Source organism: Ochrobactrum sp. 19YEA23, assembly GCF_029909865.1.
Classification (GTDB): domain Bacteria; phylum Pseudomonadota; class Alphaproteobacteria; order Rhizobiales; family Rhizobiaceae; genus Brucella; species Brucella gambitense.
The window spans coordinates 57,116-114,786 of sequence record NZ_JASAMQ010000011.1 but is presented as its reverse complement, the minus strand read 5'-3'; the positions used below and the strand labels follow the sequence as shown (position 1 = coordinate 114,786).

Below are 57,671 nucleotides of genomic sequence, written 5' to 3'. Positions count from 1 at the left end.
CATCGGCACCGGCTTCAAAGAGCTTGCGGATGACGGCTTCCTCGCCAGACGCCGGACCCAGCGTTGCGAGAATCTTGACCTTGCGGTTGCGCTTCATTGACTATTCGTTCCTGTAACAGTGGGGGTTTCCGGCGGTGTTTCGTCTGCAAGCTGAACCATCCAGCTCGACTGTTCCCCGGTATCATATTCCTGGAAGCCGTTGCGCTGGAAGCCGCGCGCAAAGCAATCCTGTACGCCAGAAATGCGGAATTCCTTTTCCGCGACGCACATATTCACATTGCCCTGCCAGCGGCCGTCGCCCTGGGCGTCCTCAGCATAGAGGTAATAATAGCGCGAAGTCAGCGGGCCTTCGATCAGCGTTTTGCAGGTCGAGCCTTCGATATGCCACCAGCCTTCCGTTACCCAGCCCGTCTTGGCCCGGTAACCGATGGCGACGCCAACAAGATTCTGCGTCGAATTACATACGCGGAAATCGGCACGCGCCTCCACAGATGTCATGCCGAGTGCGCCAAGCAACACAGCGGAAAATACAGCTAGGAAGTGTGGAAGTCGCATCCGCCGAACCCCTTCAGCCCGCAATCGCTTTTGTTTCACGTCTGGAAATCCCATTTCGGTCGCTCTCTTTTCGGCAGTTTCGCCGGTGATGTCAACGCAGTCCCACCGAGAAGAAAGAACATGACGAAAGAATGATCGTTGCAATCCCGGCTTTCTCATGACAGACCTGAAACAGCTTCCCGCGCCCGATGAAAATCAATCCCGAATTGTTCCTGGGAATTCAATCCGTGTCGTTCGCCAAACCGTCAGTCACTTCGTTCTCGCCTGTTTACAGGGTTGAAGGCGATTTTCGCCTCGGCCTGCTTCTGACCGCCGACCATGCACGGCGCGACGTGCCTGCCGAATACGGTAGTTTGGGTCTGGAAGAAAGCGAATTCGACCGTCATATTGCTTATGACATCGGTGTCGAAGCCCTGACGCGGGAACTGGCCGCCCGACTTGGAGCGCCTGCGGTGCTGGGTGGTTTCTCCCGCCTGCTGATCGATCCCAATCGCGGCGAGGACGACCCGACGCTCATCATGCAGCTATCGGATGGCGCGGTTATCACCGGCAATTATCCGATGTCGGCAGGCGAGCGCGAAGATCGGCTGACGCGTTTTTATCGCCCCTATCATGATGCGGTGACAGAAATGAGCGCCCGCGTCGCAAGCGAGAGCGGCCATGCGCCTTTCATCGTTTCGATCCATTCATTCACCCCGCGCTGGAAGGATAAGGCTCGCCCCTGGCATATCGGCCTGCTCTGGGACAAGGATGACCGCGCCACCGTTCCGCTTCTCTCTCTATTGCGTGCCGAACCGGGTCTGGTGGTTGGTGACAACGAGCCTTATGACGGCGCGCTGCGCAACGACGCCATGTATCGTCATGCCACGGCCAAGGGCTTTGCCCATGTGCTGATCGAAGTGCGGCAGGACCTGATTGCCGATGAGGCCGGAGCGGCGGAATGGGCGGAGCGGCTTGCCCCGATGCTGCGACAGATCAACACGCTCGAAGGCATTCATGACGTCCGGCACTTCGGCTCGCGCACTGGCGCAGTGGCGTGAAACGCCGCTTTTCCACAGTGTTCCACAATGTTCCACAGGGTTTGACCCCATAAATCGTGCCGCGCATCGAAAAGGCTCTTAATTTTGCCCGCGACTCGCGGGAAAACCGGTCCAGAGTTTCAGACATGCGAAATCGTGCATCTGCGCCATTCGCATCCATCATAGACAAGAATTGGAGAAACCGCGTGAGCGACGACATTACCAGCGAAGCCCAAACCATTGCCGTCGGCCAGTTGCGTGCCTTCATCGAACGCATCGAGCGCCTCGAAGAAGAAAAAAAGACCATCGCGGACGATATCAAGGAAGTTTACGCGGAATTGAAGGGTTCGGGGTTTGACAGCAAGGTCGTGAGGACCATTATTCGTCTGCGTAAAAAAGAAGACCATGAACGTCAGGAAGAAGAAGCGATGCTCCAGCTCTATATGGACGCGCTTGGCATGGGCTGACCGAAAGCTCTTCCCGGAGCTTTTACCCCTTCTTCCTGAAATCGGAACCCGGCGGATCAAGCCTGATTCGTATTCAGAGGAAGGGGATTGGGTCCATGGAGTTTAAGAAGCTCGGACGTACCGAACTAAAAGTCTCGCCGCTCTGCTTCGGCGGGAACGTATTTGGATGGACGGTCGATGAAGCGACTTCGTTTTCGCTGCTCGACCGTTTTGTCGATGCAGGCCTGAATTTCATCGACACCGCAGATGTCTATTCCGCCTGGGCCAACGGCAATGTCGGCGGCGAATCCGAAACCATCATCGGCAACTGGCTGAAATCCCGCGGCCTGCGCGACAAGGTGGTTATCGCGACCAAGGTGGGCTCGGAAATGGGGCCTGACGAAAAAGGCCTTTCTCCCGCTTATATCCGCAAAGCCGTCGACGCCTCTCTCAAGCGGCTGCAAACCGACTATATCGATCTCTATCAGTCGCATTGGGATGATCCCGAAACACCGTTCGAAGACACGCTCGGCACCTATAAAGAGCTGATCGACGCCGGGAAAGTGCGCGCTATCGGCGCTTCCAACCTGACGCCGGAACGGCTGACGGAAGCGCTGGATGTTGCGAAGAAACACAACCTCCCGCGCTACGAAACCTTGCAGCCGCTTTATAATCTTTATGACCGGTCGGGTTTCGAGGACGGGCTGGAAGCAATCTGCCGCGACAATGAGATTGGCGTCATTCCCTATTACGCACTGGCGGCAGGTTTCCTGACCGGCAAGTATCGCTCTGCCGATGATCTTGGTCAGAGCGCCCGTGGCAAGTCGGTTGAGAAATATCTGACGGATCGCGGTTCGCGGATCATTGCCGCGCTGGACGAAGTGGCTCGCAATGTCGACGCCACGCAGGCACAGGTGGCCATTGCCTGGCTGATCGCGCACCCGTCAATCACCGCTCCGATTGCCAGCGCCACGCGCCTGACCCAATTGGGAGAACTGATCACTGCCGCCGAGCTGAAGCTTCGTGACAGCGATATTGCTTTGCTCAACAAGGCAAGCGCCTAAATCAACTGAAACCCGCCGAGATATCGGCGGGTTCGTTTATCCCTCAATCTCTTCCCGCAGCATTTCGAGTTCCAGCCATTCTTCTTCCATGGCGGCGTTCTCGCTGCGCTTCTTTTCCAGAAGATCGGCGGTCTTGGCAAAAAGCGTCGGGTCCTTGGCATAGAGCTGCGGATCGGCAAGCTTGCCTTCAAGGACGGTGATTTCCTTGCCCAGAGCGTCCATCTTGCCCGGCAGCGTTTCCAGCGCGAATTTCTGCTTGAAGGAGAGCTTGCGCTTTTCCTCACGCTTCGGCTGCGAAGCCTCCTCGCTGCTATCGCCGCCCTTATCACCAGCGCGGGCGTTCGCCGTCTTGACGTTGCGACGCTCCAGCGCCTGTTCCTTGCGCTGCGCCATCATGTCGGCATAGCCGCCCGCATATTCCAGCCAGCGTCCATCGCCTTCCGGCGCAATCACGGACGTCACCGTCCGGTCGAGAAAATCGCGATCATGGCTGACCAGAATGACGGTGCCCGGAAAACCTGCGACCAGTTCCTGCAACAGATCCAGCGTCTCCATATCGAGATCGTTGGTCGGTTCGTCGAGGATCAGCAGGTTGGCAGGGCGAGCTAGCACACGGGCCAGCATCAGACGCGCCCTTTCGCCACCGGAAAGCTCGCGGATCGGCGTGCGGGCCTGTTCCGGCTGGAATAGAAAGTCCTTCATATAGGAAACAACATGGCGCTGCTCGCCATTGATGACGAGGTTTTCCCCGCGCCCATCGGTCAGATAATGCGACAGCGTCTCATCCAGATTGAGGCTGTCACGCTTCTGGTCAAGCTCGGCCATTTCCAGATTGACGCCCAGCCGAAGCGTGCCGGAATCTGGCGCCAGCTTGTCGGTCAGGAGCGAGAGCAGTGTGGTTTTTCCCGCACCGTTCGGGCCGACCAGACCGATCCGGTCGCCACGCTGCACGCGTGTCGAGAAATCCTTGACCAGTACGCGGTCGCCATAGGCCTTGTTGAGCCCCTTGGCTTCGACCACCAGCTTGCCGGATTCCTTGGAATCGCTGGCCGTCAGAACCGCCGAACCTTGCGCCTTACGGTGATTGCGGAAATCCGCACGCATGGAATGCAATTCGCCGAGGCGGCGCATATTGCGCTTGCGGCGCGCCGTAACGCCATAGCGCAGCCAATGCTCCTCGCGGGCAATCTGGCGGCCAAGCTTGTGATGATCGCGCTCTTCTTCTTCCAGAACCTTGTCGCGCCATTCCTCGAAATGGCCGAAACCCTGCTCCAGACGGCGTGTGATGCCACGGTCGAGCCAGACGGTCGCGCGGCTGACATTTTCCAGAAAGCGACGGTCATGCGAGATCAGCACGATGGCCGAGCGGATCTGGCGCAATTCGCCTTCCAGCCATTCGATGGTCGTCAGATCGAGATGGTTGGTCGGCTCGTCCAGCAAAAGCACATCGGGCTGCGGCGCGATCACACGCGCCAGCGCTGCGCGGCGTGCTTCACCGCCCGAAAGATAATCCGGATTTTCTTCGCCGGTCAGGCCCAGATGCTCCAGAAGATAGGTCACGCGATGCGGATCGTCGGTCGGTCCGAGCCCGGCTTCAACATAGGCGCGCACGCTGGCAAAACCGTCCATGTCCGGCACCTGCGGCAGATAGCGAACGGTCGCGCCCGGATGCTTGAACACTTCGCCCGAAGTCGGCTCGACCATGCCGGCGGCAATCTTCAGAAGCGTGGACTTGCCGGAACCATTGCGCCCGACCAGCGCGATGCGGTCGCCCTCGCTCACCGAAAGGCTCGCATCCTCCAGAAGAGGCGTACCGCCGAAGGTGAGCTTGATCTGGTCTAGGCGAAGGAGCGGTGGTGCCATGGTGTCTTCTGAGGCTTTCTGGGCGGTTCTCGGGATGTGCTTTGAAATTCCGCCCTGCTTGTCCGCGACAAAAGCCGTTCTGTCAAATGGATCGATAGGAAAGAGGCACGAAAAACAAACAGGCCGGGTTTCCCCGGCCTGTCCGTCATACGATTTTAAGCTTCAAGCTTACTGGCAGCGTGCTTCGTAGACGCGGCCGTAATTATCGCGATAGCGGCAGTACTGCACGCCATTACGCGTCTGGGCAGCGCCAACCAGCGTACCGGCAACAGCACCGATAGCAGCACCCGTGAGAGCGCCACGGCCGTTACCGCCGATTGCACCACCGGCGAGAGCACCAATTGCTGCGCCGCCAACACCGTAACCAGCCGTGCGCTGTTCGTTGGTCGTGCATGCTGCTGTCGACAATGCGAGCACCCCGGCAACCGCAATCATGGAAAGACGTGACTTCATCAAACAATCTCCTGTCAAAGTTGACACTTCAGGTGCCGATTTTGCGTCCCCAATTTCGGCGCTAACTAATAAACCCGCTTACGCATTTGAAATACGTTTCGCTGTCAAGCGTCAAGCCTTTTCAATCGGTAAGGTTAGCGATGCCCCGTCTGCATGCTCCGAATTTAAGTTTGCAACAAGTATCGCTAAGCCAGAACGCACAGTAATGCGAAGTGTTCCACGCACTATATTGGAAACTGTCCACGAAGAACCAAAAGGAAGGGTCACGTTGTCTAACGGCCACTCCGCATTTGTGATTGAAAGCCCCTCCACAGAGGTGAAACTGATGACGCTGAACAGCGTGCCTTCCGGGAAATCATAGGTAAACTCGCCAGCCGTCACCGGCCAGGCTTCTTCCACACCACTGGACAGAAGAACATTCCGCCCTTTGTTTGCCTGCGCTGTCGCCATTGTGAGATGCAGCAGCGTATGATCGGTACGCTGGCCGCCGAAAGCACCGCACAAAATGGCGCGTGTCGCGCCACGGGCAAAGGCTTCCTCGAAAGCCAGTTCGCCGTCCGTCATATCCTTGGCGCGGGGAAATGTCTTTTGCGGCACATGGGCATATTGCTCGAGCAAGGCTTGCGGCGTGGAATCGAAATCGCCGAGCCACAGTTCCGGCTCGACGCCCAGAGCGGCTGCATGACGAATACCGCCATCGGCTGCAAGAATACGCGCTCCGACAATCTGCTGCCGCAGCCGTTCGGTTACGACGAGGTCGCCGCCGAGAAGGATGACGAATGTGCTCATAAGCCGCTCATATCATGGGCAAATCGCAGCTGGAAGTCCGCTTTGTCCCAGTTTGCATCGGTTTTGCCTCTCTTGCCCTTTATGGCCTGACATATTAATGTCGCAACGCTCTAACGGGGTGCCATTTGTTCCCATGAATGGCTGAGAGGTTTTTCCAAAAACCAACCCGCTGAACCTGATCCGGTTTGCACCGGCGGAGGGATTAGATGCTGCTCTGCGGCACGATCCCGAAAAGTTGCAGCTTTTCGGTTACGGTTGTGCTCCAGACCCCAAGCGGCGCTATATCCTTTTAACTTGATGAAAGGACGTGCCGTTATGCGGCTGTTATCTTTGCTGGCCTTCTCTTTTGCGGCAGCGGTGAGTCTCGCGCCCGCAGCGCAAGCTAAAGACAAGCTTACCATCTACACCTATGACAGTTTCATTTCCGAATGGGGCCCCGGCCCCAAGGTGAAGGAAAACTTCGAGAAGGAATGCGACTGCGAGATCAACTGGGTCGCTTCCGCAGACGGCGTCGCGCTGCTCAACCGGCTGAAGCTTGAAGGTGGCAACACCAAGGCCGATATTGTGCTTGGCCTCGACACCAATCTCACCACCGAAGCGCGCGCCAGCGGGTTCTTCGCGCCAAGCGGCATCGATCTTGGCAATGTCAGCGTGCCGGGGGATTTCAAGGACGATATTTTCGTGCCCTATGACTATGGCTATTTCGCCATCGTCTATGATTCGGAAAAGCTGCCCAATCCGCCCAAGAGCCTGAAAGAACTGGTCGAAGGGGACCCGTCGCAGAAGATCGTGCTTCAGGATCCGCGCACCTCGACGCCGGGTCTTGGCATACTGCTTTGGATGAAAGCCGTCTATGGCGATCAGGCGGGCGATGCCTGGCAGAAATTGCAGAAGCGCATTCTCACCGTCACGCCTGGCTGGTCGGAAGCCTATGGCCTCTTCACCAAGGGTGAAGCACCGATGGTGCTCTCCTATACCAGTTCGCCAGCCTATCATGTCATCGCGGAGAAGACAGATCGCTATAAGGCGCTGGCCTATCCGGAAGGCAATTACCTCCAGATCGAACTGGCCGCCCAGACGACGACTGGCGCCAAGAACCCGCTGGCGCAGAAGTTCCTGTCCTTCATGACCGGCCCCGGCTTTCAGGATGTGATCCCGGAAACCAACTGGATGTTCCCGGCAGGCAAGACATCGACGCCGCTTCCCGCCGCTTTCGACGCATTGCCGAAGCCGGAAAAGACCTTGCTCATTCCATCCGACGAGGTTGCGAAGAACCGCAAGGCCTGGGTCGATGAATGGCTGGCAGCCACCAGCAAATGATCGGCACTCCGGCAGGCAAAAACACCAGCTCCGCCCCCGCGATGAAACCCGTCGCGGGGGCTTTGGCGCTGGCTTTTCTTGTCGTGCTTGCCGGTGGCGCGCTCATCGCGCTTGCCTTTGAAGCCAGCGGCGGCTTCGATGCCGCCGCAAATTTCGATGCCTATCTCTGGCGAACCGCCCGTTTCACTATCGCACAGGCCATCGCGTCGAGCCTGCTTTCGGTTGCCTTTGCTATTCCCGTTGCGCGCGCCTTGCATTCGGAAGCGCATTTTCCCGGGCGGGGTTTTATTCTGCGGCTGTTCGCTCTGCCGCTCGCGTTGCCTGCCCTTGTGGCCGTGCTGGGCGTTACCAGCATTTACGGTCGAAACGGCCTGATCGCCCATATGTCGGACGCTGCGGGCCACTCGTTCCAGCCGGATATCTATGGCATTACGGGCATTTTGATCGCGCATGTGTTCTTCAACATGCCGCTGGCGGTGCGGCTCATTCTCGCTGCCTATGAATCGATACCCGCCGATTATTGGAAACTGGCGGCCCAGCTTGGCATGGGCAATCGCGCCCGTTTTCGGCTGATCGAATGGCCGGTTATCCGCCGCAGCCTGCCCGGCATGGCGGGGCTGATCTTCATGCTATGCGTGACAAGCTTCACTACTGTGCTGACGCTCGGCGGCGGTCCGCGCGCGACAACGCTGGAAGTGGCGATCTATCAAAGCCTGCATTTTGATTTCGACCCGGCGCGCGCGGTGGCGCTCACCGTCACCCAGCTCGGCCTGACCTTGCTGATCCTGCTGGCCCTGCGCCTGACCGGGCGTCCTTCAGAAGAAGGCTTTACCCACACGGCAGCACCGCGCCGCTACGGCAGGCCTGCGCGGGGTGAACGCCTGTTCAACATCACCGCCATTCTCATCGGTTTTCTTTATGTCGCCTTGCCAATTGCAGGCGTGGTCGTGTCCGGCCTTGCTGCCGACCTCACCCGCCTGCTCAGCGAAACGACAGTCTGGCGCGCCATCGGCACCAGCCTTGCGCTCGGTTTTTCTGCGGCAACGCTCTCAGTGCTTCTCTCGCTGGCGCTCGTTTCGGCCCGGGAAGCAGTCAGAAACAACAAAATAGCCAGCCTGTTCGATACGGGCGCGAGCCTGATACTCGTCATGCCGCCTATCGTGATCGGCGCGGGATGGTTCATCCTGCTGCGCCATTTCACCAATCCTTTCGCCATCGCGCCGGTGATGGTGGTAACCGTCAACGCTGCTATGGCTATGCCTTTCGCGGTCCGGCTATTGCGCCCGGCCTGGGATACGGCAGCTGCGCGTCACAATCGGCTCTGTGCCCAGCTTGGCATTCATGGCCTCAATCGGCTTCGGCTCATTGACTGGCCGTCGATCCGCAGACCTTTTGGCATGGCTTTCGCCTTTGCCATGGCGCTTTCCATTGGCGACCTCGGCACAATCGCGCTGTTCGGCAGCGATGCGCTTCTGACCCTGCCCTATCTTCTCTTGCAGCGCATGGGCAGTTACCGCACATTCGATGCTGCCGGTCTGGCGCTCATTCTGGGGCTTCTTTGCCTCGGCCTGATGATGCTTGCCGACCGCGCCGCCACATCCCGGAAAGAGAATTCCGTTTCATGACTGCTTCCGCCGACATCCGCCTCACCGACGTGCGTTTCAGCTATGGCGAAACCGCAATGCGCTTCGACCTGGCTATTGCGGGCGGTTCTATTGCGGCCATTGTCGGGCCGAGCGGCTCGGGCAAATCCACGCTCCTGAACCTCATTGCCGGTTTCGAGACGCCTTCATCGGGCATGATTGCCATTGGCGGTGTCGATGTGACGCGTCTTCCGCCGCCGGAACGACCGGTTTCGATGGTGTTTCAGGAAAACAATCTGTTTGCCCATTTGACTGTGGCGCAAAATGTCGGCCTCGGTCGCTCGCCGAACCTGAAACTGACGGATAGCGACCGCGCCGCCATTGCCGACGCGCTCACCCGTGTCGGTCTCAGGGATAAAGAACAGCGCAAGCCCGAAGCCCTGTCCGGCGGCGAACGCCAGCGAGTGGCGATTGCCCGTGCGCTTGTTCGTGAACGTCCCGTGCTGTTGCTGGACGAAGCCTTTGCTTCGCTTGGACCCGCATTGCGACATCAGATGCTCGATCTCGTCGACGGACTGCGCCGTGAAACCGGCATGACCGTGTTGATGGTCACCCATACGCCGGAAGATGCGCTCTATCTCGATGCGCAATTGCTGTTCATCGAAAATGGTGAGGTTGCGGCGCAAGGCCACGCTTCCGACCTTCTGTCGGAGACTGGACCTGAAGCGCTCCGGCGCTATATCGGTGATAAAAGACGATAGAGCGGCTTCTGTTGTGATGTAATCGTTGAAACCGCTCTATCTTTTTTTACGCCGCATTGTCCGACGCAAAACCGCTTCGCACTTTTGCTGGAAATGCTCTAATCTCAAATAGAGTTACGGTAACGGACATATTTTGTTCGCAATCCCCCGGAAGAACCGTATTCAACTTTACCGGGCCGCTTGTACGTCTGCCAGACTGTGACTAGATTTGCGGACGACCTGATGATGTATGAATCGCGAGGATAAAATACTGTTCCGTCACAAGCCCCGTATCCGGGCCTCCCTGTGTCTTCCAGTCTCCCTGCCAGAACGGACACAGAGCAATTGGCGGAAAACAGCCGTGGGTTTTGGCTTGTTTGCTGTCGCCCTGATTTCCGGGTGCCAGTCGATCAATTCCAGCAAGGATCTCGGCTTGCAGCCATCGGATAATCCGGTGACGGTCGACAATGTGACGCGCAACGACAAGCTGGCGCAAATCGGCGCACAACAGCATCCGCGCATCCTCGCCACCTATGGCGGCGAATACAAGGATCAGCGGCTGGAGCGCATGGTCGCGAAGATCGTGGGCAAGCTCACGACCGTTTCCGACAAGCCGGATCAGACCTACCGCATCACCATTCTCGATTCGCCCAACATCAACGCCTTCGCCCTGCCCGGCGGCTATCTCTATGTGACGCGCGGCCTGCTTGCGCTCGCCAATGATTCCTCGGAAGTCGCAGCCGTCATCGCTCACGAAATGGGCCATGTCGTTGCCAATCACGGCATTCTGCGGCAGGAAAAGGAAGCGGAGACCGAAATCGCCGGTCGTGTGGCCAGCGAAGTGCTGCATAATGAATCCGCCAGCCGTGAAGCGCTTATTCGCGGCAAGCTGCGCCTTGCCCAGTTCTCGCGCAATCAGGAACTGCAGGCCGACGCTATCGGTATCAAGATGATCGGCGAAGCGGGTTATGACCCGTTCGCCTCAGCGCGTTTCCTGCAATCGATGGAGGCCTATACCGGTTTCCGTTCGGTGTCGGGTGCGACCGATGCCAGCCTCGACTTCCTCGCAAGCCACCCCGCCACCCCGCAACGCATCGAACTGGCGCTTGGCCATGCCCGCCGCATCGGCGCACCGGGTGTCGGCACAACCGACCGCGATTCGTTCCTCGATGGCATAGACGGGCTGCTCTACGGCGACTCGCCCAATGAGGGCTATATTCGCGAACAGACCTTCATTCACCCGAAGCTCGGTGTGACGTTCCGTGCGCCCGAAGGCTTCACCATCGACAATTCCGCCACGGCGGTGATGGCGAGTGGTCCGGGGGAAGTGGCAATCCGTTTCGACGGCGCTTCCCTGCCATCCGGTTCCAGCCTCACCGATTATATCAAGTCGGGCTGGGTGACAGGTCTGGACGAAAGCTCCATTCAGGCAACAACCATCAACGGACTGCCAGCCGCAACCGCGCGCGCGGCTGCCGACCGCTGGCAGTTCGACATCGTGGTGATTGGCGCAAACAACAAGGTCTATCGCTTCCTGACCGCAGCGCCGAAAGGCAGCAACGCACTGCTTCCGGCCTCGCAGACGGTGACGCAGTCTTTCCGCCTTCTCACGCCTGCCGAGCAGAACGCCATCAAGCCGCTGCGCATCCGTGTTGTGACGGCGAAGCCGGGTGACACTATGGCAAGCCTGTCGTCACGCGTTCAGGGCACGACACGCAAGCTTGAACTGTTCCGCCTGCTCAACGCCATGCCAGCGGGCGCGACTGTCTCCGTCGGCGACCGCGTGAAAATCATCAGTGAGTAATATGGAAACCCGTATCGACGCATTGCTTGCAGGCCAGATTGCCCCACTCGGCCCACGTCACGCGCCGAGCGCTATCGACAAGCGCCCTGTTACCGGCAAGGTCCGCGTGACATTGGTCGGCCTCGATTGCGATGAGCAAGGCGACCGCAAGGTGCATGGCGGGCCTGAGAAGGCCCTGCATCATTATCCTCACGACCATTACGCCGTCTGGCGCACGGATATCGGCGACAATCACCGCCTCGGCGCAGCTGGCGCTTTCGGTGAAAACATTTCCACCACCGGTCTTGATGAGCACAATGTCGCTGTCGGCGACCGTTTCCGCTTCGGCACGGCGCTGATCGAGGTCTCGCAAGGGCGTCAGCCGTGCTGGAAACTCAATGCGCGTTTCGAGACGCCCGACATGGCGATCCGCGTCCAGAAGACCGGGAGAACTGGCTGGTATTATCGCGTGCTGGAAGAAGGTGAAGCGCAGACCGGCGACAGCATGGTGCTGGTTGAACGCCTTTCACCTGAATGGTCGCTCCATCGCGTCTGGCATCTGCTTTATGTCGATATGCTCAACTACGACGAGCTGGCGCTCATGGCCGAAATCCCGCATCTGGCCGATGGCTGGAAGCGTTATGCCGTCCGTCGGCTGGAAAACCGCAAGGTCGAAGATTGGACTAACCGTCTCGACGGCGACAAGTCCTGACTGACAAAAAGAAAGGGCGGTCCAACCGCCCCTTTTCTTGCGCTGCCTGATTGTCGTAAATACCCGGCCCTCAAGCCTGATAGGCCGCCAGTTCGTGCTGGCTGAGCAGCGCGATCTTGAGCTTTTCCAGTGCACGGCTTTCGATCTGGCGCACACGTTCCTTGGAAATACCAAGCTTTTCGCCCAGCGCTTCCAGTGTCACGCCATCATCGTCCAAACGACGCTCGCGGATGATGTGCAGCTCACGCTCATTGAGCGAGTGCAGCGCGACATGCAGCCACTGGTTCCGGCGTTCCATATCTATGGAGCTTTCGGCAACCTCATCCTGAAGCGGATGATCATCGACGAGAAAGTCCATACGGCGCGATGCTCCGGATTCATCATTATTGACCGGCGCAGACAAGGAACTGTCTGGACCAGACAGGCGACTGTCCATGAACTCCACATCGGTGGCCGAAACGCCCAGCTGATCTGAAATCTCGCGATAGATTTCGGCCTTGCTCATGGTGTCGTCGGCCTGAGCAAGCTTGGAACGCAGACGGCGGAGATTGAAGAACAGAGCTTTCTGGGCAGAGCTTGTACCACCGCGAACGATGGACCAGTTGCGCAGAATATAGTCCTGCATCGATGCGCGGATCCACCAGGATGCATAGGTCGAGAAACGGACCTCGCGGTCCGGATCGAAACGGGCGGCTGCCTCCAGAAGGCCGACATAGCCCTCCTGAATAAGATCGTTCATCGGCAGCTTGAACTTGCGAAAACGCCCGGCCATGGAAATCACCAGACGCATATGCGCCGAGGTGATGCGATGCAGGGCATCCTGATCTTCCAATTCTTTCCAGCGAATGGCGAGAGCCCGCTCCTCTTCGCGCTCCAGATAAGGAGCCGACATTGCGCTGCGGATCATGGATTGGGAGGACGAGGCTGGCGTTGGGAGATTACGCGCAGCCGGAGGCATGCGATGTGCGGGAACTGCGGAAGAACTGCTTATTGATGACGGCTTCATCTGGTTCTCCTGTTCTGAACCGACACCCTTCCGGATGTCAGGCTGAAGGATATGCCAGTTACGCGAAGAACAATTGAACACTAACAAAAGTCGTTCAGAACGCCCTCTTTGGACAGTCTTGAGGCACACGTTCGAACGCCGCAAAACAAACCCATTACGAACTGGTGTCTTGCACAACGCGCGAAAAGCGATCCGGTTCCCTTCGAAAAGTATAAATCTCTGACAACGCTGACAAAAGTCGGGTGAGGTAAATGATTGATTTAGAAAATCATTCAAGTTTGAAGCAATTTAATTTAGCCGGCAACAACATCCGATCGGAGTGGACAGTGCTTCAACACAGCCGAAATAAAAAACCCGGCTTTCGCCGGGCTTTTTAAAACATCGAGAAAAGTGAAACTTATGCAGCTTCAACTTCATCATCTTCAAGGTCGGCTTCAGCATCGGCTTTGCCGCGCTTGGGTCCCTTGGCGAGATTGGCTTCGATGAGACGGACAGCCTCGGTATCCGACAGCTTGTTGACGGCTGCGATTTCGCGAGCCATGCGGTCGAGAGCAGCTTCATAAAGCTGGCGTTCGGAATAGGACTGTTCCGGCTGGTTTTCAGCACGATAGAGATCGCGCACAACTTCCGAAATAGAGATCAGGTCGCCGGAATTGATCTTCGCATCATATTCCTGTGCGCGGCGCGACCACATGGTACGCTTTACGCGGGCACGACCTTGCACCACCTTCAGAGCACGCTCCACATAATCCGTTTCAGACAGCTTGCGCATACCGATGGTTGCGGCCTTGGCGACCGGTACCTTCAGACGCATCTTGTCTTTTTCGAAATCGATCACGAAAAGTTCAAGCTTGTGACCAGCCACTTCCTGCTCTTCGATCGCTACGATCTGACCAACGCCATGAGCCGGATACACAATCGACTCACCGGTCTTGAAACCACCACGGATTGCGGGTTTTTTCTGCTGGGATGACATACGCTTCAATACTCCCTGTTGTGCCCGGCGCGACCCGCCGGTTGACACATGATCTTCGACCGCGCTTCTACAAAGCACGGAAGCTGTTGTCGGCACCGGAGCAGATGTCGATCTGACGAAAGCAGACCGGCGCTCCAAGCCGCTGTTAAGGCGCATTTATGCGGCGTCAGATGTTTTCCAACTGACTGCAAAATGCGATGACCGGAAACGCCTCTAACGGCAGATTTTCTCTATCGGGCAAGCAAAGGAGCAGAAACGGAATGGTTTTGCGGCGCATAAAACCGTCCTGAGAAGCCAACAACTTTTCAGGACCTTGCGTTTGATCGCAATCATCCACCCCGGTGCCAATTTTAGCCCGGTAAAAAACATCAGCCTTTCTGAGAAAAACGCATTTGCGCCACGAATTGACGTCCAGTCACCGAAATTATTGGTGCAGGCTAACACAATTTCGCGAAAGAATCAACAAATTGCCAGATATGTCCCGTCTGGCAACCTAATACACCTGTTTTGCCGGTGCTTTCCCGTGATTTTATTCGTCTTTTGCCGCCTTCATGTAGAAAAAGCAAGTGCAAGGCAATGCTAATCTACATGCGATGACAAGACGATAGGCAGGTCAGGGCTTAGTCGCCGCTGCCTGGCTCCGGGGAGAAATGGTTCTCGAGCTTGCCCGTGACGCCGTCCATTTCCTTGGCTTCCGGCAAGGCATCCTTCTTGACGGTGATATTCGGCCACTTCGCCGCATATTCCGTATTGAGTTCCAGCCACTTGTCGAGGCCAGGCTCGGTATCCGGGCTGATGGCTTCAGCAGGGCATTCCGGCTCGCACACGCCGCAGTCGATGCACTCGTCAGGATTGATGACGAGCATGTTCTCGCCTTCGTAGAAGCAATCGACCGGACAGACCTCGACGCAGTCCGTATATTTGCAGCGAATGCAATTATCGGTCACGACATAGGTCATCGTCGAACTCCTGTTACCGCCCCTCTTCCCGAGGGGTGGTTTATCTATCCTGGTGTTTTGCGCCGATATTCGACAGGCCATGGGAATGGCTATGTCATGAAATATCTCGCCACGACGTCACGGTCCATGGAAACGATAGCGGATCGGATGACCCCTTTTATCGTCATGTCCTTCGTGACACAGCGTGAGGTAACGATTTTATTGCGCTCTGACAAGGGTGCAATCGCCGCATTGTAAGCATCGCGCAAATGGCGGAAACCGCATTTCGTCTCAACCTGAAAGCGTAGAAAACACTTTCGTCAAAGCGCCTTGGAGCGCAATTTCCATCGCTGCCACTTTTGGGGCTGCGGCAACACGTCCGGATCAAATCCCGCGCAGGCGGTCCGTATCGCGACGTTCTTTCTTGGTGGGACGTCCAGCACCACTCTCACGCTGCGGCAGGGCTGTGACTGCCGGATCGGTCGAAGATACCGGAGGGGGTGACATATCCTGATAGAGAAGCTGGGCTTCCGGTGCAGGGCCGCGGCGCTCGCCGGGCAGAAGCACCTTGTAAACAAGGATGCGGCGATCAAGCGTAACGGTCAGCACATCGCCGACTTTCACCTGATGTGCAGCCTGATCAATCTTGTCGCGGTTGACCCGGACTTTGCCGCCGACGGCGAGTTTCGCCGCCAGCGATCTTGATTTGACCACGCGCGCGAAAAACAGCCACTTATCGATACGCTGTCTTCCGCTCGGTTCACCGGTCATCTTACTTCTTCATCTGCTCCTTGAGAGCCAGAAGCTTGGCGAACGGCGAATCGGGATCGATCCGTGCGGGGCGTTCCTGCTCGAAGCGCTTGTTGCCCTGCGATGCGCCATGAGGGGCACCATGCTCGCGCTTTGGCTGACGATCACGACCGCCGCCGTCGCGGGGTTTACCCTTGAAGCCTTCGCGTTTGCCCTGACCTTCACCGTCATGATTGTGACGCTTGTTCTTGTCGAAACGCTTGCCGCCACGTGCATTCTGCTCGTCGCCGCCTTCGGACTTGCGCGCCTCGCCCTGCTGACCACGATTGTTCTGGCCACCATGACGCTGACGGTTGTTCTGTTCCTGATTGCGGTTACGACCTTCGAAACGGCCCTGACGCCACAGGAGAACCGGCTTCGGCTCTTCCGCAACCGCGTCACCGGCAGGTGCAGCAGCTTCAGCAACGGGAGCTTCTGCAGATGGTGCTGGCTCTTCCGCCTTCACTTCAATAGCGACAACCGGTGCAGGCACAGGTTCTGCTGCGGGCACGGCAGGCTTTTCAGCTTCCGCTGCAACAGCGGAAACGGCAGCGCCTGCATCCTTGGCAGCAGCTTCGGCTGCAAAGGCATCCAGTTCCGCAAGCTTGGCTGCAACATCGGCTGCTTCCATCGCCTCATGGCGATAACCCAGGCTCTTGAGGATTTCTTCCATGTCTTCGGTGGTCGCACCGAGGATCGACATCATGGCAGGCGTGACGATGAAACGTCCGCCGTCATAAGCGCCATCGGGACGAGCACCCGAACCCGGACGCCAGGCCAGAGCCGGACGGATGAGATCGGCAAGACGTTCCAGAATGTCGATACGAACCGCACGACGGCCAAGCACGCGATAGCCTGCCAGACGATAGAACATCGGATCGAAAGCCGGATCGACGACGACAGACGTACGACCAGCGGCCAGAACATTGACCACATCGCCGTAACCGGCACGCTCGCGGCCATCGTTCTTCAAGGCCCAGAGCAGCGTGATGAGACCGGCGGGAGCCGGCTTCAGCAGCATGGGCATGAAGACGTGATAAGCACCGAAACGCACGCCGAGACGACGGAGCGCCGCACGCGAATCCTGATCGAGACCACGCACTTCCTCCACCACCTCACGGCGCTGGAGAATGCCGAGATTCTCGACAATCTGGAAAGCCAGACCGCGCGTCATGCCGGTCAGCGCGTCGGCGCCGGCAAGATCAGTCAGGGGCTTCAGAACGGTTTCGATGTGATGCGCCACGAAACGGTCGATGCGCGCAGCGACCTTGTCCCGTGCGGGACCAGTAAGCTGTTCGTCGGCAAGGATCACCGTGCGCGGCTTCAGAATGTCGTCGCCTGCAACCAAAGTTGCAACGGTCGCACCGACCCAGCGCAAGACACCGTCCGAACCAAGCGCGAAGTCTCCGTTAGGAGCAGCCGCAAAGCGCTCCGCACGGCGATCGAACTCGGCGGCCAGCGCCTTTTGCGCAGCCGTCTTCACTGCCTTCGCGTCTGGCCCCTCGGCCTGGACGTCGGCGGTGAAACGGAATCCTTCCAGTTGCCCAACATTGTGGCCTTCGACACTCACGTCTCCGGCCGGGCTGATTTCTGCTTCAAGCATGGCATTCTCTCTCAGGCGCCTCATAAGCACGCTTGTCCTGCGGTCTACAAAGCGTTTCGTCAACCTTTCATGCAGCGCGTCGGACAATCTGTCCTCTATTTCGCGCGTCTTTTCCTGCCAGTGTGTCGGATCGGCAAGCCAACCGGGCCTATGCGACACAAAAGTCCAGGTTCGAATTTGCGCCACGCGGTGCGACAGAGTGTCGATTTCCCCCTCTGTACTATCGGCGCGGCGCACCTGTTCGCTCATATAATCTTCATCGACGCTCCCTCGGCGCACTAGATCCTGATAGATAGACGCAATGATATCGGCATGTTGTGCCGGTGCGATCTTACGATAATCCGGGAGTGCACAGGCATCCCACAAAAGTTCAATACGCGCCGGCGTTGTCGCGAGGCGCACAATCTCTCCGTCTTTCGACAGATTTTCAAGCGCCTGCTGGTCGACAGCCGGCAAAGCCTTGGCAAGCCCCTCAATCGGCGCTGGCGTTTCCAGTGAGCGGCGCAAGGCTTCAATCGACGAGAAGTCGAAACGCTCCGTGCGCCATTGCAGCACTTTCACTGGATCGAAATTATGCGATTCTACTCGCTCGACCAGCTCGTCGTCGAAGGGCTGCACCTGTCCCGTCACGCCAAATGTGCCGTCGCGCAGATGGCGACCGGCGCGACCGGCTATCTGCCCCACTTCGGCAGGCGTCAAATCGCGGAACTGATAGCCGTCGAACTTGCGGTTCTGCGCAAAGGCCACATGATCGACGTCGAGATTGAGGCCCATGCCGATGGCATCGGTCGCCACCAGAAAATCCACATCGCCCGACTGGTAAAGCTCGACCTGCGCGTTACGCGTGCGCGGAGACAAAGCGCCCATGACCACAGCAGCCCCGCCGCGTTGGCGACGGATCAGCTCGGCAATCGCGTAAACCTCATCGGCGGAAAAAGCGACAATGGCCGAACGGTTCGGCAGGCGCGTGATCTTCTTGGAACCGGCATAGGCCAGATGCGACAGGCGCGGGCGTGTCACCACATTAATGCCGCGCAGGAGCTTTTCCAGAATGGTGCGCATGGTCGCGGCACCGAGCAGGAGCGTTTCCTGCCGTCCGCGCAGATGCAAAATGCGGTCTGTGAAAATATGCCCGCGTTCGAGATCGCCCGCGAGCTGCACCTCGTCGATGGCGACGAATGCCACATCGGTGCGGCGTGGCATGGCTTCTACAGTGCAAACGGAATAGCGCGCGGTGGGCGGAACGATCTTTTCCTCGCCGGTGACCAGCGCGACATTGGTCACGCCGACCCGCTCCACGACACGATTATAGACCTCGCGCGCCAGAAGGCGCAGCGGCAGGCCGATCATGCCGCTCCCGTGCGACAGCATACGCTCGATTGCGAGATGGGTTTTGCCGGTATTGGTTGGCCCCAGCACCGCAGTCACGTCGCGGCCGCTCAGGGTCAGCGGCAAATCATGGGCAGGGCGTTGATTCATGCCAATAATAGAATTCCCGGTGCAGGCACCCCAACGTGCAATTGGGAGGCCGATTGTCGTGTCTTGCGATAGCACTATACGACCTTGGCCGAAAGCGCTCCTGTTAAGTTTGAACCACCCGCGTTTTTAAGATAGGCAGCCCGATATTTTTTACAAATGGCCGATCTTAGCGAACGACCCGATTTAACGAATAGAACGACTCTGGAACGAATCGGCTACGAATCGCTGACTCTGATTCCTTCGCCTTTTGTTCACGGCAACATATGGTAACCGGATTGTCGATAGCCACCATATGCTGAATCTCATAGATGCGACGTCCCGACATAAACAGAACAGAACGCCATCGCCGTTAACTTTTGCCAGAAGCGCGTCAACAGCCAATGACAGCACTCTGAGCAGCTTAAAGAAAACTTAACAATTCCTAATAGTTGGTTATCAGAAATCAAGCCGAGAGAGCCATTTTCGTTAACCTTCAGGCCAAAGCCGGAACGAATCGGCGACGAATCGGTGATTGATCAATTTTCTCTCTTTGTTCTCACCACATCTGGTAGGCTTTTGCCCAATCGCACCATATTGGAACATCGATTGACGCAACGATACACCCGAAAACCGGACAGAGAAGCCGTTTGGCGTTAACCTTTGAATGTTCAAGCGGAACCCTCCCCGTCTGCATTCGCCATCAAGCCTCTCATTGCGGACATAAAAAGGCAGGCTGCGGAAACCCACAGCCTGCCCGAAAGATAAAACCAGTTGGGACGCGGATCAGTCCCGCTCGACGCACATGGCAACGCCCATGCCGCCGCCGATGCAGAGCGTCGCCAGACCGCGCTTGGCATCCCGGCGCTTCATTTCATAAAGCAGCGTTGTCAGCACGCGCGCGCCTGACGCGCCAATCGGATGACCGATGGCAATCGCGCCGCCATTGACGTTGACGATCTCCGGATTGAGACCAAGATCGCGAACAACGGCGCAGGATTGTGCGGCGAAAGCTTCATTGGCTTCCACCAGTTCCAGATCGTCAATCGTCCAGCCAGCCTTTTCCAGCGCCTTGCGGGTTGCCGGGATCGGGCCCGTGCCCATGATCGACGGATCAACACCCACCGTTGCCCAGGAGACGATACGCGCCAGCGGTTTCACGCCGCGCTTGCTTGCTTCCTCGGCCTCCATAAGCACAACAGCCGCAGCGCCGTCATTCAGGCCGGATGCATTGCCCGCTGTCACGGTGCCTTCCTTGTCGAAGGCAGGCTTCAGCTTGGTCAGCGCTTCGATCGTCGCGCCAGGACGAATATATTCATCCGAAGAAACGACAACGTCGCCCTTGCGCGTCTTGACCGTGAACGGGACGATTTCATCCTCGAACTTTCCGGCCTTCTGCGCGGCTTCTGCCTTTTGTTGCGAACCGAGCGCGAACTCATCCTGATCGGCGCGGGTCAATTGCCACTGGCGTGCAATGTTTTCTGCGGTGATCCCCATGTGGTAGCCGTGGAACGCATCGGTCAGGCCATCCTTGAGCATGGTGTCGATCATCTTGAAGTCGCCCATTTTCACGCCGCCGCGCAAATGCGCACAATGCGGCGCCATGGACATGGATTCCTGACCGCCAGCGACGATAACCTTCGCATCACCGGACTGGATCTGCTGCATGCCGAGCGCAACAGCGCGCAAGCCGGAGCCGCAAAGCTGGTTGATCGCAAAGCCCGTTGCTTCTTTCGGGCAACCCGCCGCCATTGCGGCCTGACGCGCCGGGTTCTGCCCCTCGCCTGCCGTCAGCACCTGTCCAAGAATAACTTCATCGACGTCGTCAGCAGCAACGCCCGCCCGTTCCAGCGCCGCCTTGATCACGGTTGCGCCCAGTTCATGGGCAGGCACAGTGGCAAAAGCACCGTTGAAGGACCCCACTGCCGTGCGAGCGGCGCTGGCGATAACGATGGCTTTCGGATCGGTTGCGGCAGTCATGCTATTCCTCCGTGACAAACTGTTGCGACAGAGAAAAACCAAAAAGGCCGCCTTGGCAAGGATTACATCACAAACCCGCGGCAAAGCGAAAAGCTGTTTCTCCTGAACGGAGCTACTTTAGCGGATGCGGATCATCCCCCAGACGCTAAAATGGCTGCATTGAAACAGGAGATTTCCGATGGTCCAACTCACGCTCGATCAGGCCAATTCCATCATTGCAACAGCCTTTGCCAAGGCCGCCGATCTGAAGCTCAAGCCGCTCGCCGTCTCGGTGTTCGATGCTGGCGGCAATCTCAAGGCGTTTCAGCGTCAGGACGGCACGTCGATCCTTCGCTTCGAAATCGCGTCCGGTAAAGCCTTTGGCGCTCTGGCGGTCGGAACCGGCTCGCGCTGGCTGCACAATCAGGCCAAGGACCGCCCGCATTTTCTGGAAGGCCTTTCCAGCGTTTCCGGCGGCAAAATCGTTCCTGTGCCCGGCGGAGTCATCATCAAGAATAGCGATGGAGAAATTGTCGGTGCTGTCGGGGTTTCGGGAGATACGTCCGACAATGATGAAACTGTCGCCATTGCTGGCATAGAAACGGCAGGCTTCACCGCAGACGCAGGCTGAGCCTAAAATGAGAAAGGCCGCGAAATACTCGCGGCCTTTATTTTTGATCTATTATCGTAAGTTTTTGTCGGCGAAATGTATAATTGCGTTTGCACTGGTTTCATCCAATCGTCCATCCAATATAGGCGTATCGGACATATACTTTGAAAAAGTACCGGAATAATCAGTATTATGTATAACATTAAATAGCGAAGACGCAGATCTAAATGAAACATCGGAACTCGATATAATTGCCTTGATTAGATCATCCATTTGATAAATACCGTTAAAAATTTATTAATATACAACATTGAGCAATACGATAATTGGGGCGTAAATTTGGCAAACCGCTTGAGGAATATTAAACGGAAAGAATTTATTCTCTATTTCTCTAAAATTCCGAAAGATAATAAAAGAAAACGCCGCTTCCGGTTTCCCGGAAACGGCGTTTTTGAAACCTGTCTGCTAAGCTGCAGTAAACCGCAGCGTCAGACCTATTCCTTAGCTTCGAGGACCTGACGGCCGCGATACATACCGCTCTTCAGATCGATATGATGCGGACGACGAAGTTCGCCCGAGTTCTTGTCCTCGACATAAGTCGGGGCCTTCAGAGCGTCAGCCGAACGGCGCATGCCGCGCTTCGACGGAGACGTTTTTCTTTTAGGTACTGCCATGGATCCAGCTCCACTGATCGGTCAATAAACGTCCGGCACGGCCCCGGTGGAGCCTGTCACAGCGGACAAAATTCCGGAAAGTCAGGTGCCTATACACGCTCTTGCTGGCTTTGACCAGTCGGAGTCTGATCTTTTTTTCATGACTCGCATTTATTGTACGCAGGTCACATAGGGACCGGAGCGTACCGCGCGACCGGCAACGATGCGCGCAATGCGCTGCATGTTACGCGTCGGCTTCGCCGGATTGCGCAGTGCCGGATTGGGCAAGGTCACAGCCAGAAGCGCTGCCTGCTGCGCGTTGAGCTTTGCCGCCGGTCGCTTGAAGTAATGCTGTGCAGCGGCTTCAATACCGTAAATTCCCGGGCCCCACTCAGCGATGTTCAGATAGATCTCCATGATCCGGCGCTTGGACAGGATCGCATCGGCCGCCAGCGCCAACGGAAATTCCAGCCCCTTGCGGATGAAAGAACGCCCATTCCACAGGAAGAGATTCTTCACCGTCTGCATGGTAATGGTGGATGCACCCCGGCTTGGACCGCCTTCACCGGCATCATCCAGCACAATGCTCAGCTGATGCCAGTCCACGCCGCCATGGCTGCAAAACTGGCCGTCCTCCGCCATCATCACCGCATTGATCACATTCGGCGAAATATCGTCGATGCTCACCCAGCGCCGATCAACATTCTGCAACAGGACATAGTCCTTCACCATCAGCATTGAGACCGGGCGCACGAAGGGGATTGAATAGACGAGGAGGAGAAAGAGCGGCAACACCGCCAGCACCAGCAAAACCCGGAACGCCAGAACAATCCGACGCCCCCACACGGGATCGGCCAGATAATTGCGACCGTTTTTGCTCTTTAAGATGATTTTGGCCACGCCCACCGCCTGATGTACTCCCCCAGCGACATAAACCATTCTTTAATAATATAGAACCCGATTCCATAATCCTGCGTTGGAAACAAGCCGGAAACATATCGTTTGATGACCGTCTGATGAAAAAGCCTGTGCTGATCGATATGCCCAGTTGACCAAATTAGCGCTTTCGTCCATGCCGATCTCATGGAACATGTGACTGTCGAATTCACCGATGCCCTGAACCGTCGCGCCCACGAAGTGGAAACGATGCTGATCGGGCTTCTTGATGAGCGCCTTCGCACCGGCGAGATCGCCCGACCGGAACGGCTGATCGCCGCCATGCGTCACGGCGTGCTGAATGGTGGCAAAAGACTGCGTCCGTTCCTCGTTGTGGAAAGCGCTGCATTGTTTGGCAAGAGCGGCGATGCCGTCCTGCGGGTCGCGGCAGCGCTGGAATGCATCCATTGTTATTCGCTCGTTCACGACGATCTTCCGGCGATGGACGATGACGATCTGCGCCGCGGCCAACCGACAGTTCATAAGGCGTTTGATGAAGCGGCTGCGATTCTCGCGGGCGACAGCCTCCTCACCTACGCTTTTGACATTGTCTCCTCTGACGAGACCGATCTCGATCCGTCCGTGCGCGTACAACTGGTTTCCGCCCTTGCCCGCGCCTCCGGCCTTGGCGGCATGGCGGGCGGACAGGCCCTCGACCTGATGGCCGAGACAAAGAAGCCGGACGAAGCTGGCATCATCACGCTTCAGGCGATGAAGACCGGCGCATTGATCCGCTTTGCCTGTGAGGCAGGGGCGATCATCGCCGACGCCTCCCGCGAAGATCGCGAACGCATGGCGGAATTTGGCTCAGCCATTGGTCTGGCTTTCCAGCTTGCCGACGACCTTCTGGACGTAACGGCAGACGCTGCTGCAATGGGCAAAGCGACGGGCAAGGATGCCGCTGCCGGCAAGGCGACGCTTGTGGCGCTGCATGGCATCGACTGGACGCGCAAACAACTGTCGGGCCTTGTCGCTCAGGCGGAAAGCCTGCTCGCCCCTTTCGGCAAGGATGCCGATATTCTCAAGCAGGCCGCACGCTTCATCGCCGAACGCCAGAGCTGATACTCACAGATCGTCTTCTCGGACCTTGATCAGAACGACATCATCGACAGAAAGTATGCGCCCGTCCTGTGCGCGCACGTCGAGCTTGGCAATATTCTGACCCGACACACTGTCGACCAGCCGTGAATGCGGCTCCTCCGGCGCGAAGAGATGCTTCTCGCCCCATTGCCGCAAGGCGACCACGACCGGCAGAAGATCGCGCCCTTTCGCAGTCAGCACATATTCCTGATGAGCACCGCCATTGGGATCGGGCACGCTTTCCAGAATGCCCTCGCCAGTCAGCTTGCGCAGACGCTCGGCCAGAATATTGCGCGCAATGCCCAGATTCTTCTGAAAAGCGCTGAAGCGCGTCACGCCGTCAAAGGCCTCGCGCACGATCAGCAGCGACCACCAGTCGCCGATCACATCCAGCGCCCGCGCACTGGGGCAATAGTCGCCTTTCAGGCTTTTCTTGCGAACCATCTTCACTCCATCCAGTCAATTTGGTTGCAATATAAAACTTATTTCGCTACAAGCAAAATGGTTTCATATTAAAACCAAACTTGCTGGAGTTCATCATGCAGACCTCTCCCGACGCAGCAGTGCAAACTGCCGCGAACAGTGATGCGCGTCCGTCGCTCTCCACCACCACCCTTCTTCTGTTTGCCATTGCGAGCGGTCTTGCCGTTGCCAATGTCTATTTTGCGCATCCGTTGCTGGATGTGATGGCCGACGATATCGGACTGGACCGCTCCACTGCGGGACTGATCGTCGGTGCGAGCCAGATTGGCTATGGACTGGGTCTTATCTTTCTGGTGCCGCTTGGCGACCTTTTCGACCGGCGCAAACTGATCGTCGCGCATTTCCTCCTCTCCTCGCTGACACTGGCCGCCGTCGGTATTGCCGGACAACCCGCCCTGCTCTTTCTCGCGATGGCAGCGACCGGCCTTCTTGCCGTGGTTACACAAGCGCTCGTGGCCTATGCGGCAAGCCTTGCGGAGCCCATGCGGCGCGGCCGTGTCGTGGGGATCGTGACGAGCGGTATCGTGCTTGGCATATTGCTCGCCCGCGCGGTGGCAGGTGCGCTGACCGACATTGGCGGCTGGCGCAGCGTCTATCTCAGTTCGGCAGTTGTTACCTTGCTGATCGGCCTCATGCTCTGGCGCAGCCTGCCGCGACAAAAGCGACAAGCCGCGAGCGTTTCCTATCCGGCGCTTATCCTGTCGCTGGCAACCCTTTTCAAAGAGGAGCCGGTGCTGCGTATACGCGCCATCATCGCCATGCTGATCTTTGCCGATATCACCACCCTGCTCGCACCGCTGGTGATGCCGCTGAGTGCACCACCTTTTGAATTGAGCCATGCGGAGATCGGCCTGTTTGGCCTTGCGGGCGCTGCCGGAGCGCTCGCCGCCTCACGGGCCGGAAGCGCTGCGGATCGCGGCCATGCCCAGCGCATGACCGGCATAGCACTTGCGCTGATGCTGGTGGCATGGGCGCCCATAGCTCTACTCGGGCAATCCCTGCTGTGGCTGATCGTCGGTGTGCTGATTATCGATTTCGGACTTCAGGCGGTCCATGTGACCAATCAGGCGATGATCTATCGCGTGCGTCCGGACGCGCAGAACCGGCTCACCGCCGCCTATATGGTTTTCTATTCCATCGGCAGCGCGAGTGGTTCAGCGATTTCAACCTGGGTCTATGTCCATGCGGGCTGGAACGGCGTGTGCCTGCTTGGTGCAGGCATCAGCCTCGTAACACTGGTCTTTTGGGCCGCGACACTGAAAACCACGCCGGAGGCCGCAACCCAAGCAGTGAGTTGCTCCGCTTAGCACTACAGTTGCAAATTCGTAAGGCCGTGGCGAAACGAGTGATTTTTGAGCACCGGAGCGGAGCGTACTTAAGGGTACGTGAGCACCGGAGCGCAGGAAATTGCTCGTTGCAGACCGGCATCACGAAGATTGCAACCGTAGTGTTAGTTCTGTCCGGCAGCCATCTTCTGACCAAGCCCGAAACGGTTCTCGATATAATCGGCAACCATCTTCTGGAAATCTGCGGCAATGGCAGGACCACGCAGCGTCGTCACCTTTTTGCCATCGACAAAGACCGGTGCGGACGGCGTTTCGCCCGTGCCGGGAAGAGAAATACCGATATCGGCGTGCTTCGATTCGCCCGGACCGTTAACAATGCAGCCCATGACCGCGACCGATAGCGCTTCCACGCCCGGATATTTTTCACGCCAGACCGGCATATTGCGGCGGATATCGTCCTGAATGGTCTGCGCCAGTTCCTGAAACACTGTCGACGTCGTGCGTCCGCAACCGGGGCACGCCGCAACAATCGGGATGAACTGACGGAAGCCCATGGTTTGCAAAAGTTCCTGCGACACCTGCACCTCGCGGGTGCGGTCGCCGCCCGGTTCCGGGGTCAGCGAAATGCGGATCGTGTCGCCAATACCCTGCTGCAACAAAATGCCCATGGCCGCCGAAGAGGCAACAATGCCCTTGGTGCCCATACCAGCTTCGGTCAAGCCCAGATGCAGCGCATGATTGGAACGCTGCGCCAGCATCGTATAGACGGCAATCAGATCCTGCACCTGACTGACCTTGGCCGACAGAATGATCTTGTCGCGAGCAAGGCCAATCTCTTCGGCCAGATTGGCGGAAATCAGGGCCGACTGCACGATGGCCTCGCGCATGACTTCCTGTGCACTCAGTGGTGCGCCTGCATCCTGATTACGGTCCATCAGCGTGGTCAGAAGTTCCTGATCGAGCGACCCCCAGTTCACGCCGATACGGACAGGCTTGTCGTAGCGGATCGCCATTTCGACGATATCGGCGAACTGCTTGTCCTTCTTGTCCTTGAAACCGACATTGCCCGGATTGATGCGATATTTCGCAAGCGCGTCCGCGCAGGCCGGATGATCGGCGAGCAGTTTGTGGCCGATATAATGAAAGTCGCCGACCAACGGCACGTCATGTCCCAGACGCTCCAGCCGCTCGCGAATTTTCGGCACGGCGGCAGCAGACTCATCGCGATCCACCGTAATGCGCACGATCTCGGACCCTGCGCGATGCAAGGCTGCGACCTGCGCGACGGTGGCATCCACATCCGCCGTATCCGTATTGGTCATCGACTGCACGACAACCGGCGCACTGCCACCGACGATGACGCCACCAACACTGACACCGACCGATTGGCGGCGGGGGAAAGGATGCGAGAAATAGCTGACGGTCTCGGAAGACATTTTGCTCTGTTCTTAACTGGGTCTGCGCTTATAAGGATTTCGATCTATATAATCACTTGCCGACGCATTGTCGCCCTCTCATTATGCGCGTCATCATAAACGAGGATGCCCGCCCATGACCGACGCAACTGCCCGTAAAACCGCTATTGTCACCGGCTCCAATTCCGGGATCGGCCTTGGCATCGCCCATGCATTGGCGTCCGCGGGACACAACGTTGTGATCAATTCCTTCACCGACCGAGACGAAGATCATGCACTTGCCCGTATGCTGGGCGAAGAACATGGCGTCAGCGTGGTCTATATCGCAGCCGATATGTCGAAGGGCGATGATTGTCGCAAGCTGGTTGCCGACAGCGTCAAGGCGTTCGGCAGCGCCGATATTCTGGTCAACAATGCAGGCATCCAGCATGTCGCACCGGTGGAAGAATTTCCGCCGGAGCAATGGGACCGCATTATCGCGATCAACCTGACCTCGGCCTTCCATACATCCGCCGCCGCCATCCCGCATATGCGTGCGGGCGGCTGGGGGCGCATCATCAACATAGCATCGGCCCACGGATTGGTCGCTTCGCCGTTCAAGTCAGCCTATGTTGCAGCCAAGCACGGCATTGTGGGCTTGACCAAGACGCTGGCGCTGGAACTCGCAACAGCCAAGATCACCGCCAATTCCATCTGCCCCGGCTATGTGCTGACGCCGCTTGTGGAGGCGCAGATTCCAGACCAGATGAAGGCCCACAACATGGATCGTGAAACGGTGATCCACGACGTGATGCTCGATAAACAGCCGACGAAAGAATTCGTGACCACCGCGCAGATCGGCGCGCTTGCAGCCTTCCTCGCCACGGACGCGGCCGCGCAGATCAATGGCGCGGCCCTGCCTGTCGAAGGTGGCTGGACCGCGGAATAAACAGATTTAGTGTTTCTGGTCAGCGTAGCGAGCGAGACTGGAAAAGGCGAGCACCACCAGAAGCAACGCTGGCAGCGCGATGAACACCACCCCGAAACCGCTATGGCTGGCGACAAAGCCGATCAGTGACGGAGCCACCAGCATGCCGGAATAGCCAAGCGTCGTTGCAATCGACAGGCCGACGCTTGGGTTTACGCCCGGCATATTGCCAGCCATCGAAAAGGCAATCGGCACCATGTTGGAAATGCCGATGCCGCAAATGGCGAAACCGACCAGCGACACATAAGGATCGGAGGAAAAGCCAACAATCAACATGCCGATAATGGCAATGACCGTGCAGACACGCAGCGTCCGCACTGCGCCGAAACGGTCGCGCACCAGATCGCCCGCAAAGCGCATTACCGCCATGGAGAAGGAGAAGGCCGCAAAGCCGAAGCCCGCCAGCGTCACCGAAGCGCCCAAATCCTGACGCATATGATAGGCACTCCAGTCGATGATTGCGCCTTCCGGCACCATCGAAAACAAAGCCATCACACCGACAAGCCAGGGCAGCGGATTGCGCGGCAAGGTCAGCTTCTGCTTCTCGCCGCTGGGATGATGGAACTTGTCTGCAATGACCGATGGCCACGCGACAGCGATCAGCCCCGCCGCAACAACGGTCGACACCAGCGCATGAACGGTCGAGCCGAATTGCGCGATGAGAAAGCCGCCACTTGCCGCGCCGATCAGCCCGCCAAGGCTCCAGAATGCATGACAGGACGACATGATGGCACGGCGCATGGATTTCTCCACGGCGACCGCATTGGCATTCATCGCCACATCCATCGCAGCCATGGTGCCACCGAAATAGAACATCACGATCACGGCGGTGACCACATTCGGCACCAGAGCGATGATCAGCAGCGCCGGAATGAAGGCCAACGCGAAAATGCGCACCACAGCACCGGAACCGCGTTGAGCCGACAAAGCCCCGGCCACAGGCATCATGGACAACGAGCCGATGCCGAAGACAAGGATCATCAGCCCCATACCTGCGCTGTCCAGCCCAAGGCGTGCGGCGAATTCCGGAATTTTCGGAGCCCAGCCACCGAAAATATAGCCGTTTGCCAGAAAGAGCAGCGCGACAGCGATGCGCTCTTTGGTGATCATTGGCGCGCGTGACAGCGCAGCATCTTCCCGTCCGGAAACCTGTTCCATATGTCCCTCAGCCACGGCCTGCTGCCGCGCGTAGTATATTCATGCTCGCCGCCACAAAGGGCGCAAGCAGTTCTTCATCGGCATCCTGTTCGACAGCCATGACACCGATATCGTCCAGTGAGACGACATCATGCGCTGCGACAGTGCCAAGCTTGTCATTGGTGATTGCCAGTACGACAGACCGGCTGCGACTGGCAATGGTGCGCTTGAACTCGGCATCGTCCAGAAAAAGCGCCGTGACGCCGATTTCCGCCGCAACACCGCAGGCGCCGAGCACACAAAGATCAGGACGCAGCAGCTCTGCATCACGCAAGGCGCGTGCGCCAACCGCAGCACTGACACGGCGATCAATGGGCCCGCCGATCATGATCAATTCAACATCGGGCGCAGCAAGCAGAATGGTGGCAATCGACGGCGTATTCGTGACAACCGTCAGTGCCTCGCCGCGCTCCACCAGAAGCCGCGCCAAAGCTGTATTGACCGAGGACGCATCGAGAAACACTGTCATTCCCGGTTTAATCAGGCCAAGCAGTACATCCGCCAGCGCCGCCTTGGCCTCCGTGCGCTCCACATCGCGCTCTGCCAGCGACAGCGATGACGGTGCAGCTTTCAGAGCGCCGCCGTAAACACGCTTGCAGAGACCGGCAGCCGCCATATCACGCAAGTCGCGACGGATCGTATCTTCCGACACGCCGAAGCTTTCAGCCAGCTCGGTCGCCAGCACACGGCCCGACTGTTGCAGCAGGTCCTGAATGCGCGCCTGTCTTTCGTGAAGCAAAAGCTCCGTCGCCACGTTTTTCTCCTAACATGCATAAACATGCATAAATCGGCACAAACATGCATATCAGAATTTGCGCACACTGCAAGCGCAAACAAAATGCCGCGCCTTTTAAGGGGCGCGGCATTTTCAATATCGGTGGTCAGAGGAATAGGCTTCTCTTTCCCTCATCCTGAGGAGCCGTTGAAAACGGCGTCTCGAAGGGCGAGGGAAACGCACAGCGCCTGCCCTCGTCCTTCGACAAGCTCAGGATGAGGGGGAAACGTGGTGCACATGGAGCTGGAAATCATCCCTTTTGGCTAAAGCCAAAATTACTCCGAATACACAACCAGCAAATCCTTCGCGTCGATTTGCTCGCCGGGCCGCACCAGCACTTCGGCAATCACACCGTCGCGCTCGGCATGAATGGCTGTTTCCATCTTCATCGCTTCGATGGAGAGCAGCACATCGCCCTGCGAAACCTTCTGGCCACTGGAGACAGCAACCGTCGAGATGACACCCGGCATCGGAGCGCCGACCTGATTGTCATTGCCGGTTTCCACTTTGCGGCGGACACCGCCCGAAGCACCCTTGGCGCGGTTCGGCACCTTGATGCGGCGCGGCTGACCGTTCAGTTCGAAGAACACGGTGACCATGCCCTTTTCGTCGGTCTCGCTCATCGCCTGATTGACGATCACCAGCGTCTTGCCGCGCTCCAGATCGACAAAGACTTCTTCCTCCGGCTTGAGGCCGTAGAAATAAACCGGCGTCGGCAGAACGCTTGTCGGACCGTAGGTTTCCTGCGCGGCAGCGAAATCCGTGAAGACTTTCGGATACATCAGCGCCGAAGCGAACTCCTGATCATCGATCTTGCGACCCACGGTTTCTTCAAAACCGTTGCGTTCCGCATCGAGATCAGCGGCAGGGAGCAGCGAGCCGGGACGCACAGTGAATGGCTTTTCGCCCTTCAGCACTTTCTTCTGAAGCGCTGTCGGCCAGCCCGAAGGCGGCTGTCCGAGATCGCCGCGCATCATCGACACCACGGAATCCGGGAAGGCTATATCCTTGTCCGGGTTCTCGACATCGTTGACGTCCAGATCCTGACTGACCATCATCAGCGCCATATCGCCCACCACCTTGGAGGACGGCGTGACCTTGACGATATCGCCAAACATGCGGTTCACATCGGCATAGGCCTGCGCCACTTCATGCCAGCGGGTTTCAAGCCCAAGCGAACGCGCCTGCTCTTTCAGATTGGTGAACTGACCGCCCGGCATTTCATGCAGATAGACTTCCGAAGCCGGTCCCTTGAGATCGCTTTCAAAGCCCGCATACTGATTGCGCACGGCTTCCCAATAGAAGGAAATGCGGCGGATCGATTCCGGATCGAGACCCGGATCACGCTCCGCACCGTGCAGTGCTTCCACGACGGAGCCGAGGCAAGGCTGCGATGTGTTGCCGGACAAAGCATCCATGGCCGCATCGATCACATCGACGCCCGCATCCACCGCCGCCAGTACCGTCGCAGCGGAAATGCCGGAAGTGTCATGGGTGTGGAAATGGATCGGCAGATCGGTTTCCTCACGCAGCGCCTTGAAAAGCACCCGCGCCGCGGCAGGCTTCAACAGGCCCGCCATATCCTTGACGGCGATGATATGCGCGCCCGTCTTTTCAACCTCTTTCGCCAGATTGACGTAATATTTGAGATCATATTTGGCGCGTTCCGGGTTCAGAATATCGCCGGTGTAGCAGATGGCCGCTTCACAGAGCTTGTTTTCCTCCAGCACCGCATCCATCGAGACGCGCATGTTCTCAACCCAGTTGAGGCTGTCGAACACGCGGAACAGATCGATGCCGCCACGCGCGGCTTCCCGCACGAAATACTTCACCACATTGTCCGGATAGGACTTGTAGCCAACGCCATTGGCGCCGCGCAGCAGCATTTGCAGAAGCAGGTTCGGCGCGCCTTCGCGCACCTGCGCCAGACGTTCCCACGGATCTTCCGTCAGGAAGCGCATCGAAACGTCGAAAGTCGCCCCGCCCCAGCATTCCAGCGAGAACAGGTTTGGCAGCGCCTGAGCATAGGTGTTGGCGATGCGCGCAATGTCATAGGTGCGCACACGCGTGGCCAGCAGCGACTGATGGCCGTCGCGCATGGTTGTATCGGTAACGAGAACGCGCTTTTCGTTGCGCACCCATTCGGCAAACTTCTTTGGTCCGAGACTGTCCAGAAGCTGCTTGGTGCCATCCGCAACCGGCGTGTCGCCAAACCACGGCACGCGCGGCTTTGCAGCATCCTTAGCCGGCTTCGCACGTCCCTTGGTTTCCGGATGACCGTTGACGGTCACATCGGCAATATAGGTCAGAAGCTTGGTGGCGCGGTCCTGTCGCTTCACCTGCTCGAACAGTTCCGGCGTCGTATCAATGAAGCGCGTCGTATATTCGTTCGACAAGAACTTCGGATGATTGATGATCGCTTCAAGGAAGGTGAGGTTCGTCGCCACACCGCGAATACGGAATTCACGCAGCGCACGATCCATGCGGCGGATGGCTTCAAGCGGCGTCGCGCCAGAAGCCGTGACCTTCACCAATAGCGGGTCGTAATAGCGCGTGATGAAAGCGCCCGAATAGGCCGTGCCGCCATCAAGGCGAATGCCAAAGCCTGAGGCCGAACGATAGGCCTGAATGCGCCCGTAATCGGGAATGAAGTTCTGCTCCGGGTCTTCCGTCGTGATGCGGCACTGGAGAGCATGGCCGTTGAGGCGGATATCTTCCTGACGCGGCACGCCTGATTCCGGCGTGCCAATGGCAAAACCTTCCAGAATATGGATCTGCGCCTTGACGATATCGATGCCCGTCACCTGTTCGGTGACCGTATGCTCGACCTGAATGCGCGGATTGACCTCGATGAAATAGAACTTGCCGCTATCGGCATCCATCAGGAATTCCACCGTGCCTGCGCCGATATAATCGGTCGCATGCGCGATCTTCAGGCCGTAATCTGCCAGTTCCTGACGCTGCGCGTCGTTGAGATAAGGGGCTGGGGCGCGCTCAACGACTTTCTGGTTGCGCCGCTGGATAGAGCAATCGCGCTCAAACAGATGCACGGCATTGCCCTGCGTATCGCCCAGAATCTGCACTTCGACATGGCGCGCGCGTTCAATGAGCTTTTCGAGATAGACCTCGTCCTTGCCGAAAGCCGCCTTGGCTTCGCGCTTGGCTTCCGTGACCTCACGGGCAAGATCGGCCTCGGCGCGGATCGCGCGCATGCCGCGACCGCCACCACCCCAGCTCGCCTTGAGCATGACCGGATAACCGACCTGCGCCGCAAGCTTCTTGACCTCTTCCATATCGTCCGGCAGCGGATCGGTGGCTGGCACCACCGGCACGCCGATCTCAATGGCCAGATTGCGCGCTGCGACCTTGTTGCCGAGACGGCGCATGGTTTCCGGCTTCGGACCGATGAAGATGATGCCCGCTTCGGCACAGGCTTCGGCAAATTCCGGGCTTTCCGACAGAAGGCCATAGCCCGGATGAATGGCGTCTGCGCCCGAAAGCTTGGCGACGCGGATGATCTCGTCGATCGACAGATAGCTTTCGATCGGCCCCAGATCGCGGGTCAGATGCGGTCCGCGCCCGACCTGATAGCTCTCGTCCGCTTTAAAGCGATGCAGGGAAAGTTTGTCCTCCTCAGCCCATATGGCCACCGTTTTGAGTCCAAGCTCATTGGCGGCGCGGAATACGCGAATTGCGATTTCGGATCGATTGGCGACCAGAATTTTCCTGATAGGCAAGGCAGATCTCCCTTACTGCAATGACGAAGGCGCCATTGCTTACCCTGCAATATGATCAAGCGCAAACAAACTGTGCAACCACCAATTAAAAACAAAATGCCCGACCAAAAGCCGGGCATTCTGATTAATTTTATAGCAATTTATGCCAATATATCAGGCAATATTACTTCTGGAAGTAGTTATACTTACCATCTTCACCCTTGCGCCATTCGAACATGACATAAGGCGACAAGCTCGGATCACCCTTCTTGTCGAAGGAGATTTCACCCAGAACAGTCTTGAACGGGCCCTTGTCCTTCATCGCGGTGGCAACTTCCTGCGGATCGTTGCTGCCTGCCGCATTAGCGGCGCTGACAAGCGACTGCACACCGGCATAAGCGTAGAAGGTGTAAGCTTCCGGCTCAAAGCCCTTGTCGCGGAATGCCTTGATGAGTTCAGCATTCGACTGATCGTCGCGCGGGTCCGGACCGAAGGTGTTCATAACGCCAGCCACCGCATCACCGGCAATCGAAGCCAGTTCGTTGGAGACGATGCCGTCGCCCGAAATGAACTGCGCCTTGAGGCCCTGATCGGCCATCTGACGGATCAGAAGACCGGCTTCCGGATGCATACCGCCCCAATAGACAGCAGTAATGCCTGCAGCCTTCATCTTGGAAATCAGCGCCGAGAAATCCTTGTCGCCCTGGTTCACGCCTTCATAAAGCGTTTCCTTCATGCCGTTCTCGTTGAGCGACTTCTTGGTCTCATCGGCGAGGCCCTGACCATAAGGCGTCTTGTCGTGCAGAACAGCGACCTTACCGTCCTTGTAATGGTCGGCCATGTACTTTCCGGCAACGATGCCCTGCTGGTCATCACGACGGCAGGTGCGGAAGGTGTTCCACAGTTCACGCTCGGTGAAGGTCGGGTTGGTGGTGCCCGGTGCGATCATCAGCACGCCGTTTTCGGCATAGATGTCCGAGGTCGGAATGCTGACGCCGGAGTTGAAATGACCGATGACAAACTGAACGCCATCGCCAACGAACTTGTTCGCAACCGAAATGCCCTGCTTCGGATCGGCGGCATCATCGCCATAAACGATGCTGATCTTTTCGCCGTTCATGCCACCCTTGGCATTGGCTTCCGCGACAGCAGCTTCGACGCCGCGCTTGATCTGTTCGCCAAATGCAGCCTGACTACCGGTCAGAGGCGCGCCAACACCAACCATCACATCAGCAAAGGCTGCGCCGCCAAAAGCGACCAGAGCCGAAAGGCAAACGCCGCAGAACAAAGACTTTTTCATTTCGATTACTCCCACTTGAGCACCCGCCGCCAGCCAACAATACCGGCAGCCAAATGCGAATTAGAAAGCGCACCCCCCGAAACGGCTTTCAGAACCGAGATGCGCGTCACAACACATATCCGAGCGCAATCCCGACGAGCCAAGCAGGCCTTCGGTCCAGATCACGCACTCCCGGCATGGATCGCAGCAGAAGCTGCAACCCGTGTTGAAAAAACCGGCTGTTCCGCATTCCCGTTTGCCGGGCGCAGTTTGGGGGAAATAAAGCACCTCCGCCCGAATGACCGGCCTCCTCCCCAGAAGGCGAGATTAAACGTAGAGAATCACACTACGCGAAATCACATAGACAGGTAAATTCGCAGAACCATAAAAGTAAAGCATAGAAATCACCTACTTTCGGCGTTTTCCGCATGAGTTTATGCGGCTGCGGCTACTCCCGTGAAATCACCCCCGCCGTCATCGACGCAACTCATTGTTTTTAATAAATATTCTATTCGACCGACAGCACACGTCTATCGGCGCAATGCGGTATCACTCATCAATAAGAGTCAGCTACTTTTTACAGACCTATATTAGATGCCAGAAAGCAAAAACGCCCGGCACGATGGCCGGGCATTTTCCACTTACGCAATAATGCTGCGTTATTACTTCTGCTGAATGTAGGTATATTTCCCGTCAGCGCCCTTTTCCCACTTGTACATAACGTAACCAGGGAGCTTCGGATCGCCCTTTTCGTCGTAGGAAATATCGCCGAGCACGGTCTTGAACGGACCCTTTTCCTTCAGCGCCTTGGCAACTTCCTGCGGATCGTTGCTGCCTGCAGCCTTGGCGGCCTGAGCGAGCGACTGAACGGCCGCGTAGGAATAGAGCGTATAGGCTTCCGGCTCAAAACCGGCGTCGCGGAACTTCTTGACGAGTTCAGCATTGTCCGGGTTGTTGCGCGGATCTGGACCGAAGGTGTTCAGCGTACCGGCAACAGCATCGCCAGCAATCGAAGCCAGTTCGTTCGACACAATACCGTCGCCCGAGATGAACTGAGCCTTGAGACCCTGGTCAGCCATCTGACGGATGATTAGACCAGCTTCTGGATGGAGACCGCCCCAATATACGACGGTAACGCCTGCCTGCTTGAGCTTGGCGATCAGAGCCGAGAAATCCTTTTCGCCGACATTCACGCCTTCGTAGAGGGTTTCCTTGGTGCCAAGCGCGTTGAGCTTCTTCTTGGTTTCGTCGGCGAGGCCCTGACCATACGGGGTCTTGTCGTGGATGACGGCAATCTTCGCATCCTTGAAGTTGTCGAAGATGTACTGGCCGGCAACGATACCCTGCTGGTCGTCACGGCCGCAGGTACGGAACGTGTTCCAGAGCTGGCGCTCGGTATAGACCGGGTTGGTTGCAGCAGGCGAAATTTCGAGAATGCCGTTTTCAGCATAAACTTCCGAAGCCGGAATCGAAACGCCCGAGTTGAAGTGGCCGACAACATACTTCACGCCATCGGCAGCGAACTTGTTGGCAACCGAGATGCCCTGCTTCGGATCGGAAACGTCGTCGCCGAGCGTGATCGCGATCTTCTCGCCGTTGATGCCACCGGCGTCGTTGACTTCCTTGATCGCGGCTTCAGCGCCTTTCTGGATCTGCGCACCGTAAACGGCATTCGGGCCGGTCAGCGGCGCACCAATACCGAGAAGTACATCAGCCCATGCAGAGCCGCCAAAGGCCATCACAGCAGCAAGAGCCACGCCCGAAAAAAGATACTTCTTCATTTTTGGAACTCCCATCCTTGTATTTACCCCGAAGCGATGTTTTAGCACCGCCTTATTATCTTGCTGAATACTCAGCAATATCTACGCTGAATCATAGTACTGTCAACGTGATCTTTTAAAAAAAGCTCCGCCGCGAACGGCGAAGCTTCGAATTATTTTGCTTTCCAGCTCAGTGGCGAAGCTTTTTCATAAAGCCAGCCATATTGCCGCACCATTTGTTTGGTGCGCGTGAATTGGAAGCCGATCGAACCGACGATCATCAGAACGATCGTGTCCACCAGATAATAGTGGAACGAAAGCAGTGTGCCTTCAAACAGCGCGAAGTGGATGAAACGCACAGCAGCGCCCAGCGGGATCAGATAGACCAGAAGCTGCGGCAGGCTGCGCCAGGTCTGCGCGCAGGCACGACCTGTCATCCAAGCAGCCCAGCCGCCCAGCACGCATGTGATGAGGAAAAACAGCCAGAAAGACGGTTCTTCGTAGAGAATACCTTGCATGACTTTCTCCTTAATGCCTTCCGCCTTCGAGATAGGCGGCGCGCACTTCCGGATCGGCCAGAAGATCACGGCCAGAGCCGCTCATCGTGATCGATCCGTTGACCATCACATAGCCGCGGTCGGCGAGCTTGAGCGCACCGAATGCGTTCTGCTCGACGAGAAATACCGTCAGGCCCTGTGTGCGGTTCAGTTCCTTGATCGCCTCGAAAATCTGCTTGACGATCAGCGGTGCGAGACCAAGCGACGGCTCATCGAGAAGCAGAAGCTTCGGACGTGCCATCAGCGCGCGGGCGATGGCCAGCATCTGCTGTTCGCCGCCCGACAGTGTACCGCCACGCTGGCTGATGCGTTCCTTGAGACGCGGGAACAGATCGAACATCAGCTTCACGTCTTCTTCGAAGTACTTCTGATGATCGAGGCTCGCGCCCATCTGGAGGTTTTCGAGAACCGTCATGCGCGGGAAGATACGGCGACCTTCCGGCGACTGCGCGATACGCAGCTTGGCAATCTCGTGCGGCGGCATGGACGTGATGTCCTGACCGTTGAAGAGAACGCGACCGGTGCGCGCTTTCGGTGAACCGAAAATCGTCATCATCAGCGTGGACTTGCCTGCGCCATTGGCGCCGATCAAGGCAACGATTTCGCCTTCATCCACCGTCAGGTCTATGCCCTTCAGCGCACAGATATTACCGTAATAGGTCTCGACCTTTTCAACGGCCAGAAGCGGTTGCTTTTTCTGCATGGGATCAGCCTGCATCATTCGCCTCCCTTCTTCGGCTTGGCCGGAGCTTTTCGGCTTCGCGGCGCCTTTGCGGGAGCGGTCTTGTGGCTCGTCGGAACATCACCGGCTTCGACGCGGCTCGAGAATTCGGTCGCCTGGCCAGCAGCCAGTTGCTTGGCCTGCCCCACCCAGTCTTCACGGGCGATGCGGCCATCGAATTCCAGATAGGTTTCGGCTTGTTTGATGTCGGCTTCGGACCATGCGGCGATCTGATCGAAATGATAGATGCCGTGCTCGTTCAGCTTCTTTTCGTTAACTCCACCGATGCCCTTCACGAGCGTCAGATTGTCGGCCTTGCCATCGCGAGCCGCTTCCAGTCCACCAGCAAGACGGGACACTTCCGCAGCCTTTTCCTGTTCTATCGCTTCTTCCGCAAGCTGCGTCGTAACAAGATCGATGGCATCGGTCACACCAGGCTTGTCCGCCTCGTCAATCAGATCGGCGATTTCCTCATCGTCGACGCCCAGATAAGCGGCGATGACGCGTGGATCATTGCGAACCTCTTCTGGCGTGCCGTCGGAAATCTTGGTGCCATATTCCAGCACGATCACGTGGTCGGAAATTTCCATAACCACCGACATGTCGTGCTCGATCAGCAAGAGCGACGTTCCCGTATCCTTGCGGATATCGAGCAGAAGCTTGTTCAGCTCAGCCGACTCGCGTGGATTGAGACCTGCTGCCGGTTCATCGAGGCAGAGAATTTCCGGCTCGGTGCACATCGCGCGGGCGATTTCCAGACGGCGCTGATCGCCATAAGGCAGATCGCCAGCCGGATCGTCCGCACGCGCAGTCAGATTGATCTTGTCCAGCCAGTAACGTGCCTTTTCGATGGCTTCCTTGGCGGCCTTCTTATAGCCCGGCAGGCCCAGAAGGCCGAGGATCGTGAAACCGGACGACCGCATCAGCGTGTTGTGCTGGGCGACGAGCAGGTTTTCCAGAACCGTCAGGCCTGAGAACAGGCGAATATTCTGGAAGGTACGTGCCACCTTGGCCTGTTTGGTGATCTGGAAATCCGGAAGACGTTCCAGAAGGAAAGTGTCGCCCGTGTTCCGATGCATGGTCAACATGCCGCCCGTTGGCTTATAGAAGCCGGTGATGCAGTTGAAGACCGTCGTCTTACCGGCGCCGTTCGGGCCGATGAGCGCGGTAATGTCACCACGCTTCACATCGAAGCTCAGATCGTTGATGGCGACGAGGCCACCAAAGCGCATCGACAGATGCTCAACCTGAAGAACGGTGTCTTTCTGAACCAGGTTTTTCTGAACATTGTCAGACATTGTCGCTGTCTCCGCCATCAGCCGTGCCCTTCCTTGGTAAAGGCACCCGACACCATCTTCTTTGCATGCAGGAACGCGCTTGGTTCTCGGCTTCCGACAAAGCCACGCGGTTTCCAGACCATGACGACCACCATAGCGAGGCCGAAGATCAGCATGCGATAGAGTTCCGGCGTAAAGTCGGGACCGAAGATCACCTTCAGGAAGCCCATTTCACGCAGGATTTCCGTGCCGCCGATCATGACGACTGCGGCGATGGCGATACCGACGAGCGACCCCATACCGCCGAGAACGACGATGGCGAGGATAACTGCGGATTCAAGGAACACGAAGGATTCCGGGCTCACGAAGCCCTGACGTGCGGCGAAGAAGGAGCCCGCAAAACCACCGAACATTGCGCCCGTGGCAAAAGCCGTGAGCTTGGTGGTCGTGGTGTTGATGCCGAGCGAACGGCAGGCGATTTCGTCTTCACGCAGCGCTTCCCATGCACGGCCAACCGGCATGCGGCGCAGACGGATCGTAACCCATGCAGTCAGAAGCGCCAGCAGCAGAATGACGTAATAAAGGAAGAACTTGTAATGCGCCGGCGAGAAAGCAATTCCCATATGGGCGGCAAAACCATCCGGACCAGCCTTGAACGGCAGACCGAAGAAGGTTGCCTTGGCAATGCCCGAAATACCGAAGGTACCCTTCGTGAGATCGGTCCAGTTGATGAGCACCAGACGGATGATTTCACCGAAAGCGAGTGTCACGATGGCGAGATAATCACCGCGCAGACGCAAGACCGGGAAGCCCAGAATGACGCCCCATGTTGCCGCCAGAATGCCTGCGATGGGCAGCAACATCCAGAACGACAGACCGAAATAGCTCGACAGGATCGCGTAGGAATATGCGCCGACAGCGTAGAAGGCCACATAGCCGAGATCGAGAAGACCGGCGAGACCGACGACGATATTGAGGCCCCAGGCCAGCATCACATAGATGAGGATCTGGACGCCAAAATTATCCACCCATTTGAGCGAGCCCTGCCAGCCCAGAGCCATGACGATCAGGATCGGATAGGCAAAGAGAAAGGCGACGCCAAGCTTGGAGAAATGGGTGCGGAAGAAGGACTGGCCTTCCGAGGCGTCCACCGTACGCTTGCTCTTGGCGAGCTTGCGCGCCTCCAGCTGCGGCTGCAGGAAGGCGACGAACAGGAAGCGTCCGGCTGCTGCCAGCGCAACCATGACGGCCAATGCACCCCAGCGCTGTATCAGCACCAGTTCATTGTTGATGTTCTGCTCGGTCTTGAAACCGATGATCAGGACGAAGAGACCCAGCGCCAGAAGACCGGCGATGATACCTTCACGAATGGCCCGGCCAAAAAGGGAATCCGGGCGTGAACTCGACTGTACAGCCATGATTACACCTTTTCGACTTCAGGACGGCCAAGAATACCCGACGGCATGAAGATCAGCACGATGGCCAGGATCGAGAACGCCGCGACATCCTTGTAGTCGATCGAGAAATATGCCGACCAGAGCGCTTCGATCAGACCGATCAGCAGACCGCCGACAACCGCGCCCGGAAGCGAACCGATACCGCCCAGAACTGCAGCGGTGAACGCCTTGACGCCGGGGATGAACCCGTCGGCGAAGGAAATCACACCGTAGAAGGACAGGTAAAGCGTACCGGCGACAGCTGCGAGCATGGCGCCCATCACGAAGGTGAGCGAAATCACGCGGTCGACATTGATGCCGAGAAGAGCGGCCATCTTGCGGTCCTGCTCACAGGCACGCTGCGCACGACCGAGCGATGTGCGATTGACGATGTACCAGAAGATCGCCAGCAGCACCGCCGTTACCACAATGACGACGATCTGCTTGAGCGAAATCGTGACACTGGAACCGAACAGGCTGTACGAGCCGTTCAGGAGCTGCGGAACCGGCTTGTTGCGCGGACCCTGCGTCACCTGGACGAAGTTGGACAAGACGATCGACATGCCGATTGCCGTGATCAGCGGTGCAAGGCGGAACGAACCGCGCAGCGGCCGATAAGCCACGCGCTCGATCGTCCAGCTCCACAAGCCGGTCATGAGCATAGCAACCACCATCATCAGAAGCAGAAGCAGCGCAATCGGCAGTGCTCCGATGAAGGTTGTGATGATTAGAAAAACAATCAGCGCCATAAAGGCGCCGAGCATAAAAACATCGCCATGAGCAAAGTTGATCATGCCAATGATACCATAGACCATCGTGTAGCCGATGGCGATCAGGCCATAGATCGAACCGAGCGCGAGCCCGTTGATCACCTGCTGGAGGAAATATTCCATCGAAAAGCCACCCATTTAACAAGCCGGAATCTTATTGGCGCATCATTATTTCGTGCACCCTCATTTTTTTCCCGGTCGATTACACCTAACGGCTGCATCAAGGAATGCAAGCCCCTTTCGTCTTAAACAAAAGACTAATTGCTTCATCCTTCCGCAAACCAGTTATGTCCCCTATCAAACGCCCCTTTCGCATCCTTTTCTACCGAAACGGACGCCTTATCCCATGTTTTCCCCGAAGCCTCAAAGGGCAAGAAATTGGGTGGCTGGCCGCTTTTGGCCAACCGTACCCGTTTTATGCAACTGTGAAACCGTGAGCAAACGGATCCCGGTCATCGATGAAGATGGTATTATAACCTGTCATGCGTGCCCAGCCCGCAATTGACGGGATAATTCCCGGCAGAACCGTATCCTGGCCCGTTGCAGGCCCCGTGACTTCCACTGCCCGCTCGACGCGACCATGGAACAGTGAACCGATGATGGATTCATGCACGAATTCATCGCCCGGCTTCAGCTTGCCCTTGGCGGTCAGCTGCGCCATGCGCGCCGAAGTGCCGGTGCCGCAAGGCGAACGGTCGATGGCCTTGTCACCGTAGAAGACGGCGTTGCGGGCATGGGCTTCCGGTTGGGTCGGTTTGCCGGTCCACAGGATATGCGTCAGACGATTAATATCGGCCAGTAGCGGATGCTGGAACTTGTATTTTTCGTTGAGACGCTGACGCAGCACCGGGCTCCAGGCGATCAGCTGCAGGGCGCTGTAATCGGCCATATCGGTGTAATTGTCCTGCGGCTCGACAATGGCATAGAAGTTACCGCCATAGGCCACATCGACCTTGAGCGTGCCAAGATCGGGGCATTCCACTTCCATGCCTTCCGCATAGAGGAAAGCCGGAACATTGGTGAGACGCACGCGCTCCACATACTGGCCGTTCTGCTCATACTCGATGGCGACCAGACCGGCTGGCGTATCGAGGTTGAGTTTGCCCGGCGTCTTTGGCGTGACAAGGCCCTGCTCGATAGCCATGGTCACGGTGCCGATAGTGCCGTGACCGCACATGGGCAGGCAGCCCGAGGTTTCGATGAACAGCACCGCCACATCGCAGTCCGGGCGCGTCGGCGGATAGAGGATCGATCCCGACATCATGTCGTGGCCGCGTGGTTCGAACATCAGGCCGGTGCGGATCCAGTCAAACTCGCGCAGAAAATGCGCGCGCTTTTCCATCATGGTCGAACCTTCGAGGTTCGGGCCGCCGCCCGCCACAAGGCGTACGGGGTTGCCGCATGTATGTCCGTCGACGCAGAAAAAGGAATGTCTTGCCATGATGGTCAGTTCCGAAAACGTTGAGGCTTGAATGGTTCGATGTCGATTGGAGGCTTTGCGCCGGTGATCAGATCGCGGATGAGGCGTCCGGTCGCTGCCGATTGTGTGAGGCCCAGATGGCCATGGCCGAAGCCGTAGAAAATATTTCCGCCCGACGATGCGCGGCCAATGACCGGCACTGAGTCCGGAATGGACGGACGATAGCCCATCCACTCGCGTCCGCCTTCGGTTTTGAGGCCGGGCAGGAAGCGGGAAGCCTTGGTCAGCATCGCTTTGGAGCGCGCATAATTCGGCGGCAGATCAAGCCCGCCGAACTCAACTGCACCGCCGACGCGCAATCCTGTCTCCATTGGCGTGACGACGAAACCGTGACTTGGGAAGGTGAGCTGTCGCTTCACGTCGAAAGCCCCCACCGGCAAAGTTGTGTTGTAGCCGCGTTCGGTATCGAGCGGCACCGCGTCGCCGAACCCCTTGGCAAATTCCCGCGAGAAAGCGCCGGTCATCACGATGAGGTTCTTCGCGCTGATTTCCGTGCCGTCTTCAAGACGCACGCGCGCGCCGCCTTCTGCCGGTTGCGCGCTCGTCACCTTCGCTTTCAGGAAGCGTGCGCCAAGGCGTTCCGCATAGGCCCAGACAGCCTGTCCGAACAGTTTCGGGTCGCTGACATTTTTCCAGCCCGGCACGAAGGTTCCGGCCACGATGCGCGGGCTGAGGCCCGGCTGCAATTCGGCCAGCCTTGCGCCATGGACATGCTCATGAGCAATGCCAGCCTTCTCGCGAATGTCCCAGCTTGGCAGAGCGGCGTTCAGCTCGGCTTCGCTTTCATAGAGTTCAAGATTGCCGTTTTCCTGCAAACGGTCGCGCAAATCGGCGCGGTCGATCAGCGCCAGCATTTCGCTTGCCGCAAGCCGCATGATATTGGCCTGAGTGACAGCGGTCTTCTCCAGCGCCTGAGCACTGCTGGCGCGCCAGAACTGATAAAGCCACGGCACCATTTTCGGAAAATAGGACGGGCGAATGGAGAAGGGTCCCAGCGGGTCCATCAGCCAGCCCGGCACCTTGCGCATGACGCCCTTGGAAGCCAGCGGCAGAATTTCGGAAAAGGCGAGCGCCGCAGCATTACCGGAACTCGTTTCCTCGCAGATGCCGGTGCGGTCGATGACGAGCACATCGCGTCCGGCCTCGGTCAGAAGTGCAGCCGTCACAGAGCCGACAATGCCGCCGCCGATGATAACAATATCCTGCTGTCCCATTTTTTGTTGCTTGTTGGGATCAGATTTCATTCTTGTGCGGCTCCCCACCGATCCTTATTGAGGCGTCATCACGGATGGAGCCCCTTGCCTTTGTCAATACCGGTGAACCGGTGCCCGAACGTCGTACTCGCAATCGGTGCCTGTCTGGCACAATGCGGGTTCGAAATCAGAGCGACTTTGAAATCGGAGCGCGAGCCCGTCTAACAAAATTTTGGAATAACACTATGCCGAAACCCGGTTAAAGCAAGCGTGGGGCTGGCACGGCTGCATCCTTGGTCCATATTGATATATCAGAGATATATTTGTAGGATTGTTTCCTGTCAATTGCCATCATGGAAGACACTGGACGACATGACACAGACGAGCCTCCGCGAACGGTCGATGAAAGCTGCTGCCAGCAAACTCGCAACAGTCATTGATGGCCTGGGCGGCGAAAGCCTTGCCGAGCAAGCCTATCGCACGCTGGAACGCATGATCGTGACGCTTGAGCTTGAGCCGGGAGCCGTGGTCAACGAACGCACGCTCATCGACCTGACCGGCATGGGCCGCACGCCGCTGCGTGAAGCCATTCAGCGGCTTGCCTGGGAAGGACTGATGGAAGTCCGCCCCCGTTCCGGCATTGCGATCGCGCCGATTGACCCGAAGGATTTCGCCAAGGTGCTGGACGCTCGCGAAGGTGTTGAACGTGTATTGGCGCGCGATGCCGCCCGCTTCGGCAGTCCGCGTGACTATCAGCGGCTGGAAGCGGCAGCAGCGGCCATGCGGCAGGCTATCCCGGATGAGGATGTGCAGTCATTTCTCGATGCCGACAAGGCTTTTGACATTGTGCTCGGCTCTGCGGCCAACAATCCCTATGCGACCCGTCTGGCCGCCCCGCTTCAGACCCATAGCCGTCGGTTCTGGTTTCGCTTGCGCCCATCGGCCAGCATCACCGGTTCCGCCACTGCCCATGCAGCGCTGATCGAAGCCATCGTTTCGCGTGAGCCGGAGCGCGCCAGCAATACCGCAAGTGAACTGATGGAATATCTGCGCACGCTCGCACCTTGACGGCATCTGCTAGAGCGGTTCCGGTTAAATCGGAATCGTGGAACCGCTCTAACTTTTTGTTTTTGCGCATTATCCTACGCAAAACCGCTGCGCACTTTTGCTGGAAATGCTCTAGCGCATACGCGAACTTCTGCGAGAGCGTTCCGTCGTTCTCACGCCGAACGAGGCCGATGCGCTGGTATCGAAAACCATGCCGTCATCCGTATTCACATCGTTGAGCGCCCGCGCATAGGAATGCCGGGTGCCATGGCGCATATCCTTCGCCTGTACCGAAACGATGGAAACGATAGCCATGAGGGCCACCATAGTCTGAGACGAATAACGCATTTCCGACGCTCCCGTCAGGCAAGGCGCCACGGTATCGGTTCGATCCGTCGAAAGGCGCCTTCTGTGTTGGCTTGAACGCTCACCCTTTTTGAAAGCCGTCTCGCGCCTTTCTGGGCATGCGTTCCGTCCGCAAAATTGTGGGACCAATGAACGATGAACTGGCGACCGAAAGATGGCACAAGCCGACCGGCTTCGGGGCGCAGCTTCACAAAGCCGTGATCAAAACAAAAAAGCCGGAGCGAAGGCTCCGGCTCGTCCGCGTGGGAAGATGTCGTGTTTCTTAGTGCGTCTTGTTCATGGATGCCGACATCTTGCGAAGCACGTTCAGGGCAACGCTCAATTCTTCATCGGTAACGCCTTCAAGCAGGTCCTCACGCACATCGCCGGCAAGTTTCTCGACCTGCTCCGCCAGAACTTTACCCTCTTCCGTCATTACGACACGCTTGGCGCGACGATCACCTTCAACCGTCTGGCGCTCGATGAATGACTGACGCTCCAGACCATCGAGAAGGCGAACCATGGTCGCATTTTCGATCTCCAGCGTTTCCGCCAGTTCCTTCTGATAAAGACCTTCCTGCTCAATCAATGCCAGCAGCGTGCGTGCGCGAGCCAGTGTCAGGCCCCGCTCCTTTACCCTGGCGTCAAAAACGGTGCGAAGCTTGCGGTTCACCTTCGCCATGGCATCAATCATTTCTGCTCTGAGATCTGTCGTGCTCATATCCGATGCCTTATATATTAGTAAACTAACGATTGTGTTTCTGGATAAATGGCCCACGGTTCATTTTCAATGGCCACACGCGAAAGTCACGCAAGCGTGAAGTTTTTCCCTCTGTGGCGGGAGTAAAACCAAATAAGTTGTGCCTGAAGCCTGGATTTAAGAACCGAAGTAACTTGAAAAATGAATAATCGATAAAAAGAAAAATATGCGCTGCAAATGACATCAAAAAGAAAAGCGGACCGAAGTCCGCTTTTCGGGAAAATCTGTGAATTTCTTAACCGGTCAGCCCGGTATAACCGCTCCCTGCAGCGTCATCAGCTGATGCAGGAAGATTTCGGCCTTGGTGCGATGCTCCGGCGAAGTCGCATCATCGAGCGCCTTGCGGGCTTCATCGATGCGGCGCGTGATGTCAGACGGCTCAATGGCGTCGACATGCGTTGCGGATTCGGCCAGCACGGTGCAGCTCTGCGGGGTAATATCGGCAAAACCACCGAAAACCACATAAGAGTCAGACTTGCCGTCGGCAAGCTTCACCGAAACGACTCCCGGCATGATCGTCGACATCAGCGGCGAATGACCGGCAAGAGCCGTCAGATAGCCTTCGCTACCCGGAATGACGACTTCCGTCACCTGCGCGGAAAGCAGGAGGCGTTCAGGCGACACGAGTTCGAATTGGAAAGCTTGAGCCATGGTTCTCACTTAGAGCGATCTAGTTAAAATGGAATCGTTGGAGCCGTTCTAACTATTTTTTTCCCGCATTTCCGGACGCAAAACCGTTTCACACTTTTGCTGGAAATGCTCCAAATCTCAAGAGCGCGATCTCGAAACTGGAAACCGGTTTTCGAAAAATCGTGCTCAAACAAATGAAGAGGTCGTCTCGGTGGGCCTGTCGGCCCACCGGGAAACTCAATTCATCAAGCTGCTTCGGCAGCCAGCTTCTTCGCCTTTTCGATCGCTTCTTCAATCGAACCGACCATGTAGAAGGCTGGTTCTGGAAGATGATCGTATTCACCTGCGCAAAGGCCCTTGAAGCCCTTGATGGTGTCGGCGAGGTCAACCAGCTTGCCTGGCGAACCGGTGAAGACTTCAGCAACGAAGAACGGCTGCGACAGGAAGCGTTCGATCTTACGAGCGCGCGCAACGGTCAGCTTGTCGTCTTCCGAAAGTTCGTCCATGCCGAGGATGGCGATGATGTCCTGAAGCGACTTGTAGCGCTGAAGGATCGACTGAACCTGACGGGCGACGGCGTAGTGTTCTTCACCAACGATCATCGGATCGAGCATACGCGACGTGGATTCCAGAGGATCCACAGCCGGGTAAATACCCTTTTCAGCGATCGAACGGTTCAGCGTGGTGGTCGCGTCCAAGTGAGCGAACGACGTTGCCGGTGCAGGGTCGGTCAAATCGTCGGCAGGAACATAAATTGCCTGAACCGAGGTAATCGAACCCTTGGTCGTCGTGGTGATGCGTTCCTGCATCGCGCCCATGTCGGTTGCCAGCGTCGGCTGATAACCCACAGCGGAAGGAATACGGCCGAGAAGAGCCGAAAGTTCCGAACCAGCCTGCGTGAAGCGGAAGATGTTGTCCACGAAGAACAGAACGTCCTGGCCCTTGTCACGGAAGTTTTCAGCTACCGTCAGACCCGACAGAGCAACGCGAGCGCGCGCACCCGGAGGCTCGTTCATCTGGCCGTAAACGAGTGCGGCCTTGGAGCCTTCTCCGCCACCGAGCTTGTTAACGCCCGATTCGATCATTTCGTGGTAAAGATCGTTACCTTCACGGGTACGTTCACCAACGCCAGCGAATACCGAGTAACCGCCGTGCGCCTTAGCGACGTTGTTGATCAGTTCCATGATGAGAACGGTCTTGCCGACGCCGGCACCCCCGAACAGACCAATCTTACCACCCTTGGCGTAAGGAGCGAGAAGGTCGACGACCTTGATGCCCGTTACGAGGATTTCAGCTTCGGTCGACTGTTCGATGTACTCAGGAGCTTCCTGGTGGATCGCACGACGGGCAGTGGTCTTGATCGGACCCGCTTCGTCAACCGGCTCGCCGATGACGTTCATGATACGACCGAGGGTTTCCTCACCAACCGGAACCATGATCGGGTTGCCAGTGTCGCGCACTTCGTGACCGCGAACCAGACCTTCGGTCGAGTCCATGGCGATGGTGCGAACGGTGTTTTCGCCCAGATGCTGCGCAACTTCGAGAACCAGGCGGTTGCCCAGATTGTCGGTTTCCAGAGCGTTGAGGATCAGCGGCAGCTGACCATCTTCGAACTGTACGTCGACAACAGCGCCGATGACCTGAGTGATCTTGCCGACTGCGCCAGTCGTTGCAGCCTTGGGAGCTGCAGGAGCTTTGGCGGCAGCCGCCTTAGCTGGTGTAGCCTTGGCTGGAGCCTTCTTGGCCGCTGCCGGCTTTGCTTCGGCCGCGGCGGTAGTTTTCGGGGTCGCTGCTTTTGCCATCGATCCTTACCTTCCGTTAGCATGGTTCCGAAAAGTCGCAGACTTCCCGGATAGACCGTGCGGTAAACCCTAGAGCGCTTCCGCGCCCGAAATGATTTCGATCAGTTCCTTGGTGATCTGAGCCTGACGCTGACGGTTATACGTGATCGACAACTTGTTGATCATGTCACCGGCATTACGCGTCGCATTGTCCATCGCGCTCATCTTCGCGCCCATTTCGCCCGCCACATTTTCCAAGAGAGCGCGGAAAATCTGGACCGAAATATTGCGCGGGATCAGCGTGCTCAGGATCGCCGCAGGATCAGGTTCGTACTCATAAATCGCATCGCCTGCAGTGTCCGCCTGCGCAACATCGCCAGCCGAAGCCGGAATGATCTGTTGTGCAGTCGGGATCTGTGCAATCACCGACTTGAATTCGGAATAGAACAGGGTGCAGACATCAAATGCGCCTTGTTCGAACAGCTCGATCACCTTGTGGCCGATCTGGTCGGCATGCACAAAAGCGAGCTGTTTGACTTCGCGCAAATTGACGTGGTCGATGATCAGAGAGGCAAACTCGCGACGCAGAATATCTGCGCCCTTCTTGCCGACCGTGATGATCTTGACCGTCTTGCCTTCAGCGAGGAGCTTGCGGGTATGATCGCGCGCCAGGCGTGCGATCTGCGAGTTGAAACCGCCGCAAAGGCCACGTTCTGCAGTGCAGACGACGAGCAGATGCACGTCGTCCTTACCCGTACCGGCCATCAATGCCGGTGCATCTTCGCCGCTGACATTCTGCGCGATATTCGCGAGAACGGCACCCATGCGCTGCGAGTAAGGCCGTGCGGCCTCCGCAGCTTCCTGGGCACGGCGCAGCTTCGCCGCGGCGACCATCTGCATCGCCTTGGTGATTTTCTGCGTCGCCTTGACCGAGGCGATACGGTTTCTCAGATCCTTTAGTGAAGGCATCCGTTCATCCCGTCACAAAATTCAAGCGAAAGACTTGGCGAACGCGTCGACCGCTGCCTTGAGCTTTGCTTTGATGTCGTCGGTGAGCGCCTTCTGATCGCGGATCGCATCCAGCACATCCTTGTGCTCGGTGCGCAGCGAAGAAAGAAGACCTGCTTCGAACTTGCCAACCTGGTTGACGGCGATCTTGTCGAGATAGCCATTCACGCCGGCGAAAATCACGGCAACCTGTTCTTCCGTCTTGAGCGGCGAGAACTGTGGCTGCTTGAGAAGCTCGGTCAGACGTGCGCCACGGTTCAGCAAACGCTGGGTCGAGGCATCGAGATCCGAACCGAACTGTGCGAAGGCGGCCATTTCACGATACTGGGCAAGCTCGCCCTTGATCGAACCGGCAACCTGCTTCATGGCCTTGACCTGAGCCGAAGAACCAACGCGCGAAACCGACAGACCGACGTTAACAGCCGGACGGATACCCTGGTAGAACAGGTTGGTTTCGAGGAAGATCTGGCCGTCGGTGATCGAGATCACGTTGGTCGGAATGAAGGCCGAAACGTCGTTGCCCTGCGTTTCGATGACCGGCAGAGCCGTCAGCGAGCCAGCGCCGTTTTCGTCGTTGAGCTTTGCAGCGCGTTCGAGAAGACGGGAGTGCAGATAGAAAACGTCGCCCGGATAAGCTTCACGGCCCGGAGGACGACGAAGCAGAAGGGACATCTGACGGTAAGCAACAGCCTGCTTGGACAGATCGTCGTAACCGATGAGAGCGTGCTGACCGTTGTCACGGAAGTATTCGCCCATTGCGCAACCTGCGAACGGAGCGAGGTACTGCATCGGAGCCGGATCGGAAGCGGTAGCAGCGATAACGATCGAATATTCGAGAGCGCCGCGTTCTTCGAGAACCTTGACGAACTGAGCAACAGTCGAACGCTTCTGGCCGATAGCAACGTAAACGCAATAAAGCTTTTCGCTGTCCGGGCCGTTGTCGTGGATCGGCTTCTGGTTCAGGAAGGTGTCGAGAATGATGGCGGTCTTGCCGGTCTGACGGTCACCGATGACCAGCTCGCGCTGACCACGACCAACCGGGATCAGAGCGTCAACAGCCTTGAGGCCGGTCGACATTGGCTCATGAACCGACTTGCGCGGGATGATGCCCGGTGCCTTCACGTCGACGCGGCGACGCTCGGTGGCAACGATTGGGCCCTTGCCGTCGATCGGGTTGCCAAGCGCGTCAACGACGCGGCCCAGCAGGCCCGGACCAACCGGCACGTCAACGATGGCACCGGTACGCTTAACGACGTCGCCTTCCTTGATGTCACGGTCGGCACCGAAGATAACGACACCAACGTTGTCGTTTTCAAGGTTGAGCGCCATGCCGCGAATGCCGCCGGGGAATTCGACCATTTCACCAGCCTGAACATTGTCCAGACCATAGACGCGAGCAATACCGTCGCCGACGGACAGAACCTGACCGACCTCGGAGACCTCAGCCTCCTTGCCGAAGTTCTTGATTTGCTCTTTCAGGATAGCGGAAATTTCCGCAGCGCGGATGTCCATCAGCCGACCTCTTTCAGTGCAAGCTTGAGAGAAGATAGTTTGGTGCGAAGGGACGTGTCGATCTGACGCGAACCCATCTTGACGATAAGACCGCCGAGGATCGACGGATCGACGGTGACGTTAATCGTCACGTCCTTGCCGGCCACGCTCTTCAGCGTTGCCTTCAATTCGTTTTCCTGCGCAGCGGTGAGCGCATGCGCGGAAGTGACATCGGCGGAAACTTCTCCGCGATGTTCAGCAGCAATCTTGTGGAATGCGGCGATAATGCCCGGCAGGGCGAAGAGACGGCGGTTCGCTGCGACGACGCGCAGGAGATTTCCGACCAGACCCGTGATGCCCGCCTTGTCGGCGATAGCGCCGATCGCATGGAGCTGGTCTTCCGAAGAAAATACCGGACTGGAGATCAGACGCTTGAGGTCCTCGCTTCCGCTCAGAAGCGCCTCGAAACGAACAAGATCTTTCTCCACAGCAGCAACGGATTTGGCTTCGAGCGCCAGCTCGAAAAGCGATCCGGCGTAACGCTGTGCCACACCTGAAATGAGCGAAGACGTTTCAGCCACGAACAACCTGCTCTCTACGTTGAAACCATCCTTTTGGGGCCCATTATTGCTCAGGACGCCAAGCCGATGATTTTATTGAATGTTTCCGGAAAACCACTGACGCGCGAGCACGTCAACACCGAAATGTGATTGCCGTCTAGCATAGACGAACAGGACTCGCAACACGCGAATCCCGCACTTTTGTGTAAGATTTGTCGCGTTTTCAGATCAAAAAAGTCGCAGGGTTAACCGATGAAGCCAAATGCGTAGAGCAATGGCCCCGCGGCCAGGAGGAATTCTACAATTCCTGCCAACCAGTTATAGATCGTGCCGCCCCTATCGGACATCATCGAGATGAAGCGACCGAACAGCGCAAAGCCCCACGCCACACCCAATACGATCCACAGGTAGGGCTGTGCAAAGATGAGAGCGCCGAGTCCCAGAGCGAGATAGGGACCAGCCAGCACCGCGCGGATGGAGCTGAAGGCTTCCGGTCGGGCATTGATCGGCTGCAACCGCAACAGCTTCATGGTGATGCCGGGCGCAAAAAGCATGACGATGCCCGCGAAGGCGGTCACGGCTGCCGAGCTCCAGGCGAGCCATTCGCCGGTCGTGGTGGGAAGATAGAATTCCATCGTATTCACCTTCTTCGTTTTAGGCCCTATAGCGGATAATTCTCCGAGATTCCATGTCGGTTCCGGTCACAAGAAACTCTGGGGATCTATGTCCACTTGAACGCGGATAGACCCTCGCTCCTTCGGCGAAGCGGCCAGCAAAGCGCGGATAAAGGATTGAATATCCGCGCGTTTTGTCCCGTGGATCAATATCCGGAAACGGTGCCGTCCGCGCACCAGCGCCAGCGGCGCTTCTGCAGGACCCAGCACCGAAATCTCCGATGAAGAAGGTGCTGCGCGACGAAGAGCGCGCGCATGATTTTCAGCATCCGGACGATTATCGGCAGAGATGATCAGCGCGGCGAGCCGCCCGAATGGCGGCAACGCGCTACGCTCCCGCTCCTCGATCTCGCGGGCATAAAACGCCTCGGTATCGCCGCTGACGATGGCGCGCATAACCGGATGATCCGGTTGGTAAGTCTGGATCAGACCGAGACTTTTGCGGCCTGTTCGCCCTGCGCGCCCGGTCACCTGATTGAGAAGCTGGAAGGTGCGTTCGGCGGCGCGCGGGTCGCCATTGGCCAGCCCCAGATCGGCATCGACCACACCCACCAGCGTCATATTGGGGAAATTGTGCCCCTTGGCGACCAGCTGCGTGCCGATGACGATATCCGCCTCACCCTTCGCGATGGCGTCGAGTTCCAGACGCAGCCGCTTCACGCCACCCGCCATATCAGACGAAAGCACTATGATTCGCGCGTCAGTGAAGGTCGCGGCCACTTCTTCCGCGATCCGCTCTACGCCCGGACCGCAGGCGACCAGATGGTCAAGCGTGCCGCATTCCGGGCAGGCTTCGGGCGTAGGCTCGTGATAGCCGCATTGATGGCACATCAACTGGCCGCGAAAGCGATGCTCGACCAGCCAGCTTGAACATTGCGGACACTGGAAGCGGTGACCGCAGACGCGGCACAAGGTCAGCGGTGCATAGCCGCGACGGTTGAGAAACAGCAGCGCCTGTTCACCACGTTCAACCGTCTTGCCGACGGCTTCGGTGAGCGCAGGCGACAGAAAGCGCCCCGGCGGCGGCGGTGAACGCCGCATGTCGATGGTCTTCAGATCGGGAAGCGCTGCTTCCGCATAGCGCCCGTAAAGCTTGATTCGCTTGTAACGGCCCTGATCCGCATTGACCTGACTTTCGATGGAGGGCGTGGCCGAGGCCAGCACCACTGGAAAGCCGCCAATATGGCCGCGCACGACGGCCATGTCGCGGGCATTGTAGAAGACCCGGTCTTCCTGTTTGTAGGCCGGATCATGTTCTTCATCGACGATGATCAGGCCCAGTTCCTTGAAGGGCAAGAACAGCGCCGAACGGGCGCCGGCAACTACGCGCACCGTGCCTTCGGTTACCTGACGCCAGACACGCTCACGCGTGCGTGGCGCAAGGTCGGAATGCCATTCGGCGGGCTTGGCTCCGAACCTGTTGTGGAACCGGTCGAGGAATTGCTGCGTCAGGGCGATTTCCGGCAGAAGAATCAGCACCTGTTTGCCCTGCTCCAAGGCCTTGGCGACGGCTTCGAAATAAACTTCGGTCTTGCCGGAGCCGGTGACACCGTCGAGGAGCGAAACAGAAAAACAGTCTGCCGCGACGGAATCAGACAGCATTTCTGCGGCGGCCTGCTGGTCTTCCGAAAGCGTGGCGCGTGCATAGTCCGTGTCTGGCTTCGCCACCACGGCGGGCGGCGGCAACATCACTTCATCGAATACGCCTTGCGCCTTCAACCCTTCCACGACCGTCGTCGAAACACCCGCCGCATGGGCCAGACCGGATCGCGTCCAGGCGAGGCCGTCGCGGGCAAGCTCCATCACCCGGGCACGAGCGTCGGTCATGCGTTCAGGCTCACCGCCTGAATAACGTAAACCCGGCACCGACGGCTCGGGATCGAAGGCGGCAGGCACGCGCAAGACCATGCGCGCCACCATGCCGGGCGGCGAAAGCGTGTAGTCCGCAGCCCAGCGCATGAAGCGAAGCATCTCGCTATCCACCGGCGGACAATCGAACACTTCGGAAATGGATCGCAGCTTTTTGGCATCGACCGCATCGGTCTCGCCTTCGCAGACGATACCCGCAACTTCACGCGGCCCCAGAGGGACGCGCACTATCGACCCGGGCTGGACGTTCATGCCCTCCGGGACCATATAAGAATAAGGCCGTTCTGCTGGCATAGGCACCAGCACCGGAACCACGCGCGGCGCGAGGCTCGGAAAGAGGCCTAGAACGGGGTTAGCAATATCGTGCGAATCTTTCGACATGATCGCGTGACCTTGGCGCGGCTTTGCGCTAAAGAAAAGCCACCTTCCGGGACTTAGGCCCAGAACCTGGTAATTTGGTGGAAAATGGCACCTGAAATGACAAGAGCTGCGCGGAGACATGTGAAGGACGGGGCGGTTCCCCCGGCCAAACATGTCGACGCGGCAGATCGCCAGTCATTTCGGTGTCCGAAGGATGTGGTCCATCCGTCCGGCTACTTTGTCGAAAAGAGCTCGAAAATGAACCACATTTCCGTCGCCTTTTCTCCGCGTATCCGAACGGATGGTCTCACACCATTTCCACCCAATTATCAGGTTCTGGGCCTGATGTATTTAGCTCCCAAAACCACCCGCGCTCATTATGGAGGAACGCTGTTATGAAGTTTTTCGTGGACACTGCGGACGTCAAGGAAATCCGCGAACTGAACGACCTCGGACTGGTCGATGGCGTGACCACCAACCCGTCTCTCATCCTGAAGTCGGGTCGTGACATCATTGAAGTCACCAAGGAAATCTGCTCCTTCGTCAAGGGTCCGGTTTCGGCCGAAGTTGCCGCGACCGAATATGAGCAGATGATGAAGGAAGCTGCCGTCATCTCCAAGATTGCAGACAATATCTGCATCAAGCTGCCTGTAACCCTCGATGGCCTTAAGGCTTGTAAGTCTCTGTCGTCGGACGGCCACAAGGTCAACATGACGCTCTGCTTCTCGGCCAATCAGGCGCTTCTGGCAGCCAAGGCTGGCGCGACCTTCATTTCGCCGTTCATCGGCCGTCTTGACGATACCGGCATCAACGGTATGGAACTGATTGCCGAAATCCGCACGATTTATGACAACTACGATTTCCGCACCGAAATTCTTGCGGCTTCGATTCGCACCGTCAATCACGTCAAGGAAGCAGCGCTTATCGGCGCCGATGTCGTGACCGCACCTCCGGCAACGCTGAAGGCGCTCGTCAAGCATCCGCTGACCGACAAGGGCCTCGAAACCTTCCTCGCCGATTGGGCGAAGACCGGCCAGAAGATCGCGTAATCAGCGACCTTGCCAGACAGATGAAAGGCGGGCTTATGGCCCGCCTTTTTTATTGCGGCTCACTATTCCAGAACCGTCTCGCCATCCTGCTTGCTCACGCGGATCGGCCTGCTGCCGCATTGCTCGGCAATGGCATGAGCGAGCGCGCTGGAATGGGTTACCACCCAGATCTGGCTGCGTTCGGATGCCTGCGCGATCATTCTTGCCAGCGACGGGATCATGTCCGGGTGCAGGCTCGCCTCGGGTTCGTTCAGTGCAACCAGCGGCGGCAGACGATAGGACAGAAGCGCGCCTGCCAGCGCCAGCAGGCGAATTTGTCCGTCCGACAATTCGCCGGGACGAAAGATGCGGGGTGGGAAAGCCGGAAAATTCAGGCCGAAACTGGCGGTTTCTTCCGGATAGGGAACGACCAGTTTAGCGCCGTCCAGCGCCTCCGCGATAAAACGATCCAGATCGACCGTATCCTGACGGATATGAGCAAGCGTGGCGAAGACTGAGGCGAGATTGCCGCCATCCTCGTCCAGCATGGCCGCTGTGGCGGCAATGGAGGGCTGGCGCGCCGGTGCGTCGCGATCGCTTCTGAAGCCGTGATAGAAGCGCCAGCCGCGCATTTGCGCCGAGAGATCGCCTATCTCGGGATAATGTCCCGACTGGCCGAGCACCGCCAGCCCGCTCTCCGATGTCAGTAGCCGCGCCGGATGCTCCATGCGCCGCCCCTCCCCGTCGCGGGCGAAAACCGCGGGGCCGCGACGATCCATGAGATCGACCGGGCGGCGACCTGTATCGAGATTGAGCTGCTCTTCCTTGATCTGCGGCTCGAACGGAAAAGCCCCGGACACTGGTGGCGGCAAACCTGCCTCGATCCGATAGGACAGGCGCGATGCCAGCCTTTCATCCTCGAAATCCGCTTCCAGAATAATCCGTGCCGATTCGTGCTTGCGACGACCGCCGCTCCACATGGCGGACTGCATGCCGCCTTCCCGGACAATCTCCGTCGAAAAATTGCCTTCCGCAGCCGCCTTGATCAGCTGTAAAGCCCGATAGAGATTGGATTTGCCAGCGCCGTTTTCACCGACGAACACCGTCACCCGCCCAAGATCGAACCGGACAGAACGCAGTGAACGATAGCCTTTGGCCGAAAAAGAAACGAGGCGCATGATCTCCGCAACAGGCTGATACAATAAAGGGCGGCACAAACCGTGCCGCCCTTTATATCGATCTCGATGCGAACCACAAATTCCAATCAACCAGCCAAGGCTGTCACGGGCAGTCTGTGCTGAAAGCCGATTGTCCTTTGCCGGCGCATTATTCCCATTTCATTTCGCCCTTGATGACCTTCGCGCCCAGTTCCAGGCTGCTTTCGCCGCCCAGGTCCGGATAGCGCTTCTTCATCGCAGCGATAAGCTCTGCGCTGTCCTTGGCCTTCGCGGCCTCTTCATCGAATGCAGCGATA

53 protein-coding genes and 1 riboswitch (2 of these 54 running past the window's edge) are annotated in these 57,671 nt (G+C 57.7%); of the genes, 15 read left to right on the top strand and 38 right to left on the bottom strand.

Annotated elements, in window-relative coordinates:
- Together pyk and QBD01_RS22245 are read right to left on the bottom strand one after the other, a co-directional pair.
- Positions 1-97, bottom strand: the beginning of a protein-coding gene (pyk, locus tag QBD01_RS22250; RefSeq protein ID WP_280994560.1) for a pyruvate kinase. Its footprint begins 1,340 nt before the window's first position; the window shows 97 of its 1,437 coding nt (coding positions 1-97); it begins with the start codon at positions 95-97; its stop codon lies off the left edge, out of view.
- A complete protein-coding gene (locus QBD01_RS22245; protein ID WP_078339515.1) occupies positions 94-555 on the bottom strand; it encodes a DUF1036 domain-containing protein in 462 nt (153 codons plus the stop codon). The genes pyk and QBD01_RS22245 overlap by 4 nt, the downstream gene beginning before the upstream one ends.
- A 188-nt stretch (positions 556-743) precedes the next feature.
- Between QBD01_RS22245 and QBD01_RS22240 the strand changes: the two genes are divergently transcribed.
- The 3 genes from QBD01_RS22240 (at position 744) to QBD01_RS22230 (ending at position 3,084) form a co-directional block, all read left to right on the top strand.
- Entirely contained in the window at positions 744-1,595 is an 852-nt protein-coding gene (locus tag QBD01_RS22240; RefSeq protein ID WP_392391465.1) for an N-formylglutamate amidohydrolase, read from the top strand.
- A 185-nt stretch (positions 1,596-1,780) separates the two neighbouring features.
- Complete coding sequence (locus tag QBD01_RS22235; RefSeq protein ID WP_061348000.1) at positions 1,781-2,041, top strand: DUF2312 domain-containing protein; 261 nt, start codon at positions 1,781-1,783, stop codon at positions 2,039-2,041.
- A 95-nt stretch (positions 2,042-2,136) separates the two neighbouring features.
- On the top strand, positions 2,137-3,084 hold the full coding sequence (locus QBD01_RS22230; RefSeq protein WP_138786429.1) for an aldo/keto reductase: 948 nt from the start codon (positions 2,137-2,139) through the stop codon (positions 3,082-3,084).
- Positions 3,085-3,120: 36 nt separating this feature from the next.
- On the opposite strand, the gene QBD01_RS22225 is transcribed toward QBD01_RS22230, so the two are convergent.
- From QBD01_RS22225 to QBD01_RS22215, 3 genes are all read right to left on the bottom strand, one after another.
- Complete coding sequence (locus QBD01_RS22225; protein ID WP_280994558.1) at positions 3,121-4,947, bottom strand: ABC-F family ATP-binding cassette domain-containing protein; 1,827 nt, start codon at positions 4,945-4,947, stop codon at positions 3,121-3,123.
- A 168-nt stretch (positions 4,948-5,115) separates the two neighbouring features.
- Positions 5,116-5,400, bottom strand: coding sequence for a glycine zipper domain-containing protein (locus tag QBD01_RS22220; RefSeq protein ID WP_078339519.1), 285 nt, complete (start codon positions 5,398-5,400; stop codon positions 5,116-5,118).
- A 111-nt stretch (positions 5,401-5,511) separates the two neighbouring features.
- Positions 5,512-6,189: a thiamine diphosphokinase gene (locus QBD01_RS22215; protein ID WP_280994557.1), complete on the bottom strand. Its 678-nt coding sequence runs from the start codon at positions 6,187-6,189 to the stop codon at positions 5,512-5,514.
- A gap of 104 nt (positions 6,190-6,293) precedes the next feature.
- Positions 6,294-6,408, top strand: a riboswitch (TPP riboswitch).
- 96 nt (positions 6,409-6,504) lie between these two features.
- On the opposite strand from QBD01_RS22215, the gene thiB reads away from it, so the two are divergent.
- The 5 genes from thiB to QBD01_RS22190 all read left to right on the top strand — a co-directional run bounded on the left by thiB (position 6,505) and on the right by QBD01_RS22190 (position 12,327).
- Positions 6,505-7,509 carry a thiamine ABC transporter substrate binding subunit gene (gene thiB, locus QBD01_RS22210; protein ID WP_280994556.1) on the top strand — a complete coding sequence of 335 codons (1,005 nt, stop codon included), beginning with the start codon at positions 6,505-6,507 and terminating at the stop codon, positions 7,507-7,509.
- Complete coding sequence (thiP, locus tag QBD01_RS22205; RefSeq protein WP_280994569.1) at positions 7,506-9,134, top strand: thiamine/thiamine pyrophosphate ABC transporter permease ThiP; 1,629 nt, start codon at positions 7,506-7,508, stop codon at positions 9,132-9,134. Before thiB ends, thiP begins: the two co-directional genes overlap by 4 nt.
- Positions 9,131-9,853 (top strand): thiamine ABC transporter ATP-binding protein, encoded by a 723-nt coding sequence (gene thiQ, locus QBD01_RS22200; RefSeq protein WP_280994555.1) that lies wholly within the window; start codon positions 9,131-9,133, stop codon positions 9,851-9,853. Before thiP ends, thiQ begins: the two co-directional genes overlap by 4 nt.
- A 301-nt stretch (positions 9,854-10,154) precedes the next feature.
- A complete protein-coding gene (gene cdlP / locus QBD01_RS22195; protein WP_280994568.1) occupies positions 10,155-11,636 on the top strand; it encodes a cell division protease CdlP in 1,482 nt (493 codons plus the stop codon).
- A gap of 1 nt (position 11,637) precedes the next feature.
- On the top strand, positions 11,638-12,327 hold the full coding sequence (locus QBD01_RS22190) for an MOSC domain-containing protein (protein ID WP_280994567.1): 690 nt from the start codon (positions 11,638-11,640) through the stop codon (positions 12,325-12,327).
- Between the two features lie 70 nt (positions 12,328-12,397).
- Here QBD01_RS22190 and QBD01_RS22185 read toward each other — a convergent pair whose 3' ends face one another.
- The 3 genes from QBD01_RS22185 to fdxA all read right to left on the bottom strand — a co-directional run bounded on the left by QBD01_RS22185 (position 12,398) and on the right by fdxA (position 15,268).
- Complete coding sequence (locus QBD01_RS22185; RefSeq protein WP_280994554.1) at positions 12,398-13,333, bottom strand: RNA polymerase factor sigma-32; 936 nt, start codon at positions 13,331-13,333, stop codon at positions 12,398-12,400.
- Between the two features lie 397 nt (positions 13,334-13,730).
- The gene (locus QBD01_RS22180) at positions 13,731-14,309 is read right to left on the bottom strand and encodes a CarD family transcriptional regulator (RefSeq protein WP_078339525.1); all 579 of its coding nucleotides are present in this window, start codon (positions 14,307-14,309) and stop codon (positions 13,731-13,733) included.
- A 620-nt stretch (positions 14,310-14,929) separates the two neighbouring features.
- The gene (gene fdxA / locus QBD01_RS22175; protein ID WP_078339526.1) at positions 14,930-15,268 is read right to left on the bottom strand and encodes a ferredoxin FdxA; all 339 of its coding nucleotides are present in this window, start codon (positions 15,266-15,268) and stop codon (positions 14,930-14,932) included.
- Positions 15,269-15,364: 96 nt separating this feature from the next.
- Between fdxA and QBD01_RS22170 the strand changes: the two genes are divergently transcribed.
- Positions 15,365-15,505, top strand: a complete 141-nt coding sequence (locus QBD01_RS22170; RefSeq protein ID WP_280994553.1) for a hypothetical protein — start codon at positions 15,365-15,367, stop codon at positions 15,503-15,505.
- Between the two features lie 126 nt (positions 15,506-15,631).
- Here QBD01_RS22170 and QBD01_RS22165 read toward each other — a convergent pair whose 3' ends face one another.
- The 3 genes from QBD01_RS22165 to QBD01_RS22155 all read right to left on the bottom strand — a co-directional run bounded on the left by QBD01_RS22165 (position 15,632) and on the right by QBD01_RS22155 (position 21,074).
- Entirely contained in the window at positions 15,632-16,018 is a 387-nt protein-coding gene (locus QBD01_RS22165) for an RNA-binding S4 domain-containing protein (RefSeq protein ID WP_280994552.1), read from the bottom strand.
- Position 16,019: 1 nt separating this feature from the next.
- Positions 16,020-19,118, bottom strand: a complete 3,099-nt coding sequence (locus tag QBD01_RS22160; RefSeq protein WP_280994551.1) for a helicase-related protein — start codon at positions 19,116-19,118, stop codon at positions 16,020-16,022.
- A 762-nt stretch (positions 19,119-19,880) separates the two neighbouring features.
- Positions 19,881-21,074 (bottom strand): acetyl-CoA C-acetyltransferase, encoded by a 1,194-nt coding sequence (locus QBD01_RS22155; RefSeq protein WP_280994550.1) that lies wholly within the window; start codon positions 21,072-21,074, stop codon positions 19,881-19,883.
- Between the two features lie 178 nt (positions 21,075-21,252).
- Here QBD01_RS22155 and QBD01_RS22150 point away from each other — a divergent pair, with 178 nt between their 5' ends.
- Positions 21,253-21,684, top strand: a complete 432-nt coding sequence (locus QBD01_RS22150) for a heme-binding protein (protein WP_280994549.1) — start codon at positions 21,253-21,255, stop codon at positions 21,682-21,684.
- Between the two features lie 473 nt (positions 21,685-22,157).
- Here the strand turns inward: QBD01_RS22150 and rpmF are convergent, their stop codons facing one another.
- Entirely contained in the window at positions 22,158-22,337 is a 180-nt protein-coding gene (gene rpmF / locus QBD01_RS22145; protein ID WP_006467787.1) for a 50S ribosomal protein L32, read from the bottom strand.
- Between the two features lie 150 nt (positions 22,338-22,487).
- Positions 22,488-23,216, bottom strand: coding sequence for a monofunctional biosynthetic peptidoglycan transglycosylase (gene mtgA, locus QBD01_RS22140; protein ID WP_182521705.1), 729 nt, complete (start codon positions 23,214-23,216; stop codon positions 22,488-22,490).
- A 183-nt stretch (positions 23,217-23,399) separates the two neighbouring features.
- On the opposite strand from mtgA, the gene QBD01_RS22135 reads away from it, so the two are divergent.
- Entirely contained in the window at positions 23,400-24,314 is a 915-nt protein-coding gene (locus tag QBD01_RS22135; protein ID WP_182521783.1) for a polyprenyl synthetase family protein, read from the top strand.
- A gap of 3 nt (positions 24,315-24,317) precedes the next feature.
- Here QBD01_RS22135 and QBD01_RS22130 read toward each other — a convergent pair whose 3' ends face one another.
- Positions 24,318-24,776 (bottom strand): helix-turn-helix domain-containing protein, encoded by a 459-nt coding sequence (locus QBD01_RS22130; protein WP_138786439.1) that lies wholly within the window; start codon positions 24,774-24,776, stop codon positions 24,318-24,320.
- Between the two features lie 95 nt (positions 24,777-24,871).
- On the opposite strand from QBD01_RS22130, the gene QBD01_RS22125 reads away from it, so the two are divergent.
- Positions 24,872-26,122 carry an MFS transporter gene (locus tag QBD01_RS22125; protein ID WP_280994548.1) on the top strand — a complete coding sequence of 417 codons (1,251 nt, stop codon included), beginning with the start codon at positions 24,872-24,874 and terminating at the stop codon, positions 26,120-26,122.
- A gap of 143 nt (positions 26,123-26,265) precedes the next feature.
- Here the strand turns inward: QBD01_RS22125 and ispG are convergent, their stop codons facing one another.
- On the bottom strand, positions 26,266-27,537 hold the full coding sequence (gene ispG, locus QBD01_RS22120; RefSeq protein ID WP_280994547.1) for a flavodoxin-dependent (E)-4-hydroxy-3-methylbut-2-enyl-diphosphate synthase: 1,272 nt from the start codon (positions 27,535-27,537) through the stop codon (positions 26,266-26,268).
- A 115-nt stretch (positions 27,538-27,652) separates the two neighbouring features.
- Here ispG and QBD01_RS22115 point away from each other — a divergent pair, with 115 nt between their 5' ends.
- Positions 27,653-28,444 carry a 3-hydroxybutyrate dehydrogenase gene (locus QBD01_RS22115; protein WP_280994546.1) on the top strand — a complete coding sequence of 264 codons (792 nt, stop codon included), beginning with the start codon at positions 27,653-27,655 and terminating at the stop codon, positions 28,442-28,444.
- 6 nt (positions 28,445-28,450) lie between these two features.
- On the opposite strand, the gene QBD01_RS22110 is transcribed toward QBD01_RS22115, so the two are convergent.
- The 12 genes from QBD01_RS22110 to QBD01_RS22055 all read right to left on the bottom strand — a co-directional run bounded on the left by QBD01_RS22110 (position 28,451) and on the right by QBD01_RS22055 (position 44,695).
- Positions 28,451-29,641, bottom strand: coding sequence for an MFS transporter (locus QBD01_RS22110; protein ID WP_280994545.1), 1,191 nt, complete (start codon positions 29,639-29,641; stop codon positions 28,451-28,453).
- Positions 29,642-29,648: 7 nt separating this feature from the next.
- Positions 29,649-30,434: a DeoR/GlpR family DNA-binding transcription regulator gene (locus tag QBD01_RS22105; protein ID WP_280994544.1), complete on the bottom strand. Its 786-nt coding sequence runs from the start codon at positions 30,432-30,434 to the stop codon at positions 29,649-29,651.
- 296 nt (positions 30,435-30,730) lie between these two features.
- Entirely contained in the window at positions 30,731-34,192 is a 3,462-nt protein-coding gene (gene pyc, locus QBD01_RS22100; RefSeq protein WP_280994543.1) for a pyruvate carboxylase, read from the bottom strand.
- Between the two features lie 163 nt (positions 34,193-34,355).
- A complete protein-coding gene (locus QBD01_RS22095; RefSeq protein ID WP_280994542.1) occupies positions 34,356-35,471 on the bottom strand; it encodes a branched-chain amino acid ABC transporter substrate-binding protein in 1,116 nt (371 codons plus the stop codon).
- Between the two features lie 641 nt (positions 35,472-36,112).
- Entirely contained in the window at positions 36,113-37,231 is a 1,119-nt protein-coding gene (locus QBD01_RS22090; protein WP_280994541.1) for a branched-chain amino acid ABC transporter substrate-binding protein, read from the bottom strand.
- A 152-nt stretch (positions 37,232-37,383) separates the two neighbouring features.
- Complete coding sequence (locus QBD01_RS22085; RefSeq protein ID WP_182521713.1) at positions 37,384-37,728, bottom strand: DUF6867 family protein; 345 nt, start codon at positions 37,726-37,728, stop codon at positions 37,384-37,386.
- Between the two features lie 10 nt (positions 37,729-37,738).
- On the bottom strand, positions 37,739-38,485 hold the full coding sequence (locus QBD01_RS22080) for an ABC transporter ATP-binding protein (RefSeq protein WP_280994566.1): 747 nt from the start codon (positions 38,483-38,485) through the stop codon (positions 37,739-37,741).
- Positions 38,485-39,804, bottom strand: coding sequence for an ATP-binding cassette domain-containing protein (locus QBD01_RS22075; RefSeq protein WP_280994540.1), 1,320 nt, complete (start codon positions 39,802-39,804; stop codon positions 38,485-38,487). Before QBD01_RS22075 ends, QBD01_RS22080 begins: the two co-directional genes overlap by 1 nt.
- Positions 39,804-41,183 carry a high-affinity branched-chain amino acid ABC transporter permease LivM gene (gene livM, locus QBD01_RS22070; protein WP_280994539.1) on the bottom strand — a complete coding sequence of 460 codons (1,380 nt, stop codon included), beginning with the start codon at positions 41,181-41,183 and terminating at the stop codon, positions 39,804-39,806. Before livM ends, QBD01_RS22075 begins: the two co-directional genes overlap by 1 nt.
- Before the next feature lie 2 nt (positions 41,184-41,185).
- Positions 41,186-42,094: a branched-chain amino acid ABC transporter permease gene (locus QBD01_RS22065; RefSeq protein ID WP_078339595.1), complete on the bottom strand. Its 909-nt coding sequence runs from the start codon at positions 42,092-42,094 to the stop codon at positions 41,186-41,188.
- 292 nt (positions 42,095-42,386) lie between these two features.
- Positions 42,387-43,412, bottom strand: a complete 1,026-nt coding sequence (locus QBD01_RS22060; RefSeq protein ID WP_280994538.1) for a 4-hydroxyproline epimerase — start codon at positions 43,410-43,412, stop codon at positions 42,387-42,389.
- 5 nt (positions 43,413-43,417) lie between these two features.
- Entirely contained in the window at positions 43,418-44,695 is a 1,278-nt protein-coding gene (locus tag QBD01_RS22055; protein WP_280994537.1) for an FAD-dependent oxidoreductase, read from the bottom strand.
- Positions 44,696-45,046: 351 nt separating this feature from the next.
- Here QBD01_RS22055 and QBD01_RS22050 point away from each other — a divergent pair, with 351 nt between their 5' ends.
- Positions 45,047-45,712, top strand: a complete 666-nt coding sequence (locus QBD01_RS22050) for a GntR family transcriptional regulator (RefSeq protein ID WP_280994565.1) — start codon at positions 45,047-45,049, stop codon at positions 45,710-45,712.
- A gap of 111 nt (positions 45,713-45,823) precedes the next feature.
- Here QBD01_RS22050 and QBD01_RS22045 read toward each other — a convergent pair whose 3' ends face one another.
- The 9 genes from QBD01_RS22045 to QBD01_RS22005 form a co-directional block, all read right to left on the bottom strand.
- Positions 45,824-46,039, bottom strand: a complete 216-nt coding sequence (locus QBD01_RS22045; protein ID WP_280994536.1) for a hypothetical protein — start codon at positions 46,037-46,039, stop codon at positions 45,824-45,826.
- Positions 46,040-46,319: 280 nt separating this feature from the next.
- The gene (locus QBD01_RS22040) at positions 46,320-46,757 is read right to left on the bottom strand and encodes a MarR family winged helix-turn-helix transcriptional regulator (protein ID WP_138786452.1); all 438 of its coding nucleotides are present in this window, start codon (positions 46,755-46,757) and stop codon (positions 46,320-46,322) included.
- Between the two features lie 282 nt (positions 46,758-47,039).
- Positions 47,040-47,447, bottom strand: coding sequence for a F0F1 ATP synthase subunit epsilon (locus QBD01_RS22035; RefSeq protein WP_078339547.1), 408 nt, complete (start codon positions 47,445-47,447; stop codon positions 47,040-47,042).
- A 224-nt stretch (positions 47,448-47,671) separates the two neighbouring features.
- A complete protein-coding gene (gene atpD, locus QBD01_RS22030) occupies positions 47,672-49,228 on the bottom strand; it encodes a F0F1 ATP synthase subunit beta (protein ID WP_280994535.1) in 1,557 nt (518 codons plus the stop codon).
- A gap of 69 nt (positions 49,229-49,297) precedes the next feature.
- Entirely contained in the window at positions 49,298-50,176 is an 879-nt protein-coding gene (locus QBD01_RS22025; RefSeq protein ID WP_078339549.1) for a F0F1 ATP synthase subunit gamma, read from the bottom strand.
- A 21-nt stretch (positions 50,177-50,197) separates the two neighbouring features.
- Positions 50,198-51,727: a F0F1 ATP synthase subunit alpha gene (gene atpA, locus QBD01_RS22020; protein ID WP_078339550.1), complete on the bottom strand. Its 1,530-nt coding sequence runs from the start codon at positions 51,725-51,727 to the stop codon at positions 50,198-50,200.
- The gene (locus QBD01_RS22015; RefSeq protein ID WP_078339551.1) at positions 51,727-52,287 is read right to left on the bottom strand and encodes a F0F1 ATP synthase subunit delta; all 561 of its coding nucleotides are present in this window, start codon (positions 52,285-52,287) and stop codon (positions 51,727-51,729) included. Before QBD01_RS22015 ends, atpA begins: the two co-directional genes overlap by 1 nt.
- A 224-nt stretch (positions 52,288-52,511) precedes the next feature.
- Positions 52,512-52,901 (bottom strand): DUF4345 domain-containing protein, encoded by a 390-nt coding sequence (locus tag QBD01_RS22010; protein ID WP_078339552.1) that lies wholly within the window; start codon positions 52,899-52,901, stop codon positions 52,512-52,514.
- 66 nt (positions 52,902-52,967) lie between these two features.
- Positions 52,968-55,190: a primosomal protein N' gene (locus QBD01_RS22005; protein ID WP_280994534.1), complete on the bottom strand. Its 2,223-nt coding sequence runs from the start codon at positions 55,188-55,190 to the stop codon at positions 52,968-52,970.
- 374 nt (positions 55,191-55,564) lie between these two features.
- On the opposite strand from QBD01_RS22005, the gene fsa reads away from it, so the two are divergent.
- Complete coding sequence (fsa, locus tag QBD01_RS22000) at positions 55,565-56,218, top strand: fructose-6-phosphate aldolase (protein WP_182521722.1); 654 nt, start codon at positions 55,565-55,567, stop codon at positions 56,216-56,218.
- 62 nt (positions 56,219-56,280) lie between these two features.
- On the opposite strand, the gene QBD01_RS21995 is transcribed toward fsa, so the two are convergent.
- Together QBD01_RS21995 and QBD01_RS21990 are read right to left on the bottom strand one after the other, a co-directional pair.
- Complete coding sequence (locus QBD01_RS21995; RefSeq protein ID WP_280994533.1) at positions 56,281-57,375, bottom strand: AAA family ATPase; 1,095 nt, start codon at positions 57,373-57,375, stop codon at positions 56,281-56,283.
- 148 nt (positions 57,376-57,523) lie between these two features.
- Positions 57,524-57,671: the 3' end of an MBL fold metallo-hydrolase gene (locus tag QBD01_RS21990; protein WP_280994532.1), read on the bottom strand. It continues 761 nt past the right edge of the window; the window shows 148 of its 909 coding nt (coding positions 762-909); its start codon lies beyond the right edge, outside the window; its stop codon occupies positions 57,524-57,526.

Bases quoted from the DNA above. Each gene is read 5' to 3' on its own strand.
- QBD01_RS22245 (WP_078339515.1), bottom strand. From the start codon at position 555: ATGCGACTTCCACACTTCCTAGCTGTATTTTCCGCTGTGTTGCTTGGC.
- QBD01_RS22240 (WP_392391465.1), top strand. From the start codon at position 744: ATGAAAATCAATCCCGAATTGTTCCTGGGAATTCAATCCGTGTCGTTC.
- QBD01_RS22230 (WP_138786429.1), top strand. From the start codon at position 2,137: ATGGAGTTTAAGAAGCTCGGACGTACCGAACTAAAAGTCTCGCCGCTC.
- QBD01_RS22225 (WP_280994558.1), bottom strand. From the start codon at position 4,947: ATGGCACCACCGCTCCTTCGCCTAGACCAGATCAAGCTCACCTTCGGC.
- QBD01_RS22220 (WP_078339519.1), bottom strand. From the start codon at position 5,400: ATGAAGTCACGTCTTTCCATGATTGCGGTTGCCGGGGTGCTCGCATTG.
- QBD01_RS22215 (WP_280994557.1), bottom strand. From the start codon at position 6,189: ATGAGCACATTCGTCATCCTTCTCGGCGGCGACCTCGTCGTAACCGAA.
- thiB (WP_280994556.1), top strand. From the start codon at position 6,505: ATGCGGCTGTTATCTTTGCTGGCCTTCTCTTTTGCGGCAGCGGTGAGT.
- thiP (WP_280994569.1), top strand. From the start codon at position 7,506: ATGATCGGCACTCCGGCAGGCAAAAACACCAGCTCCGCCCCCGCGATG.
- thiQ (WP_280994555.1), top strand. From the start codon at position 9,131: ATGACTGCTTCCGCCGACATCCGCCTCACCGACGTGCGTTTCAGCTAT.
- QBD01_RS22190 (WP_280994567.1), top strand. From the start codon at position 11,638: ATGGAAACCCGTATCGACGCATTGCTTGCAGGCCAGATTGCCCCACTC.
- QBD01_RS22185 (WP_280994554.1), bottom strand. From the start codon at position 13,333: ATGAAGCCGTCATCAATAAGCAGTTCTTCCGCAGTTCCCGCACATCGC.
- QBD01_RS22180 (WP_078339525.1), bottom strand. From the start codon at position 14,309: ATGTCATCCCAGCAGAAAAAACCCGCAATCCGTGGTGGTTTCAAGACC.
- fdxA (WP_078339526.1), bottom strand. From the start codon at position 15,268: ATGACCTATGTCGTGACCGATAATTGCATTCGCTGCAAATATACGGAC.
- QBD01_RS22170 (WP_280994553.1), top strand. From the start codon at position 15,365: ATGAAATATCTCGCCACGACGTCACGGTCCATGGAAACGATAGCGGAT.
- QBD01_RS22165 (WP_280994552.1), bottom strand. From the start codon at position 16,018: ATGACCGGTGAACCGAGCGGAAGACAGCGTATCGATAAGTGGCTGTTT.
- QBD01_RS22160 (WP_280994551.1), bottom strand. From the start codon at position 19,118: ATGAATCAACGCCCTGCCCATGATTTGCCGCTGACCCTGAGCGGCCGC.
- QBD01_RS22155 (WP_280994550.1), bottom strand. From the start codon at position 21,074: ATGACTGCCGCAACCGATCCGAAAGCCATCGTTATCGCCAGCGCCGCT.
- QBD01_RS22150 (WP_280994549.1), top strand. From the start codon at position 21,253: ATGGTCCAACTCACGCTCGATCAGGCCAATTCCATCATTGCAACAGCC.
- rpmF (WP_006467787.1), bottom strand. From the start codon at position 22,337: ATGGCAGTACCTAAAAGAAAAACGTCTCCGTCGAAGCGCGGCATGCGC.
- QBD01_RS22135 (WP_182521783.1), top strand. From the start codon at position 23,400: ATGGAACATGTGACTGTCGAATTCACCGATGCCCTGAACCGTCGCGCC.
- QBD01_RS22130 (WP_138786439.1), bottom strand. From the start codon at position 24,776: ATGGTTCGCAAGAAAAGCCTGAAAGGCGACTATTGCCCCAGTGCGCGG.
- QBD01_RS22125 (WP_280994548.1), top strand. From the start codon at position 24,872: ATGCAGACCTCTCCCGACGCAGCAGTGCAAACTGCCGCGAACAGTGAT.
- ispG (WP_280994547.1), bottom strand. From the start codon at position 27,537: ATGTCTTCCGAGACCGTCAGCTATTTCTCGCATCCTTTCCCCCGCCGC.
- QBD01_RS22115 (WP_280994546.1), top strand. From the start codon at position 27,653: ATGACCGACGCAACTGCCCGTAAAACCGCTATTGTCACCGGCTCCAAT.
- QBD01_RS22110 (WP_280994545.1), bottom strand. From the start codon at position 29,641: ATGGAACAGGTTTCCGGACGGGAAGATGCTGCGCTGTCACGCGCGCCA.
- QBD01_RS22095 (WP_280994542.1), bottom strand. From the start codon at position 35,471: ATGAAAAAGTCTTTGTTCTGCGGCGTTTGCCTTTCGGCTCTGGTCGCT.
- QBD01_RS22090 (WP_280994541.1), bottom strand. From the start codon at position 37,231: ATGAAGAAGTATCTTTTTTCGGGCGTGGCTCTTGCTGCTGTGATGGCC.
- QBD01_RS22085 (WP_182521713.1), bottom strand. From the start codon at position 37,728: ATGCAAGGTATTCTCTACGAAGAACCGTCTTTCTGGCTGTTTTTCCTC.
- QBD01_RS22080 (WP_280994566.1), bottom strand. From the start codon at position 38,485: ATGCAGGCTGATCCCATGCAGAAAAAGCAACCGCTTCTGGCCGTTGAA.
- QBD01_RS22075 (WP_280994540.1), bottom strand. From the start codon at position 39,804: ATGGCGGAGACAGCGACAATGTCTGACAATGTTCAGAAAAACCTGGTT.
- livM (WP_280994539.1), bottom strand. From the start codon at position 41,183: ATGGCTGTACAGTCGAGTTCACGCCCGGATTCCCTTTTTGGCCGGGCC.
- QBD01_RS22065 (WP_078339595.1), bottom strand. From the start codon at position 42,094: ATGGAATATTTCCTCCAGCAGGTGATCAACGGGCTCGCGCTCGGTTCG.
- QBD01_RS22060 (WP_280994538.1), bottom strand. From the start codon at position 43,412: ATGGCAAGACATTCCTTTTTCTGCGTCGACGGACATACATGCGGCAAC.
- QBD01_RS22055 (WP_280994537.1), bottom strand. From the start codon at position 44,695: ATGAAATCTGATCCCAACAAGCAACAAAAAATGGGACAGCAGGATATT.
- QBD01_RS22050 (WP_280994565.1), top strand. From the start codon at position 45,047: ATGAAAGCTGCTGCCAGCAAACTCGCAACAGTCATTGATGGCCTGGGC.
- QBD01_RS22045 (WP_280994536.1), bottom strand. From the start codon at position 46,039: ATGCGTTATTCGTCTCAGACTATGGTGGCCCTCATGGCTATCGTTTCC.
- QBD01_RS22040 (WP_138786452.1), bottom strand. From the start codon at position 46,757: ATGAGCACGACAGATCTCAGAGCAGAAATGATTGATGCCATGGCGAAG.
- QBD01_RS22035 (WP_078339547.1), bottom strand. From the start codon at position 47,447: ATGGCTCAAGCTTTCCAATTCGAACTCGTGTCGCCTGAACGCCTCCTG.
- atpD (WP_280994535.1), bottom strand. From the start codon at position 49,228: ATGGCAAAAGCAGCGACCCCGAAAACTACCGCCGCGGCCGAAGCAAAG.
- QBD01_RS22025 (WP_078339549.1), bottom strand. From the start codon at position 50,176: ATGCCTTCACTAAAGGATCTGAGAAACCGTATCGCCTCGGTCAAGGCG.
- atpA (WP_078339550.1), bottom strand. From the start codon at position 51,727: ATGGACATCCGCGCTGCGGAAATTTCCGCTATCCTGAAAGAGCAAATC.
- QBD01_RS22010 (WP_078339552.1), bottom strand. From the start codon at position 52,901: ATGGAATTCTATCTTCCCACCACGACCGGCGAATGGCTCGCCTGGAGC.
- QBD01_RS22005 (WP_280994534.1), bottom strand. From the start codon at position 55,190: ATGTCGAAAGATTCGCACGATATTGCTAACCCCGTTCTAGGCCTCTTT.
- fsa (WP_182521722.1), top strand. From the start codon at position 55,565: ATGAAGTTTTTCGTGGACACTGCGGACGTCAAGGAAATCCGCGAACTG.
- QBD01_RS21995 (WP_280994533.1), bottom strand. From the start codon at position 57,375: ATGCGCCTCGTTTCTTTTTCGGCCAAAGGCTATCGTTCACTGCGTTCT.